The sequence below is a fragment of the Lysinibacillus sp. GbtcB16 genome (assembly GCF_019091145.1).
GTDB classification, from domain to species: Bacteria; Bacillota; Bacilli; order Bacillales_A; family Planococcaceae; genus Lysinibacillus; species Lysinibacillus fusiformis.
In genome coordinates, this window is the sequence record NZ_JAGXJV010000001.1 from 1,912,596 (window position 1) to 1,969,807 (window position 57,212).

At 36.0% G+C, this 57,212-nt stretch carries 67 protein-coding genes, 2 pseudogenes and 2 riboswitches (1 of these 71 only partly in view); of the genes and pseudogenes, 23 read left to right on the top strand and 46 right to left on the bottom strand.

All coding sequences use genetic code 11. The annotated features are described in order from the left end of the window. Positions 1 to 298 (top strand): annotated as a pseudogene (locus KVT27_RS09615) (hypothetical protein); the annotation flags it as partial. A 217-nt stretch (positions 299 to 515) separates the two neighbouring features. Here KVT27_RS09615 and KVT27_RS26670 read toward each other — a convergent pair. The 6 genes from KVT27_RS26670 to KVT27_RS09645 form a co-directional block, all read right to left on the bottom strand. Beyond that, complete coding sequence (locus KVT27_RS26670; protein WP_309140226.1) at positions 516 to 953, bottom strand: serine hydrolase; 438 nt, start codon at positions 951 to 953, stop codon at positions 516 to 518. Positions 954 to 1,008: 55 nt separating this feature from the next. Then, a complete protein-coding gene (locus KVT27_RS09625; RefSeq protein WP_217581212.1) occupies positions 1,009 to 2,001 on the bottom strand; it encodes a DUF1835 domain-containing protein in 993 nt (330 codons plus the stop codon). A 37-nt stretch (positions 2,002 to 2,038) separates the two neighbouring features. Next, complete coding sequence (locus tag KVT27_RS09630; RefSeq protein WP_217581213.1) at positions 2,039 to 2,794, bottom strand: SDR family oxidoreductase; 756 nt, start codon at positions 2,792 to 2,794, stop codon at positions 2,039 to 2,041. 94 nt (positions 2,795 to 2,888) lie between these two features. Further along, positions 2,889 to 3,548, bottom strand: coding sequence for a hypothetical protein (locus KVT27_RS09635; protein WP_036148604.1), 660 nt, complete (start codon positions 3,546 to 3,548; stop codon positions 2,889 to 2,891). A gap of 46 nt (positions 3,549 to 3,594) precedes the next feature. Then, positions 3,595 to 4,068 (bottom strand): GNAT family N-acetyltransferase, encoded by a 474-nt coding sequence (locus KVT27_RS09640; RefSeq protein ID WP_217581214.1) that lies wholly within the window; start codon positions 4,066 to 4,068, stop codon positions 3,595 to 3,597. Positions 4,069 to 4,256: 188 nt separating this feature from the next. Next, positions 4,257 to 5,732, bottom strand: a complete 1,476-nt coding sequence (locus KVT27_RS09645; protein ID WP_217581215.1) for a methyl-accepting chemotaxis protein — start codon at positions 5,730 to 5,732, stop codon at positions 4,257 to 4,259. 136 nt (positions 5,733 to 5,868) lie between these two features. Between KVT27_RS09645 and KVT27_RS09650 the strand changes: the two genes are divergently transcribed. Then, positions 5,869 to 6,831, top strand: a complete 963-nt coding sequence (locus KVT27_RS09650; protein ID WP_036148610.1) for an MBL fold metallo-hydrolase — start codon at positions 5,869 to 5,871, stop codon at positions 6,829 to 6,831. Positions 6,832 to 6,901: 70 nt separating this feature from the next. Here KVT27_RS09650 and KVT27_RS09655 read toward each other — a convergent pair whose 3' ends face one another. Next, positions 6,902 to 8,719 carry a DNA ligase D gene (locus KVT27_RS09655; protein ID WP_217581216.1) on the bottom strand — a complete coding sequence of 606 codons (1,818 nt, stop codon included), beginning with the start codon at positions 8,717 to 8,719 and terminating at the stop codon, positions 6,902 to 6,904. Between the two features lie 108 nt (positions 8,720 to 8,827). Between KVT27_RS09655 and ku the strand changes: the two genes are divergently transcribed. After that, positions 8,828 to 9,649 (top strand): non-homologous end joining protein Ku, encoded by an 822-nt coding sequence (gene ku, locus KVT27_RS09660; RefSeq protein ID WP_008177468.1) that lies wholly within the window; start codon positions 8,828 to 8,830, stop codon positions 9,647 to 9,649. 17 nt (positions 9,650 to 9,666) lie between these two features. On the opposite strand, the gene KVT27_RS09665 is transcribed toward ku, so the two are convergent. Continuing rightward, on the bottom strand, positions 9,667 to 10,212 hold the full coding sequence (locus KVT27_RS09665; protein ID WP_036148613.1) for an AAA family ATPase: 546 nt from the start codon (positions 10,210 to 10,212) through the stop codon (positions 9,667 to 9,669). Positions 10,213 to 10,295: 83 nt separating this feature from the next. On the opposite strand from KVT27_RS09665, the gene KVT27_RS09670 reads away from it, so the two are divergent. Together KVT27_RS09670 and KVT27_RS09675 are read left to right on the top strand one after the other, a co-directional pair. Continuing rightward, positions 10,296 to 11,048 (top strand): class I SAM-dependent methyltransferase, encoded by a 753-nt coding sequence (locus KVT27_RS09670; RefSeq protein ID WP_217581217.1) that lies wholly within the window; start codon positions 10,296 to 10,298, stop codon positions 11,046 to 11,048. Between the two features lie 54 nt (positions 11,049 to 11,102). Beyond that, positions 11,103 to 11,918, top strand: coding sequence for a serine hydrolase domain-containing protein (locus KVT27_RS09675; RefSeq protein ID WP_309140227.1), 816 nt, complete (start codon positions 11,103 to 11,105; stop codon positions 11,916 to 11,918). A 311-nt stretch (positions 11,919 to 12,229) separates the two neighbouring features. Here KVT27_RS09675 and KVT27_RS09680 read toward each other — a convergent pair whose 3' ends face one another. Then, the gene (locus KVT27_RS09680) at positions 12,230 to 12,760 is read right to left on the bottom strand and encodes a dihydrofolate reductase family protein (RefSeq protein WP_036148616.1); all 531 of its coding nucleotides are present in this window, start codon (positions 12,758 to 12,760) and stop codon (positions 12,230 to 12,232) included. Positions 12,761 to 12,861: 101 nt separating this feature from the next. On the opposite strand from KVT27_RS09680, the gene KVT27_RS09685 reads away from it, so the two are divergent. The 3 genes from KVT27_RS09685 (at position 12,862) to KVT27_RS09695 (ending at position 15,417) form a co-directional block, all read left to right on the top strand. After that, positions 12,862 to 13,806, top strand: a complete 945-nt coding sequence (locus KVT27_RS09685; RefSeq protein WP_217581218.1) for a helix-turn-helix transcriptional regulator — start codon at positions 12,862 to 12,864, stop codon at positions 13,804 to 13,806. A 94-nt stretch (positions 13,807 to 13,900) separates the two neighbouring features. Further along, entirely contained in the window at positions 13,901 to 14,938 is a 1,038-nt protein-coding gene (locus KVT27_RS09690; protein WP_150907350.1) for a DUF418 domain-containing protein, read from the top strand. Between the two features lie 233 nt (positions 14,939 to 15,171). Beyond that, positions 15,172 to 15,417 carry a hypothetical protein gene (locus tag KVT27_RS09695; protein WP_036148621.1) on the top strand — a complete coding sequence of 82 codons (246 nt, stop codon included), beginning with the start codon at positions 15,172 to 15,174 and terminating at the stop codon, positions 15,415 to 15,417. A 193-nt stretch (positions 15,418 to 15,610) separates the two neighbouring features. On the opposite strand, the gene KVT27_RS09700 is transcribed toward KVT27_RS09695, so the two are convergent. From KVT27_RS09700 to queF, 7 genes are all read right to left on the bottom strand, one after another. Next, positions 15,611 to 16,003 carry a RidA family protein gene (locus KVT27_RS09700; RefSeq protein WP_217581219.1) on the bottom strand — a complete coding sequence of 131 codons (393 nt, stop codon included), beginning with the start codon at positions 16,001 to 16,003 and terminating at the stop codon, positions 15,611 to 15,613. 799 nt (positions 16,004 to 16,802) lie between these two features. Further along, entirely contained in the window at positions 16,803 to 16,973 is a 171-nt protein-coding gene (locus KVT27_RS09705; RefSeq protein ID WP_162482993.1) for a hypothetical protein, read from the bottom strand. A gap of 157 nt (positions 16,974 to 17,130) precedes the next feature. Continuing rightward, a complete protein-coding gene (locus tag KVT27_RS09710) occupies positions 17,131 to 17,670 on the bottom strand; it encodes a VUT family protein (RefSeq protein ID WP_217581220.1) in 540 nt (179 codons plus the stop codon). A 45-nt stretch (positions 17,671 to 17,715) separates the two neighbouring features. Further along, positions 17,716 to 18,444 (bottom strand): 7-carboxy-7-deazaguanine synthase QueE, encoded by a 729-nt coding sequence (gene queE, locus KVT27_RS09715; RefSeq protein WP_036126318.1) that lies wholly within the window; start codon positions 18,442 to 18,444, stop codon positions 17,716 to 17,718. Further along, a complete protein-coding gene (queD, locus tag KVT27_RS09720; RefSeq protein WP_036126320.1) occupies positions 18,437 to 18,910 on the bottom strand; it encodes a 6-carboxytetrahydropterin synthase QueD in 474 nt (157 codons plus the stop codon). The genes queE and queD overlap by 8 nt, the downstream gene beginning before the upstream one ends. Before the next feature lie 2 nt (positions 18,911 to 18,912). Then, the gene (queC, locus tag KVT27_RS09725) at positions 18,913 to 19,572 is read right to left on the bottom strand and encodes a 7-cyano-7-deazaguanine synthase QueC (protein ID WP_217581221.1); all 660 of its coding nucleotides are present in this window, start codon (positions 19,570 to 19,572) and stop codon (positions 18,913 to 18,915) included. Between the two features lie 119 nt (positions 19,573 to 19,691). After that, positions 19,692 to 20,192, bottom strand: coding sequence for a preQ(1) synthase (gene queF, locus KVT27_RS09730; RefSeq protein WP_036225748.1), 501 nt, complete (start codon positions 20,190 to 20,192; stop codon positions 19,692 to 19,694). A 124-nt stretch (positions 20,193 to 20,316) separates the two neighbouring features. Next, positions 20,317 to 20,363, bottom strand: a riboswitch (PreQ1 riboswitch). Positions 20,364 to 20,810: 447 nt separating this feature from the next. On the opposite strand from queF, the gene KVT27_RS09735 reads away from it, so the two are divergent. Both KVT27_RS09735 and KVT27_RS09740 read left to right on the top strand, forming a co-directional pair. After that, positions 20,811 to 23,165: a M13-type metalloendopeptidase gene (locus tag KVT27_RS09735; protein WP_217581222.1), complete on the top strand. Its 2,355-nt coding sequence runs from the start codon at positions 20,811 to 20,813 to the stop codon at positions 23,163 to 23,165. A 169-nt stretch (positions 23,166 to 23,334) separates the two neighbouring features. Continuing rightward, complete coding sequence (locus tag KVT27_RS09740) at positions 23,335 to 23,616, top strand: hypothetical protein (protein WP_036126330.1); 282 nt, start codon at positions 23,335 to 23,337, stop codon at positions 23,614 to 23,616. 111 nt (positions 23,617 to 23,727) lie between these two features. On the opposite strand, the gene KVT27_RS09745 is transcribed toward KVT27_RS09740, so the two are convergent. From KVT27_RS09745 to KVT27_RS09755, 3 genes are all read right to left on the bottom strand, one after another. Beyond that, positions 23,728 to 24,483: a class I SAM-dependent methyltransferase gene (locus KVT27_RS09745; RefSeq protein WP_217581223.1), complete on the bottom strand. Its 756-nt coding sequence runs from the start codon at positions 24,481 to 24,483 to the stop codon at positions 23,728 to 23,730. 72 nt (positions 24,484 to 24,555) lie between these two features. Further along, entirely contained in the window at positions 24,556 to 24,942 is a 387-nt protein-coding gene (locus KVT27_RS09750) for a VOC family protein (protein WP_036126335.1), read from the bottom strand. A gap of 194 nt (positions 24,943 to 25,136) precedes the next feature. Further along, entirely contained in the window at positions 25,137 to 25,898 is a 762-nt protein-coding gene (locus KVT27_RS09755) for a glycosyltransferase (protein ID WP_036126338.1), read from the bottom strand. Positions 25,899 to 26,537: 639 nt separating this feature from the next. On the opposite strand from KVT27_RS09755, the gene KVT27_RS09760 reads away from it, so the two are divergent. The 3 genes from KVT27_RS09760 (at position 26,538) to KVT27_RS09770 (ending at position 28,187) form a co-directional block, all read left to right on the top strand. Continuing rightward, positions 26,538 to 26,816: a hypothetical protein gene (locus tag KVT27_RS09760; RefSeq protein ID WP_217581224.1), complete on the top strand. Its 279-nt coding sequence runs from the start codon at positions 26,538 to 26,540 to the stop codon at positions 26,814 to 26,816. A 459-nt stretch (positions 26,817 to 27,275) separates the two neighbouring features. Beyond that, positions 27,276 to 27,596, top strand: coding sequence for a DUF4183 domain-containing protein (locus KVT27_RS09765; RefSeq protein ID WP_036126339.1), 321 nt, complete (start codon positions 27,276 to 27,278; stop codon positions 27,594 to 27,596). Positions 27,597 to 27,788: 192 nt separating this feature from the next. Next, the gene (locus KVT27_RS09770) at positions 27,789 to 28,187 is read left to right on the top strand and encodes a hypothetical protein (RefSeq protein ID WP_208705977.1); all 399 of its coding nucleotides are present in this window, start codon (positions 27,789 to 27,791) and stop codon (positions 28,185 to 28,187) included. Positions 28,188 to 28,301: 114 nt separating this feature from the next. On the opposite strand, the gene KVT27_RS09775 is transcribed toward KVT27_RS09770, so the two are convergent. From KVT27_RS09775 to KVT27_RS09785, 3 genes are all read right to left on the bottom strand, one after another. After that, positions 28,302 to 28,496 carry a hypothetical protein gene (locus KVT27_RS09775; RefSeq protein ID WP_217581225.1) on the bottom strand — a complete coding sequence of 65 codons (195 nt, stop codon included), beginning with the start codon at positions 28,494 to 28,496 and terminating at the stop codon, positions 28,302 to 28,304. Between the two features lie 40 nt (positions 28,497 to 28,536). Beyond that, entirely contained in the window at positions 28,537 to 28,683 is a 147-nt protein-coding gene (locus KVT27_RS09780) for an RNA polymerase sigma factor (RefSeq protein WP_233301760.1), read from the bottom strand. Positions 28,684 to 29,033: 350 nt separating this feature from the next. After that, positions 29,034 to 29,504 carry a hypothetical protein gene (locus KVT27_RS09785; protein ID WP_036148636.1) on the bottom strand — a complete coding sequence of 157 codons (471 nt, stop codon included), beginning with the start codon at positions 29,502 to 29,504 and terminating at the stop codon, positions 29,034 to 29,036. A gap of 144 nt (positions 29,505 to 29,648) precedes the next feature. Between KVT27_RS09785 and KVT27_RS09790 the strand changes: the two genes are divergently transcribed. Beyond that, entirely contained in the window at positions 29,649 to 30,281 is a 633-nt protein-coding gene (locus KVT27_RS09790; protein WP_036126346.1) for a hypothetical protein, read from the top strand. A gap of 404 nt (positions 30,282 to 30,685) precedes the next feature. Here the strand turns inward: KVT27_RS09790 and KVT27_RS09795 are convergent, their stop codons facing one another. Beyond that, positions 30,686 to 30,970, bottom strand: a complete 285-nt coding sequence (locus tag KVT27_RS09795) for a hypothetical protein (protein WP_217581226.1) — start codon at positions 30,968 to 30,970, stop codon at positions 30,686 to 30,688. A 19-nt stretch (positions 30,971 to 30,989) separates the two neighbouring features. Between KVT27_RS09795 and KVT27_RS09800 the strand changes: the two genes are divergently transcribed. After that, positions 30,990 to 31,175, top strand: a complete 186-nt coding sequence (locus tag KVT27_RS09800; protein WP_208705976.1) for a hypothetical protein — start codon at positions 30,990 to 30,992, stop codon at positions 31,173 to 31,175. Positions 31,176 to 31,256: 81 nt separating this feature from the next. Here KVT27_RS09800 and KVT27_RS09805 read toward each other — a convergent pair whose 3' ends face one another. The 4 genes from KVT27_RS09805 to KVT27_RS09820 form a co-directional block, all read right to left on the bottom strand. Continuing rightward, a complete protein-coding gene (locus tag KVT27_RS09805) occupies positions 31,257 to 31,916 on the bottom strand; it encodes a potassium channel family protein (RefSeq protein ID WP_036126353.1) in 660 nt (219 codons plus the stop codon). Between the two features lie 22 nt (positions 31,917 to 31,938). Beyond that, positions 31,939 to 33,276 (bottom strand): TrkH family potassium uptake protein, encoded by a 1,338-nt coding sequence (locus KVT27_RS09810; RefSeq protein ID WP_208705975.1) that lies wholly within the window; start codon positions 33,274 to 33,276, stop codon positions 31,939 to 31,941. Between the two features lie 168 nt (positions 33,277 to 33,444). Next, positions 33,445 to 33,585: riboswitch (cyclic di-AMP (ydaO/yuaA leader) on the bottom strand. A 276-nt stretch (positions 33,586 to 33,861) separates the two neighbouring features. Further along, entirely contained in the window at positions 33,862 to 34,011 is a 150-nt protein-coding gene (locus KVT27_RS09815) for a hypothetical protein (RefSeq protein WP_161785567.1), read from the bottom strand. A gap of 177 nt (positions 34,012 to 34,188) precedes the next feature. Next, positions 34,189 to 34,419 carry a hypothetical protein gene (locus KVT27_RS09820; RefSeq protein ID WP_036225714.1) on the bottom strand — a complete coding sequence of 77 codons (231 nt, stop codon included), beginning with the start codon at positions 34,417 to 34,419 and terminating at the stop codon, positions 34,189 to 34,191. Between the two features lie 826 nt (positions 34,420 to 35,245). Between KVT27_RS09820 and KVT27_RS09825 the strand changes: the two genes are divergently transcribed. The 3 genes from KVT27_RS09825 (at position 35,246) to KVT27_RS09835 (ending at position 37,969) form a co-directional block, all read left to right on the top strand. Then, the gene (locus KVT27_RS09825; protein ID WP_217581227.1) at positions 35,246 to 35,737 is read left to right on the top strand and encodes a DUF2798 domain-containing protein; all 492 of its coding nucleotides are present in this window, start codon (positions 35,246 to 35,248) and stop codon (positions 35,735 to 35,737) included. 617 nt (positions 35,738 to 36,354) lie between these two features. Next, positions 36,355 to 36,930, top strand: coding sequence for a sigma-70 family RNA polymerase sigma factor (locus tag KVT27_RS09830; protein WP_208705971.1), 576 nt, complete (start codon positions 36,355 to 36,357; stop codon positions 36,928 to 36,930). Further along, positions 36,920 to 37,969: a hypothetical protein gene (locus KVT27_RS09835; protein ID WP_217581228.1), complete on the top strand. Its 1,050-nt coding sequence runs from the start codon at positions 36,920 to 36,922 to the stop codon at positions 37,967 to 37,969. The genes KVT27_RS09830 and KVT27_RS09835 overlap by 11 nt, the downstream gene beginning before the upstream one ends. Before the next feature lie 407 nt (positions 37,970 to 38,376). Here KVT27_RS09835 and KVT27_RS27525 read toward each other — a convergent pair. Next, positions 38,377 to 38,772, bottom strand: a pseudogene (locus tag KVT27_RS27525) (NUDIX hydrolase). Between the two features lie 70 nt (positions 38,773 to 38,842). Then, positions 38,843 to 39,565: a DUF4085 family protein gene (locus KVT27_RS09845; protein WP_208705970.1), complete on the bottom strand. Its 723-nt coding sequence runs from the start codon at positions 39,563 to 39,565 to the stop codon at positions 38,843 to 38,845. Between the two features lie 320 nt (positions 39,566 to 39,885). On the opposite strand from KVT27_RS09845, the gene KVT27_RS09850 reads away from it, so the two are divergent. Then, entirely contained in the window at positions 39,886 to 41,124 is a 1,239-nt protein-coding gene (locus KVT27_RS09850) for a TolB family protein (protein WP_217581229.1), read from the top strand. 633 nt (positions 41,125 to 41,757) lie between these two features. On the opposite strand, the gene KVT27_RS09855 is transcribed toward KVT27_RS09850, so the two are convergent. The 6 genes from KVT27_RS09855 to KVT27_RS26675 form a co-directional block, all read right to left on the bottom strand. Continuing rightward, positions 41,758 to 41,913, bottom strand: coding sequence for a hypothetical protein (locus KVT27_RS09855; RefSeq protein WP_162832712.1), 156 nt, complete (start codon positions 41,911 to 41,913; stop codon positions 41,758 to 41,760). Between the two features lie 178 nt (positions 41,914 to 42,091). After that, entirely contained in the window at positions 42,092 to 42,457 is a 366-nt protein-coding gene (locus KVT27_RS09860) for a Gfo/Idh/MocA family oxidoreductase (RefSeq protein ID WP_208705968.1), read from the bottom strand. Between the two features lie 171 nt (positions 42,458 to 42,628). Continuing rightward, entirely contained in the window at positions 42,629 to 42,907 is a 279-nt protein-coding gene (locus tag KVT27_RS09865; protein ID WP_217581230.1) for a hypothetical protein, read from the bottom strand. A gap of 78 nt (positions 42,908 to 42,985) precedes the next feature. Further along, on the bottom strand, positions 42,986 to 43,438 hold the full coding sequence (locus KVT27_RS09870) for a hypothetical protein (RefSeq protein WP_208705966.1): 453 nt from the start codon (positions 43,436 to 43,438) through the stop codon (positions 42,986 to 42,988). 216 nt (positions 43,439 to 43,654) lie between these two features. Then, positions 43,655 to 44,059, bottom strand: coding sequence for a hypothetical protein (locus KVT27_RS09875; RefSeq protein ID WP_217581231.1), 405 nt, complete (start codon positions 44,057 to 44,059; stop codon positions 43,655 to 43,657). 186 nt (positions 44,060 to 44,245) lie between these two features. Further along, entirely contained in the window at positions 44,246 to 44,407 is a 162-nt protein-coding gene (locus tag KVT27_RS26675) for a hypothetical protein (protein ID WP_244294849.1), read from the bottom strand. A gap of 146 nt (positions 44,408 to 44,553) precedes the next feature. Here KVT27_RS26675 and KVT27_RS09885 point away from each other — a divergent pair, with 146 nt between their 5' ends. Next, the gene (locus tag KVT27_RS09885) at positions 44,554 to 44,790 is read left to right on the top strand and encodes a hypothetical protein (protein WP_036148646.1); all 237 of its coding nucleotides are present in this window, start codon (positions 44,554 to 44,556) and stop codon (positions 44,788 to 44,790) included. 371 nt (positions 44,791 to 45,161) lie between these two features. Here the strand turns inward: KVT27_RS09885 and KVT27_RS09890 are convergent, their stop codons facing one another. Both KVT27_RS09890 and KVT27_RS27060 read right to left on the bottom strand, forming a co-directional pair. Beyond that, positions 45,162 to 45,437 carry a RusA family crossover junction endodeoxyribonuclease gene (locus tag KVT27_RS09890; RefSeq protein ID WP_254636086.1) on the bottom strand — a complete coding sequence of 92 codons (276 nt, stop codon included), beginning with the start codon at positions 45,435 to 45,437 and terminating at the stop codon, positions 45,162 to 45,164. Positions 45,438 to 45,460: 23 nt separating this feature from the next. After that, the gene (locus tag KVT27_RS27060; protein ID WP_256448889.1) at positions 45,461 to 45,589 is read right to left on the bottom strand and encodes a hypothetical protein; all 129 of its coding nucleotides are present in this window, start codon (positions 45,587 to 45,589) and stop codon (positions 45,461 to 45,463) included. Between the two features lie 917 nt (positions 45,590 to 46,506). On the opposite strand from KVT27_RS27060, the gene KVT27_RS27335 reads away from it, so the two are divergent. Then, positions 46,507 to 46,671: a tyrosine-type recombinase/integrase gene (locus KVT27_RS27335; RefSeq protein WP_369009663.1), complete on the top strand. Its 165-nt coding sequence runs from the start codon at positions 46,507 to 46,509 to the stop codon at positions 46,669 to 46,671. A 180-nt stretch (positions 46,672 to 46,851) separates the two neighbouring features. On the opposite strand, the gene KVT27_RS09900 is transcribed toward KVT27_RS27335, so the two are convergent. From KVT27_RS09900 to KVT27_RS09920, 5 genes are all read right to left on the bottom strand, one after another. Then, positions 46,852 to 48,057 (bottom strand): EAL domain-containing protein, encoded by a 1,206-nt coding sequence (locus tag KVT27_RS09900; RefSeq protein WP_036148650.1) that lies wholly within the window; start codon positions 48,055 to 48,057, stop codon positions 46,852 to 46,854. 456 nt (positions 48,058 to 48,513) lie between these two features. After that, positions 48,514 to 49,617 carry a TFIIB-type zinc ribbon-containing protein gene (locus KVT27_RS09905; protein ID WP_217581233.1) on the bottom strand — a complete coding sequence of 368 codons (1,104 nt, stop codon included), beginning with the start codon at positions 49,615 to 49,617 and terminating at the stop codon, positions 48,514 to 48,516. A 14-nt stretch (positions 49,618 to 49,631) separates the two neighbouring features. Continuing rightward, positions 49,632 to 50,963 (bottom strand): SPFH domain-containing protein, encoded by a 1,332-nt coding sequence (locus tag KVT27_RS09910; protein WP_036148654.1) that lies wholly within the window; start codon positions 50,961 to 50,963, stop codon positions 49,632 to 49,634. Positions 50,964 to 51,107: 144 nt separating this feature from the next. Beyond that, a complete protein-coding gene (locus tag KVT27_RS09915) occupies positions 51,108 to 51,482 on the bottom strand; it encodes a DUF423 domain-containing protein (protein ID WP_069481617.1) in 375 nt (124 codons plus the stop codon). Positions 51,483 to 51,493: 11 nt separating this feature from the next. Then, positions 51,494 to 51,919, bottom strand: a complete 426-nt coding sequence (locus KVT27_RS09920; protein ID WP_036126381.1) for an acyl-CoA thioesterase — start codon at positions 51,917 to 51,919, stop codon at positions 51,494 to 51,496. Positions 51,920 to 52,663: 744 nt separating this feature from the next. Between KVT27_RS09920 and KVT27_RS09925 the strand changes: the two genes are divergently transcribed. After that, positions 52,664 to 54,163, top strand: coding sequence for an SH3 domain-containing protein (locus tag KVT27_RS09925; RefSeq protein WP_217581234.1), 1,500 nt, complete (start codon positions 52,664 to 52,666; stop codon positions 54,161 to 54,163). Between the two features lie 297 nt (positions 54,164 to 54,460). On the opposite strand, the gene KVT27_RS09930 is transcribed toward KVT27_RS09925, so the two are convergent. After that, positions 54,461 to 54,895, bottom strand: a complete 435-nt coding sequence (locus KVT27_RS09930) for an NUDIX hydrolase (protein WP_217581235.1) — start codon at positions 54,893 to 54,895, stop codon at positions 54,461 to 54,463. A 459-nt stretch (positions 54,896 to 55,354) separates the two neighbouring features. Between KVT27_RS09930 and KVT27_RS09935 the strand changes: the two genes are divergently transcribed. Next, a complete protein-coding gene (locus tag KVT27_RS09935) occupies positions 55,355 to 55,564 on the top strand; it encodes a hypothetical protein (RefSeq protein ID WP_217581236.1) in 210 nt (69 codons plus the stop codon). A 17-nt stretch (positions 55,565 to 55,581) separates the two neighbouring features. Here KVT27_RS09935 and KVT27_RS09940 read toward each other — a convergent pair whose 3' ends face one another. The 3 genes from KVT27_RS09940 to KVT27_RS09950 form a co-directional block, all read right to left on the bottom strand. After that, positions 55,582 to 56,382, bottom strand: coding sequence for a cytochrome c oxidase assembly protein (locus tag KVT27_RS09940; protein WP_217581237.1), 801 nt, complete (start codon positions 56,380 to 56,382; stop codon positions 55,582 to 55,584). A 13-nt stretch (positions 56,383 to 56,395) separates the two neighbouring features. Next, a complete protein-coding gene (locus KVT27_RS09945) occupies positions 56,396 to 56,860 on the bottom strand; it encodes a DUF2243 domain-containing protein (protein WP_191967713.1) in 465 nt (154 codons plus the stop codon). A 345-nt stretch (positions 56,861 to 57,205) separates the two neighbouring features. Beyond that, positions 57,206 to 57,212: the 3' portion of a hypothetical protein gene (locus KVT27_RS09950; RefSeq protein WP_036148685.1), read on the bottom strand. Its footprint extends 392 nt past the window's final position; 7 of the gene's 399 nt are visible here — the last part of the coding sequence; its start codon lies beyond the right edge, outside the window; its stop codon occupies positions 57,206 to 57,208.

Consider the following 57,212-nt stretch of genomic DNA (forward strand, 5'->3'; position numbering starts at 1 on the left):
TATTTGGGGTATTTGGGGTATTTGGGGTATTTGGGGTATTTGGGGTATTTGGGGTATTTGGGGTATTTGGGGTATTTGGGGTATTTTGATTTTGTTAGTTGCAGGAATTTTATTTTGGTCAGCTGTGTTACCGAGGATTACAAGTAAAAGTTTATCATTTGTTATGATTAGTCTGGGATTCAATGTAATCTCAATCCCATTTTTCCCTTTCTTTCTACAAAAAAAGAGCAAAACCATAATGGTCTGCTCCACATTTAAAAATAAACGCTCGAAACCCGGCATTTCTTTATTCATTTAGTAAATACATTTAAAGCAAGTCAGATAATGTCATTGGTCGCCACTTTACTATTAACTTTCAGGTGAAAATGTGACCTCTACCATAATCGAATCACCAAAACTTCGTACATCCGCTAAGTAATCATACCCCTCCGGAGATCCAAAACTATTAAAGGCTCTAACTGCTACGATTTTTTCACTCGGAATGACGAGAAGTGTGACCGTTGTATATCCTAAAATTATCGCTGCATTAACTCAATATTTCTACCGCGGTAAGCCCAATTTGTGCCTGAAGCAAAAGTTCGGATATCTTCCCCATTTATATAGGCAAGACCATGTGAGTGCGTTACTAAATGGCGAATAGTAATCCCTTTGAAAACTTCCTTTTGTTGCTCAGGTGCTAGATAGAGAGAAATCTCATCATCTATAGACTGAATATAACCATGAAAGATTGCAAACGCCACAGCAAACGCTATATAACTTTTACGACAAGAAGCAAGATGAAACTTTGTATCAGCTTGAATAGAACGTGCATTTTCCTTATTTGACTGTCTCCCCCAATATTGTTCCACTTGCATCTCATTATTGTGAAATAAAATGAGAGCAGCTCCTGTACAATCAAGGGTATGAAATGTATTTTCCACAGAATTCCTTACTTTTTCAAATGATACAGTCACCCTAAACACCCCCTCTCTTTTTTATAGTAGCTCAACCTCTTAGGGTATCTGTTTATTAAACCTCACGAAGTTTCACACTGTAATACCTCATCGCTTTTGGCACTCCCTCCATTTCAAAAACCCCTTTGAAGATTAAATGTATCAATCGATATTCAACGTATGAATCTCCAATACTTTGATTTAAATTACCAATAACCTCCCCTATTAGTCTAGCTGATTTAATAAACCGACGGTCAAGCTGTAATTTTTTTGCCGTTTGTAAAATATAGTCATCGTAATAATCATCAGCCACTTGGTATAAAGAATTATTCTCCCAAACTCTGAGATTCCCTTTGCTATTAGATAATGTTAACCAGTCATGTTCGTAATTTTTTCGTTCCTCTTGCGTTAAAGGCAGACATGTTCTATTCTCCTCATATATCCGCTTTAACTGATCTGGTTCAATTTCACCTGTATGGATAGGAGTATCTGCTAAATTAGTTGTATGAATTAAAATAATATTGTTTGTTCTTCCTTTCAGTAAATAAAGGACATATCGTAAGGCCGTTTGTTCATCAGAGTTCTCACCAACCCAAATAAAAATTTTTACGTGTTCAGGAATAGACTTGATCTTAAAAAGAGATTCTTTAAAAACTTGCTGATAGTTACATACATACTCTTCGTCCAGATTGAGATGATTCATTAACCATTTATATCTTAGTGCAAGTCCCGTATCTTCTTCTAATTTCCATAAGGGACCTACTGAAAACTTATCCGAAAAATGGATGATCTTTTCTTCATCTAGTACCTTCATATCACTAAGAGCGTTTTTCAAACTACCTGAAGGAGAATCACCGAAAACAACGTGAACTACCTTAATATCTTTTGCATCTTCCGATTTTTTTTGCTCTTTTTTATAGCCAAGAAAATTACTATAAGTTGATTTCAGGTCTTTTACTAGATCTTCATCGTTCTGTTCCGTACTCATTCTAAGTAATATCTGGAATAATAATGACTTCACTTCATCCTCACTTGACTCCATCACTAGGTCTTTTATTTCATTTATCAACTTGTTTGGCTCCTCGTACAAAATTTTTTCCAACTTACTATCCTCTGAAAAATCCACCCTCTGAATGGATGATTTGCCCTGTCAACCATTTTGCTTCTTCACTCGCAAGAAAACTAATCACTTTTGCCACATCTTCTGGTGATCCTATACGTCCCATCGGAAATTTTGGTAACAAATATGTTCTAATTTCATCATTCATCCAAGTCGAATCGGTTGGCCCAGGATTGACTGCATTCACAGTAATTCCTATAGGAGCTAATTCTTGTGCTAATGTTCTTGTAAACGAGGAAATGGCCCCTTTTGTTGCAACATAGGCTAGCTCCCCAACCATGGGACCTAAATCCTGTCCAGACGTCATATTAATGATTCTCCCTGACTTTAATTGTGCATTTTGATAAAGACGGGCAAATTCAACTGAAAGAAGGAATGTTGATCTCATATTTACTGCATAATGTTGATCTAGTATTTGAGCATCTAACAATAAATAGCCATCCTGTGTAGAATGGGCCGCATTATTGACTAATATAGAAGGTACACCTAATTTTTCAACGACTGTCTGCAGAATAGTTTGTGCCGCCAGTGGATTAGATAAATCAATGGCTAAGTCTTCACAAGAGACCCCCTCACTAGAAATCTCCTCTTTAAACTTGTCTATCCAATTTTGGTCTGCTTGCCAATGAGTGAAAAAAATATGTACACCTTCGGCCGCTAATTTTCTACAAATGGCAGTTCCTATATCTCTTGGATTACTTGCGCCTGTTATGATGGCAATAGTATCTTGGACTTTACTCATTCTTTTTCCCCTTTCTTTCTACAAAAAAAGAGCAAAACCATAATGGTCTGCTCCGCATTTAAAAATGAGCGCTCGAAATCTGGTATTTCTTTATTCATTTATCGTACGCAAACATTTTATTTTGTATTTCTATATGGAATTGCTGTACATCAAGTTGATGAAGCTTGATGATATCTTCGGCTACTTGTCGAGCTTTCTTTTGTATCACATCATCTTTCTCTTCTGTTAAATTGATGATGATGTGGACAATTTCTGATGTAATCGTGTAGTCGATGCTAAAGGAACCAACTTGTTGTGCGGTCATCGCTTCAAATAAATGAGCCATAACATCATTATAGCTAAGTCTGGTCGAGTTCATGGTCACAGGATCATAAAGATTTTTAATTGTTATTTGAAACGATATTGGATTAAAATCATTTTTTTGAATACATTGAAGCATCATTTCCTCTATTTTTTGTTTGGACAACTGATCTATTTTTTCAGGTATTGATACAAGGAGCTCTATTTTTCCATTCGGCAGTACACCATAATCTACATAAAAGATATAAAATTCTTTTTGCAGGGCCATAGCAATATCACTCATTAGAAATTGGTAGTGCTGCATATAACCTAATAATTCATCGTTAGTAGGTTGCGCTAGAGAAACATTTGATTTCTCCGCATATTGAATAGGCACATTGGCAAAAAAGAAAAAGCCACCACAAACGATGATGGAAAGAAGAAACCATAAGGTAAATAGTTTTTTGATAAACATTTATAGCCCCCTTATTCGGGACTATATGCAAGTTTAGTACCGTAAATTACGGTAGAATTTTATAAAATAACACACGGTCTTGATTTTCGCCGCCATAATCACTATGGATAGACATATTATCCATCACCTTGTCACCCTTCTCCATTCTGAACCCCATATTTGTGTGGAAGGCAATGGACACTTCGTTTATAGGTGATGTCACACACTTAACGATATTACGATGATACTGTTTCACCACATGGAAAAATACATCATACAACCTTTTTGCAATATTCTGTTTTCTATAATCAGGGTGAACCCCTACAAAATGAATGAACGCTTCATTTGTGTTGGATTGCGATAAAAAGCCGACAAGAAAACCAATAATCTCGCCATCCTTTTCCATAATCAGGCTTGTTTTCGTAAAGTGATCGAAAAATAATTTAGGCAGTTTATCTGACATATTCCTTCCGCCCCACCACTCATTAATCACTGGCGATAACGTATAATAATCTGCACTCTGTAAACTACGAATAATCATGGTATCCTTCCTCCCCTTCGACTTCACCTTTTAATTGGTCAGCATTATAGAAAACACACTACCAATGTATATGAGTTTAAATTGTCATTCGGATATCTCAGATGAATAACAACACTATACCCTCGATCTGAGATGTTTAATCATACTGTTATTTTACCCTACCAATTATTTCAATTTCAATATTTCCCTCAAATCTTTGCCATGACCAATGATTTTAATGTATCACTTAAAGCCTGAATGCGATTTGTCGTATCCGTCATCTTCACTAGGAGCTGATTTTCGTCCTCCACAGAAAGCAATATATCACCTGTTGATGAAGCATTTTGCTCTGTCATTCTATTCAGTCTTTCAATTTGCATTTGAATTGCCTCAAACTGTGAGATGGCACTGCTTAATTCGTGCATACCTCTCGTCAAATCTGTGTTCGTTTGCGTAAATGAATCCTTTAAAATATTAAAGAAATGACTGACATCCTGTAAAAGCTGTTCCCCGTGCTTCAATGCTTTTTCACCATCATCAGAACGTTGATGAGCCTCCGTCGATTTCTCAAATAAGGTTTTCGTCACATTCGTAATATTGACTGTAATGGCTGCACTTTCCTCAGCTAGCTTTCGCACCTCTTCCGCTACAATAGCAAACCCCTTCCCATGCTCCCCAGCCCTAGCCGCTTCAATGGCTGCATTGAGTGCCAATAAATTTGTCTGCTGTGCAATATGTGTGATCCCCTGCAACAAGCTATCCACTGTTTGTAAACTATTTTGAAGCTCGTTGACGGTTTCTGCGGTTGAACTCATCGCATGACTCATCACGCCCATTTGAGCCATTGCGTCTTGCATTTTAGCCCATCCTGCTAAAACCTCTTGCTGAAGTTCAGTAGATTTCACCACTGTGTCTTTGGAAATCGTCAAAGTTTCATTTACAAAATGAACAGAATCACTCATAGTGCCATGAATCATATGTAAGCTAGAAGCCTCTTGCTGAATACTTGCAGAAATATCCTCAGTCGCTACCAATATTTGTTTACTAGAGCCTGAAATACTTTGCATAGTTTGTTGGAATTGTGTCACATGCTCGTCCAATGCCTGGCTACTTTTCTCTATTTCCCGAAATGTATTTTGTAATTGATTGAAGGAAGCTTGGACTTCATTTTGCTGAATTTCTGCATGTTTAATTAGCTCATTGCCCCATTTAGCTAATAAGAAAAAAGCAATAATGACACCGTTCATAATTGCTAGAAGTGTGACGAAAACAATGATGTCGTCAAACGGCCCTAACAAAGATGACGAGTTGACCATATATAAAATGAAAAAACTAACATTAGTCAGTATTCCAAAAAACACGATTAATTCCTTCTTAAAATAAAGGGCGATAATAGCAATGGTGCACAGCAAAATATAATGCTTATTCAATGAAAAACTATCTAGTAAAAATAAAGTAAACACTACGCTTGAAGGAATAAGACCAAAGATAAATCCCTTCACATATGTTTGAATCGGCAAGAAATAATTACACACTGCTAAAGCGATGACAGCTAGTCCGACAAATAAAAATAGTATTCCTTTTGATAGGATCATAGGTCCACAAATAAGAATGGCTAAAATCGATATTATTGCCAAATTAACTCGGTGCACCTTCCTTGTATCATAACGAATTTTGTTCTCCATAACGCTCCCCCTAAAAATGAATGGACATTCAGTTTAATTTTCTATTATTATATAGTATAACTACTACTTTTTGTAGCTAAAATTTGACTTTTAGAGCATATGTTTCACATTTTCGAAATTAAAGGGGGAAATTCATTTGAGTAGAGTCCAACAAATCGCCGCAAATTTTTATTGTATTGATACACATGATTTAAATAGGGAACAGCGAACAAGCTCCTACCTATTAATTGATGAAAAAATAACCTTAATCGAAACGTCTGCTAGTCCATCCGTTCCTTACATCATGGAAGGATTGAAGGAATTAAATATTGCTTTAGAGGATATTCATTATGTCATTGTGACACATATCCATTTGGACCATGCTGGTGGAGCAGGCTTATTTTTACAAAACTGTCCTCATGCAAAATTAGTCGTTCACCCTAGAGGGTCGGCACATATGATTGATCCGAGCAGGCTTATTTCCAGCGCGAAAGGAGTGTATGGGACCGAATTTGACCGTCTTTTTGATCCGATTGTGCCCATTGATGCAGCACGAATTATTGAAGTAAGCCATGAACAACAACTCCATTTAGGACAGCATCATTTAACGTTTTATCATACAGAAGGTCATGCAAAGCATCATGTTTCTATGCTTTATTCCGCTACTAACGGCCTTTTTGTGGGGGATACAACGGGTGTACGTTACCCAGAAATGGACGGTGAAGCAATTGATTTAATCATACCTTCCACTTCCCCAAACCAGTACAATCCTGAAACGATGGAAAACTCCATTCAATTGTACGAAAAGCTACAGGCAAGTGAATTATATTTTGGTCATTATGGGGCTTATAAAAATCCACCTGAGGCATACCGTCAAGTACGCTATTGGACACCTCTCTTCTTAGAAGAAGGCCGTAAAGCACAAGCAGCATCCAGCCAGTTTCAGGAACAAGTTCACTATTTAGATGCTCGCTTAAAAAAGCTTTTATTTAGCTATTTACAAGCAAATGATATACCGCCAGATCACCCCGTCTATCAAACCATCCCTTTCGATACGATTGTGTCATCGATGGGAATATTGGATTATTTAGAAAAAGTGAAAGCACAGGTACCACTTTAATCGTAAAAGGAGATGTCTCAAGCATCTCCTTTTTTAATATGGATGAAAATACGCTTTCAAAATAGAGCATTTATTCTTTCATACGCTCTAAAACCGCTTGAAAATCCTGTTGTTCTCCTACTTCTCGAAAGTATTTAAAGGGATTAGTGATTTTCTTCATGCGCTCCATAACAGCAGGAATCGTAAAGTAAGAAGGTTTTAAGTCATCATTTACCTCTTCCCAATGAAGTGGCGTTGCAACTAAGCCTAATTCATTTCCACGAGTGGAATATGGGGCAATAATTGTCTTGCCTTCAGCATGCTGGACATAGTCTAAATATAATTTATTATGACGATTCTTTTTTAAGCGCTCAATCGTGTATAGATGTGGCTTTTGCTGGCATAAAAAACGACAAACAAATTCAGTAAAGACACGAACTTCCTCATAGGTAAATTTGTTTGCGGGTAACGGGATATAGAGCTGTAAGCCTTTCCCGCCCGAAGTTTTGACAAATGATTGTAGCTGAAAGTAATCAATAATTTTTTTTAAATCTAGTGCACCTGCAATCGCAAAAGAAAAATGGTCCGTTGTAGGAGGATCTAAATCAAAGACAATCTCTGTCGGATACATGGTTTGTCGTGTTTGGAATGGAATGTGTAATTCTAATGCCAATTGATTGCCCAGCCATAACAATGTTTCAAGATTATTACAGACAATATAATCAATCTCATCCATCATCGCTGTGGCTACAAAGTTAGGTAGTTTATCTGGTCTACTCTTTTGATAAAAGCTTTCCCCTGGCACACCATGTGGATAGCGTATTACTGTTAATGGTCGATCTAGAAGAAATGGTAACAAGTATGGCGAAACACTTTGTAGGTACGATAAATAATGATCCTTTGTCACACCTATTTCTGGCCATACCGGTTTGTCGGAATGTGTAATGGGAACTGTTTCAGGAATAGGAAACAGCTGACGCTGCATATGCTGCCATTGACAACTATCTGGTGATAATTCCAATCGAAAGGCATGAAATTTTGGCTCGCGGAGCTTACTACCATCAAAATCTATGCAGGCAATATCCACACATATAGAGGGCTCTAGCTCCCATAATTCTTTCATACGTTGCCCTTGAGCCTGGAAAAAAGCAACGAGGGTTTGATGCTCTTCCTCCTTCATGCCATGTTTAAATGTAACGACCTCTCGTAAATGTCCTTCGTCATAAATCGAACCTTGAAAATAACCATTACTATGATCATATTGCGTCACAATAACCGTCACATAACGCCAGTTTTTAATTTTCAACCAATGGCTTGAACGTGTGTTATCCAGCCATTTACTTGTTCTTTTCTTTGCCACCATCCCTTCCCCATTGTAGACCTTGATGGCCTGCCATAAAATTTTACTTTCCTCACTTGCCTGCACCATTTGTATGGCTCTTCTGTCTTCATAATCTACATTTGGAAGCTTTACCTTTGCTGCTAGCTTCGCCAATTGCTCTTTACGAGTTTTTAAATAACGATTGCTGAATGCTTCCCCTTTCAACGTTAAAACATCAAACACTAGAAGCCGCATCGGGAAAGCTTGTGCATGCTTGGCAATGACATCTTGATTTTGCATTCTCCCTCTTTGTTGAACAACTGAAAATTCACTTTTATATGCATTGCTTAAATACACTAGCTCCCCATCAAAGGTGAGTGGTAAAAATGCTTTTATTGAGGCATATATTTGGTGACAATACTCTATAATTTCCGGGAACGAATGATTTAAATTGCGTCCATTTCTACTAATAAGCATCGGTTGTTCATCCCATAGTAAGAGGCATCGAAAGCCATCATATTTCGTTTCATAAAGCCAGTCATCCCCTAATGGAATTTCATTTGCTTCCGTTAAAAGCATTGGTTTCATGACACAATACCTACCTTGCTTTTTATCTACAGTGTTTGACGATTTCGATTTACGATACATAAAAAACTGCAAAATATATCATAGTAAGAAAAACGAGGTGACAATTATATGCATACAGTATGGAAAGGAAGCATTTCCTTTGGACTTGTCAATATCCCAGTAAAGCTTCATGCCGCTACGGAAAATAAAGATATTAAGCTGCGTCAGCTCCATAAGGAATGCCATACACCAATTAGCTATAAAAAGGTTTGCGAGGGCTGCAATCAGGAAGTAAAAGATGAGGATATTGTAAAAGCATATGAATATACAAAAAATAAATTTGTCGTACTGGATCAAGATGATTTAGAGAGCCTACGAAAAGAAAATGAAGAGAAAGCCGTAGAAATTATCGATTTTGTACAATTAACGGAAATCGACCCGATATATTTTGAACGCACCTATTTCCTATCCCCTGATTCTACTGGTGCTAAAGCCTATTCGTTATTGCGCAAAACGTTAGAGCAGTCAGGTAAAATTGGCATTGCTAAAATCATTATTCGTTCAAAGGAGCAGCTTGCGGTCGTGCGAGTGTATCAAAATGCCCTCGTGATGGAGACCATTCATTATCCTGATGAAGTACGAAGTGTGGGTGATGTCCCGAATGTTCCAAGCGAGCAAGACGTTGTACCAAAGGAATTAGAGACAGCTCTAATGCTTGTCGATCAATTAACCACTACATTTAACCCAGAGAAATATACTGATGACTACCGCAATGCATTGCTGGAATTAATCGAAGAGAAAAAAGCAACCAATATGGTAGCCACGAGTGATCAGCAACGACCAGTTCCTGACAATGTCACAGATTTAATGACAGCGCTACAGGCATCCTTAGATAAAACGAAAAAGCCTACGACAAGAAAGCGTACAACACGCACGAAGAAAAATGCCTAAACAAGAAGCGTATCCATTCATCGGGATACGCTTTTTATTGGTTGAAACTGACGAAAATAATTTTCTACATCCTTTTTATGCCGAACGACTACTAGTTTATCTACTATGTCTTCCTGATTGTTAAAAAAATTAGGCTTCCCCACCTCCTCAAAACGTTTATTCCATCTAAACATTTTAAAAAAAATCGAAAAGGTTGGCTCATAATGGGCTTTTTCAATCCCTATTTTTTGTTTTAAAAATCTCTTAATAATTCGAGCAGTACGAATTTTATAAGGCGTATCCAAAAAGATGATACAATCCGCTTGCTGGAAGCTTTGTGTCACCCATTCCTCTTGATGAATTCCTTCAATAATCCACCCATCCGTTTGGATAATACTTTGTAGATATTCCTGCCTTTCTTGCTCCGTCCTTCTCATATCCCCTGATGGTTTGCGAATCCAAACAACATTGTCTAATTCATGAAAAGGAAGCTGAAGAGTTTTGGATAATGATCGTGCTAATGTCGTTTTCCCACTACCAACAGAGCCAATAATATGTATTTTTTGCGGAATTTCCATTGCCATTGTAGCAACACCTCTCATGTATCTTTGTAGAATTTTTCCCTTTATTATACAATAACCTTCATAATAGAAAATAGGAGGACAAGATGAAGCCACACAATTTCGAAAATAATTTACAGACTTATAATAATCCATCCGATTATGACGCTCTCTATGCCAACTATCAAGACGACCTTCACTATATTCAACGCTATCTTGGTACGAAAAAAGACCCCATTATTGAATTAGCCTGTGGCACTGGCCGAATTGCTATTCCATTAGCAACTCATGGAATTCCTGTCTTTGGGATAGACCTTCATGAAGGGATGATTCAGCATGCTATCGAAAAAGCACAAAAACAAAATGTAGAAGTGCAATTTATCGTACAAGATTGTACACAGCTACAATTGCCTATCACCACAAAATTTATGTATATGACCGGCAATTCCTTTCAACATTTTTTAACGAATGACAGTCAAAATGCCTTATTGCAATCTGTTAAAAAGCATTTACAGCCAGGTGGCGAGTTTCTTTTCGATACAAGAAATACAATTTTAAGTGAGCTTTCAGTCATTGATGAATATGAGGAACAAACGGTCACTAGCAATGGTGAACAACGAATCACCTTCCATCGTGAGGAATATAACCCTGTCACGCAAATTTTAACGTGCCATGCCGTCTATCAACAAGGTGGAAAAACCTATGAGGATTTCATTTTACTGCGCTATACATACCCACTGGAAATGACGAGACTATTACAGCAAAATGGCTTTGAATTGGTACACCTATATGGTACATGGCAAAAACATGAATTTCATGCACAGAGCCCCTCCATGATTGTTCATGTACGCTCACTATAAATAAGAACATAGATTCCCCTATATAATACAAGAAAAACTAGGAGTGCATATTATTTGCTGACAATTTATGACCATATGGTGCAGAAGCAAATTACAGGGCTTAGTCTTGCTTTTATTGAACATGGAGAGATTCAAAGAACTGAATGCCTTGGAGTTTTAGAAATTGGATCATTCGATTATGTAAATGAGGAAACCATTTTTAATGCCTGTTCGATGAGTAAATTATTGACAAGCATTTTAGTGCTAAAGCTAGCAGAGCAAGGAAAAATCGACTTAGATGAGGATATTAATCGTAATCTTCTCTCTTGGAAGCTGCTAGAGAGTGAGCATACTCGGACAAAAAAGGTAACAATACGGAGCTTATTAAGTCATCAATCTGGTATTGTTGATCCAGCAGATAGCTTTCCTCCCCTACATTGTTTGGCTCAATGGCTATCTATGAAGGATTTATTACAAGGTTCAACGCCTTATTGCCAGAGTCCAATTGTTAGCACACTTGAACCTAATCAAAAATTTCATTATTCTGATGCAGGGTATTGCATCATTCAATTGCTTATTGAGGACGTCACAAACACACCATTTTCCTCTCTCATGGACGACCTAATTTTTCAACCTTTAGCCATGCATCATAGCTTTTTTTCATCTTCACTCCCAGTAGCTCATACTGCAAGTGGCCACCATAGGGATGGCACTAGAACGATACCAAGCCACCCGTTGTATCCTTATGATGCAGCATGTGGCATTTGGACGACACCCTCGGATTTGGCTAAGTTGTTAATTGATATGATGCAAACATTTAAAGGAAAAGGAAAACTAGGTCTGACAGCTCCTACCATGCATCAACTCATGCATGCACAAGGTTGTAATTAATCTGTAGGGCTTGGCGTATTTCTAGATGGCCTTGGTGATCAGGTTGAAATTTCCTCATTAGGCTGGGGTGTTGGCTATCAGTGCATGCTAGTTGCTTACCCCTATTTAGAAAAAGGCTTTGTTATAATGTCTAACACGGATTCAGGTGTTCATCAAATGCAAGGAATCATGGGTGATATTTACCGCTCCTTTGTCTTGTCGGTTTAGCGTAAGGTGAATGGCTACATAAGACTTCTTACATTTATATAAATGATCCATGAAAAAAAGGATAGATTTTCATCATCTATCCTTTCCTTTTAATCCATAGTATCTTACACTTCTTTCTTCACCTTGTAATGCATTTGAACCATTTGACCGTATCGCTTTGTCTCAAGCAGTTTTAAATCTTCAAAAGGTCGGGGCTGTTTAAATAATGGAATACCTGACCCTAATAAATGTGGGGTAATAGTGATGATCCATTCATCAACCAACTGCTCCTGTAAAAAAGCATCCAATATATCAGCACCACCAACCATCCAAATTTTTGCGCCTGGTTGTTGTTTTAATTTCTTAGTAAACGCCACCACATCCCCTTGAACAAACTCCACATGCTCATCTTTTCCCGTTTGAGATTTGCTGAACACATAACATTTCTTATCAGGATATGGGAATGTATCAATATGTTCCAAGATATAATCATATGTTCGTTTTCCCATTATAACGGTATCAATGGTTTGATACATATCCGTATAGCCATTATCCCCTTCTCCCTCTGTTTCTTCCAGCCACTGTAAATCATCATTTTCTTTCGCTATAAACCCATCTAAACTTATTCCGATAAATACCACTATTTCTCGTGACATTATGTCAGCTCCTCTTCTTTTGAAAATCTTCTGTACAACGTCTATACTAAACAAAAAACATGACAACTATTGACATGATTAAATAAAAAAGGTGAAAAAATATGTCCAAAGCTAAACGATTAATTGATATTTTGTTATTTGTCAGCGCTAAAAAGCAATTTACAGCTCAGGAAATTGCCGATGCCTTCAACATTTCGGTACGAACTGTACATCGCTATCTGTTAGATTTAAGTGATATGGGGCTACCAATTTATGCGGAGCAAGGAAGAAATGGAGGATATACTGTGCTTTCAAGTGCAATACTTCCCCCTCTTTTATTTACAGAGGAAGAAGCGGTCGCTATTTTCTTTGCGTTCCAATCGTTGCACTATTATCGTGATTTACCTTTTAATACGGAAATGAAGTCTGTGTCACAAAAACTATATGAATCCTTGCAGAAGGATGTTCAAAAAAAGGTAGATAGTTTGCAATCCTATATGGCCTTTTGGAACCCTAAACGCTCTATATCTACACCACTATTATCAGATGTATTAGAAGCGATTATTAACCATTCACAATTAGACATTCAATATGAATCAAAATCAGGCATCACCACTAAGCATGTCCATCCTATTGGGGTGTATGCGCATGACGGCCTATGGTATATGCCTGCCATTCATTTACAAACAGAAAAAACCCTTCTATTTCGAGTCGATCGCATTCATTCAATGCATGTAAGCGATAAAGGCTATAAGACAACTGTTCATTTACAACAATGGCTAGAGAGTCCCCATGAACCTCAGCAGCCAATACGCTTACATGTTGAATTAACAAGAGAAGGTGTAAGACAGTGTAGAAGTGAGCCCAACTTTGAACAGGCATTGGTTACTAATAGTAATGGAACTGGCTATATCGATATGATGATTGATCAAGGAGAGATTCACTTTATTAGCTCCTTTTTTTATCGCCTAGGTCCAGATGCGATTGTCCAAGAACCCACTGAATTAATTCAGCTTTTGCGGAAACATGCGCAAACCATATTAGCGACATACCCTCTGGACAGCTAATTCCAATATGACGATTTTGTAAGATTCACGTAACATTCATCGTTACTAATTTTTAGGAAATGTCTTTATACTTGGTTGTAAGGAGGAGATAACATTGCAACCAACCGACAATAACAAACGTATTGATACATTAGATTACTTAAGAGGATTTGCCTTACTTGGTATTATTTTAGTGAATATACCTGCATTGATGTGGATTGCACCACCTCAATTAGCTAGTGATATTGCCTATAGTCAATTTCTCACACTTTTTATAGAAGGTAAATTTTTCATTATATTTTCATTTTTATTTGGAATCGGATTTTATCTTTTTCTTTCCCGTGCAATGGCTAGAAACGATAGAGCCTATGTTTTATTTAGTCGCAGACTTCTGATCTTATTACTAATGGGTATTATTCATTTCTTTTTTCAACCAGGAGAAGCTTTAACTGTCTATGCCATCTTTGGCTTTTTAGCTTTACCATTTTATAAAGTGCGGAAAGAAATTAATTTATTAATTGGGCTCATCCTATTAGCCCTTACAGCTTATTTTGGAATGAAAATCCTCATGCCTTTCCCACTAATTTTACTAGGTTTAGCTGCTGGCCAATATCGCCTATTTGAAAATATCCAACTACATCGAAAAAAAATCCTGCTAGCGACAATTGTCATGTTCCTTGTTAGCATAGGTAGCTGGTTGTATCAATGGCAGTATGTCCCTACAGCCAATGTGAATATCGATCAATTATCCAAAATTCAGCTGGAAGAGCATATAACGAATATGGAGCAATTTGCGTTAATTGGATTACAGTTTAGTCCGTTTGTTTCAGCGTTTTACATGGGAGCCATTATCCTATGTCTACAGAGTGCACTATTCCAACAACTATTATCACCATTAAAGGCTTATGGACGCATGGCTTTAACAAATTATTTAGGGCAGACAGCACTCATTTTAATCATTGGTCATACATTCCAACTAATCGGGCAACTTCGATACATTGAGTCACTATGGATTTGTCTAGGTATTTATGTTTTCCAATTGATTTGTAGTAAGCTATGGCTACACTATTTCCGCTTCGGACCAATGGAGTGGCTGTGGCGAATGGGGACCTATTGGACAGTCCCTCCCCTAAGAAAAAGAAAAGATTCTTAGCCAAGGATATATACCTATTAACCTAAAGTGAAACGTCATATATTGGTAATGTACCCTACTCGCTTTCCATCTTTGCTCATATCTTCAGCAAGATACACATCCCCATTTTATTTGGTCACTTATTTTTCAATAAGTGACCTTTTTTTGGCTGCTATTCATCTTTGTTGTTCTGCACCTGTCTCTTACAGCATGCATACTATGTAAATAATACCCTTTTTTGCAGGGAGGATTTTATGAAAAATAACAAAGGCTATCGGAATAGTGAAGGAACTGAATCAGTGAGTCAAGCAGCTAAGCTGGCTGTTATAGCGGGAGCCATCACCACACTAGGTGATGCGCTAGCGACCATTGCAGCAGGTCTTGCTTTGGAAGATGAGTTAAAGGAAAACGAAAGTAAAAATAATGATATGGATAAACTGCAAAAACAAATTGACGATTTAAATTATGAAATGAAGCAATTAAAAAAAATGTTCCGATAATGGTGGCAATGGCGAAAAAAGACGACAATATTCAACTGATATTGTCGTCTTTAAATTGTACAATGATAAAGTTAAGCAAGTGATTGTCACTACTGGTGGACACTTTCCGCAAACGGGACCGCCGCCCTTCGTTCCAATCATCCTCGTAAAAATAAACGTTTAAGGTGATAAACGATAATTACGAAGCATCATGTTATTTAGCCGCCCAAATTTCAAGCTCTATTTTAATTTCTGGTAAACCTAGTGCCGATACGTAGGCTATGGTCATGGAAGGATAGGATTCGCCAAACATACCTTCCCATTGCTCGTAGAAATGATCCCAATCTATTTCCTCCGTAGCCCAAATATTGACCTTTACAACGTGAGTGGCATCCATTTCCTCTGAAGCTAAAATTGTTTCAAAATGTTGAAAAGTATTTATAATTTGTTCCCATAATGTCTGTGGTAATTGATCATCTTGGTCCAAACCAATTTGACCTGAAAAAGCATACATTGTCGCATCTTTTGGAATAATTGTGACATGACTATATTTCCCGACAGGTTGAGGTGCCTGCATTGGATTTTTACGCACTAGTTTTGATTTCATGTTGAATCTCCTTTAGGTTTTTTTCTAAAAAAGGACAGACTTATCCCTTCATCAACTATTCTAGAAAAAAACAGCCGTGGAGAATCCAATGCCCATGCTTAAAAAACGTATAGATCTTTTTTTCACAAGCCTTCTCCCCCTCTACCTAAAGTTATTTCCATGTTACCATTTCTATCCGTATAGTTTCAATTTATAACCGAAACTATTCAGGAGTTTCTTTTTATGATCTTTCAGGCAATTAACTATTTAACGATAGCGTACCTAACATATACTTAATAGTGTAAAGCTAAATTAGCCTTACACCTCCGAATTGTTACTAGGGTTACTCCATCCCAAGTGACCCTTCCTTTTTTCATAATAAAAACTAGGTGCTCTCTTTGTGGAGTACCTAGTTTTTTGTTAGTATGCGTGTTCATCCATAGAATATTATATCAACCTCTACAATTTTTTAACAAACTACCTATAAGTGCGGTATGCATAGTTACCATGTTTGTACTAAACAAAAATGGAGAGCGATAGTCTATGTACAGCCATAATAATCTTAGTTGCATGGTATAAAATTTACAAAATAAGTAAATGATATGTCTTGTAAGGGGGGAATCGCTATGAACACTAATGTGACTAAACCCTTTATTCCATCCCCTAGTTCATAGCGATTACCATTCTTAAAAAATACAGGTCTCATAAGAGTACCTGTTTTTTGTTATATTTTTTAGGACAGTACATTTTACTACGTGTTGACAAGCATAACTAAAGGACTTGCAGTGATTTCGACTTCAAGTCCCTTGATAGTTTCTTGTTATTTTTTTATACTTTCTTTAATTTCTTCTAATAATTTTGTTTGTCTTTTAAGTTGCTTAGTCGTACTAATAGCAAACCAAATAATAAAAACAATCGGAATTATGTAAAATAGCAGTCCTAAAATAGAAAATAAACTAAAAATAATATCTGCACTATTATATTTATTCAAAACCAAAAATCCCCCTATCTTTTCTTTCTATAAAGAAAATCATAGCATACTTGAGTTGGATTTGGTATAAAAATGGAAAAATCAATGTCATATAACTTACTCAATGCAGGCTACTCACTTTTCTGATAAGACGCGAGTAGCCCTCTACTACAAAAAATCAGCCCGAAATAAGACGTTTTTCTTTTATTGTTCCCACTTGACCAAGAATTAAGGCACCGAACATTTGTATAATTGTCTTCACAATAATTTGTCCTAAAATAGCGGCTGGTACTGCTTCCCAGGGTAATATATTAGCTCCAAGTGGACTTAAACCAAGGACAACGAAAATTGCAGAATCTAGAAAGCCGCCAACGATTCCACTGTATAACACTCGCCAAGCCATTGGTAATTTCAGTCGAGTATAGATTTCAGTATCAGCTGTTTCAGCGACAACAAATGAGACAGCCGATGCTACCACAATTAAAAGTGTATCCCCCAGTATGAATGACACGACTGCTGATAAAATTAAAGCTGCACTAATAAATATATACGTCTTTGCTCGTCCATATTTATTTTGCACAAGGTCCCGAAAAATAAAGGTCGCCCCAATTAAAAGTGTTCCCATTGGAACAATGAACATCCCAAACTGCAATGGCGCAAATGCCGCCGTTACCACATTAGCGATGACAATCGATAATAAATAAAATAAAATTCTCAACCTACTACTCCTCCAATACATGTATGGACATTTTGTATTGGCACACTATACACCTCTTTTATTTCCCCATACAAGGGCATGTAGCTGTGGCAATACTTTGACATCTTTTAATTCATCATCTTTCATCACTTTATCAATCAATGCATGATATTTTTCTAATAAATCGTTTATTAATCGTGAATTGTCAATCGTTGTGAGATTATCATTTCCGACTTGCAGATAAAAAGGAATCATTGGAAATAGATGATGAATTTGTTTGGCAAAATCGTAATCTAGTTGATTAAAAACGACTATTTTGAGTGAAATATTGTGCTTGCTATTTTGCCTTTTAAGTTTGTCTAAAATATCAGCGAGCACCGAATGGTCAGTGGTCATTCCTGAACTAGGTGGCTTTGGTGAAATTGTCAATTCATCAATGTCAGACATCCAGTTTTGCCACCTACTGCCCTGTGTTTCCACTCCGATCTTTATGTCGTTTTCTTTTAAAATGGCAATTAGTGCTTCTAAATTGGGATAAAGGGCAGGATTACCCCCTGAAATCGTAACAAACGAAAAGCCATGACCTCCTAGGCGCTTCAACTCAGACCAAATCTCTTCCGCTGTCATTTGAACGATAAGATGTTTTCCGCTCCCGTTCCAAGTAAATGCAGAATCACACCAAGAACAGGAATAATCACAGCCCGCCGTCCTTACAAACATGGTCTTTTGGCCAACTACCATTCCTTCACCTTGAATTGTCGGTCCAAATATCTCGATAACAGGTACCTTACTCAAGCTCCATCCACTCCCGTCTTGCTTCTGCATAGCTTGTCGGAGTTTCATAAAGCCTGATAAACTCTACGCACGCACCGTTTTCTCTTTGTTCTTCATGCAAGGCCTCTACCAATTTTTCGTATATCCAAACAACGATATTTTCTGCTGTCGTATTCATAGGTGGAAGCGTTTCGTTTAAATAACGATGATCCAAATGAATGTCGATTTTTTGTTTCCATATTTTTTTAATATCGCCAAAATCAATCATCAAGCCACGTTCATCTGTATATCCACTCAGTCCCAATACGACACGATACGTATGGCCGTGTAAATTTTTGCATTTCCCCTCATATTGATGTAAATGATGAGCAGCATCGAAGGTAAATTCTTTGCTTACAAGTACACGCTTAGCATGATAGTTCAATTGATTGCTCTGAATATCTTCACCAATTTTTTGGAGCTTATCGACAATTTTAAAATCTAACATGTCTAAAACTCCTTCCTATTGCTTAAATACTCATCAAGCCCTTTTTTTCGCAGTATACAAGCTGGGCATCCCCCACAACCATCTGCTATTACACCGATATAGCAAGTCAATGTTCTCTCCCGAACAAATTCTAGTGCCCCAAACTGATCAGCAAGCTCCCATGTCTGTGCTTTATTCAGCCACATCAGCGGTGTATCAATTACAAAGGAATGATCCATCGATAAATTTAACGTTACATTCAAAGACTTAATAAAAACGTCTCGGCAATCCGGATATCCGCTAAAATCCGTTTCGCACACACCAGTTACGATATGTTTAGCTCCTACCTGGCTCGCTAAAACGCCCGCGAATGAAAGAAAAAGAAGATTCCGTCCAGGTACAAACGTCGATGGAAGCTCACCATTTTCACCGTCTTCCACCTTAATGTCTTGTCGTGTTAATGCATTCGGAGCGAGCTGATTTAGGAGAGACATATCAAGAATATGGTGTTTGATACCGAGCTCCTCTGCTATCAGCTTCGCACAATCAATTTCTAGACGATGTCTTTGACCATAATCAAAAGTGACTGCCTCAATCTCTGCAAAACGTTCTTTTGCCCAGAACAAACAAGTTGTACTGTCCTGACCTCCACTAAATACAACAATTGCTTTTTCCTGTTTCATCCATAAAAACTCCCTTTGATTGAAAAAACAGCACTCTAAGAAAAAGTGCTGCCTTCCCCTTAGTTTTTTTAAGAGGGTAGCTAAAAACCTCTTTTTTAATTGGACTTACCAATTTTCATTTATCGATTATCAATTTTTTCCGGATTAAGATCGTGGTTCATTAAACGATAACTTGCGATTTCCTCGTATTTAGTTCCTGACTTCCCATAGTTACACCACGGATCAATTGAAATCCCCCCACGTGGAGTAAATTTCCCCCAAACCTCGATATATCGTGGGTCTAGTAATGTAATTAAGTCATTCATAATGATATTAACGCAATCCTCATGGAAATCACCGTGATTTCTAAAGCTGAATAAGTACAACTTTAGTGATTTACTTTCAACAATTTTTTTGTCCGGAATGTACGAAATGTACATCGTTGCAAAATCAGGCTGATTGGTAAGCGGGCATAAACTAGTGAACTCAGGACAATTAAACTTGACGAAATAATCCCGATTGGAATGAAGATTATCCACTGCCTCCAATACCTCAGGGGCATACTCAAATGAATATTTCGTTCCTTGATTACCTAATAATGTTAAATCCTTTAGTCCTTCTTCATGGCTTCGACCAGACATAAAAAAACCTCCTTGTTAAATGTTTCCCAACACTTTTCAAGAGAGGCTTCACCCATTCATCTATTCAAACATACGTCTAAACATAAAAAAAGCCACGTCCAATATGGACATGGCATAGTGTCATGTTTCCATAGTTTTTTATAGAGGGTATCAGCTATGAACCTCTCCCGTTTAAGTCCGGGCATTCTTTTCCTCCATATAATACGAAAAATAGTACGAAACGTCAAATGGATTTTTTCATGCAAATTTCTCTATAATGCCTCTTTGGTAAACAAACACTGTAATACTACCCATTTAGAAGTACATGAAACCTTCAACTGAGCATAGAATTATTACTATTCGTATAAAATAAAATCTTAACAATTTATTTCATCGATATATCTCAGTGCATTATTATTTGAACCTTATCATTCGCTCTTATAGTAAGATTTTCAATAGGAGGTGAACTTTCTCCGCTCTATTTGCGCAAAATTAGCTAGATAATGCTCTCTTGAAATGAAAAAGCTCCTAACATATTTTCAAACAAAAAAAAATCAACTACAATGGAAAAATGGTAGAAATTCTAAAATCTACCCAATTACCTTTATTTATACAAATTCACTATGAAGGAGCACGAAAATGAAAAAGAAGTTTTTATCCTTACTCATGGCCATTACAATGGTCCTATCAGTAAGTGTAGCGGTGTATGCCGATGAAAAATCCCCACCAGCGACAAGAGGAGAGCTGGTTAAAACCTTATTGGTAGCAGCAGATGCATATCAATCAGGACTAAATAAAGAAGCGATTATACAAGGCTCAAAAAACAAGGATTTACGAGAAAATGAGCCAGCCAAGAAAGTTGAAGCTTTAGTTATGTTGAGCAGAGCGTTCGGCGAATTACCAGAGCCTGTTGGCAATGATCTTCGCAGTGGCACATTTGGAGTTAAGTACACTGATGTACCTACTTGGGCTAAAAAAGATATCGATAATCTGACTAAAGCAGGCGTACTGACGGGCAACCCTGACGGCAAATTAGGCGCAAATGACCCTATTACGATTGATGAGTTCCAAAATCTGATCGCCAGAATATGGACACTTAAAGGCTCCCACTTACATGACGATTTTTATGAAGCAATCAATAAAAAATGGTTAAATAAATCGACAATTCCAGTAGGAGAAATCATGGGCGGTGGTTTTCCTGAGCTTCAAAAACAGAATACAGATAAAATAGAAAAAATAATTACTGAGCTTTCTGGCAAACAATTTGCAGAAGGAACGAAAGAACAGAAGATTGCCGACTTCTATTCGACGGCATTGGATACAAGCAATAGAAATAAACAAGGGATTGAGCCTATTCAAAAATATGTAAAGGCAATTGACGATGCTACAACCCTTGATGATCTTGTGCAAGCAGATCTTACCCTAGAGAAAGAATTGGGTCTAAGCTCACTATTTGGCTTTGCCATCATGAACGATGCAAAGAATAGCAGTAAAAATGCTCTGTATTACACTGGATTAGCTACTGGTTTAGATAAGAACAGTTTTGTAAGTGCAGACGCTAATGCGAAAAAGGCCTATATTCAATATATGACTAAGCTTTTAGTCGTGTCAGGCGAGAAAGAGTCTACTGCAATAGCACTTGCCGAGAAAATTTACGAAATGGAAAAAGCCTTAGCTTCCGTATCCCTTGATCCTCATGAACAAGGCGACGTTACTAAATACTATAATCCATATTCAATCGAACAATTCGATGACATGTTCAAAACCGTAGATATGAAACAAGTTTTGAAGTCGATGAAAGTTGACAGTGTTGATAAAGTAATCGTATTTGATGTGAAGCTGGCACAAAAAGGCGCAGAGCTCTTAACTGACACTAATCTTAATGTGCTTAAAGCCTACTCTAAAGTACAACTTCTTATGGCAACTGGCGGTCTATTGTCAGATGAATTCGGAGATGCTGCTAATGAGTTTGCCGCAACATTATACGGAGTTACAGGAGAAAAAACAGATCAAGAAATCGCAGTAGCTAAGACAACTAGCACAATGAGCGGCTATTTGGAGCAAATGTATGCCAAACAACATTTTTCCCCAAAGGCTAAAGAAGATGTAGAACAAATGGTAGATCAGTTAATTGCTACGTATGAGGAAAGAATCAAATCTCTTGATTGGATGTCAGAAACAACAAAAGCTAAAGCCATTAAAAAACTGGATACGATGATTGTTAAAATCGGTTATCCGGACAAATGGGATACGACATTAGACAAAGTAGCGATCAAAACATATGACGAAGGTGGTTCGCTATTCTCTAATACCTTCACAGTAACGAAAGCTTATATTGATAACACGAAAGCCAAGCTAGATAAACCGGTAGATAGAACGCAATGGGTAACGAGCGTATATACGGTAAATGCTTTTTACAACGCTCTTAATAATGAAATTACGTTCCCTGCTGGTATTCTTCAAGCACCTTTCTATGATATAAATGCTAAACCTGAAGAAAATTATGGTGCCATTGGCATGATTATTGGCCATGAAATCAGCCATGCATTTGATAACAACGGATCTGCATACGACGAAAATGGCAATGCCAATAACTGGTGGACAGAAGAGGACTTTAAAAAGTTCGAAGAGAAAAACCAGAAACTGATTGAGTTTTATAATGCCATTGAAATTATCCCTGGTGTTTTCAATGACGGTCAGCTTACATTAAGCGAAAATGGCGCTGATTTAGGTGGAATGGCCGCTTCACTGCAAGTTGTATCACAAATGAGTAATCCAGACTATAAAGCATATTTCGAAAGTAATGCAGAAATGTGGAAATCCACAACAACAAAAGAATTTGCGGCAATGCTGAGCAAAAACGATGTACATTCAGCCAATAAAGTTCGAGTAAACCGCACGATTGTAAACTTCCAGGAATTCTATGATACCTATGGAATTAAACCTGGAGATGGCATGTATATAGCTCCAGAGGATCGAGTTTCAATCTGGTAAAACGCACAGTAGAGCTTGTAAAAAAGTTCAAGGACTGTCTGGAGAAGCTCTTTTTAGAGTAATACTGCTTTCTCTATGAGTGTTGTCATTAAAACAAATAGGCAGATTTAATCTACAGAGCTTGTGGATTAAACTCTGTCTTTTTGTTTTAAATTTAAGGTGCTTCACCTTGGCTACTTTTTTTATTTTTGACAAACGAGTAAATGTTACTCAATCCATAGCTTATGAAGCATCACAATTTGTACTTTATGCGGATAAAAAAACATCTTTCACCCACACTAATGGTGGAGGTGAGAAGATCATGGGTAATAATAAACATAAGAATAATAAAACTCAAGACAACAAAAAACAACAGAATCAAAATCAAAATGCTAACAGAGAGCGTGAAAACAGAGAAGAGTTCGCTGAGGAAGTAGATTTCAGTCGTATTCAAAATGAAAAAAATAAGTAATTCATGTGGCACTACCCCCAATATTCACTTTTATAAAGTTGCATATTGGGGGTTTTTATGACTATCAAAAAAATGGAAATCATTTTGATTAGGTTGATTTTAGCAACACTTTTAGATAGTACCTAAATAGCTTCGCGTTATATTTTGGAGAACCATTTTTCCATTGTTACTGTACTTTTCGAATAACGCCGACAGTAAGTAAACGAATTCTTGATATTTTTCGTCATGTTTTTTGGGAGCATACGATGCTGATAAATTCCTTCCCAAGAAACCTTCATAATCAAATACTAAATCATTTTGATACTTTTTAAACTCATACTTTCCATCCTTAAAAAAGCTGTGAAAAACGTCTTGGGTTTCTTCCATTCCACCGCTAAATCCTTTGAAATTTAAGCAGGTCCTTTGGCAAATTTCTGCATTCTCTTGAATAATCGGACTTGTTAAATCTCTGCTATTCCACACAAGAGCAACATTAGCCTTTTCCCTTACTATTCGTTGGCATTCAATTTTAAATGCTTTTTTATCAAACCAATGAAATGCCTGTGCAACTGTTACTAAATCAACGCTATTACCTTTTAAAGTAGTGTTTTCGGCAGTTCCTTTTATTGATTTAAAACGAGAATATATGCTTAATGACTCCTCAGCCATCTTTCTCATGTCATCATTTGGCTCTACTCCTATAACATTCATACCTTTTTCCAGCAGCTGACGACTCAATATCCCCGTACCCGAACCAATATCGGCCACGATCTGTTCTTCTTTAAGTTGATTAGCTGAAAGCAAGTAATCAATATATTCATTAGGGTAACTAGGACGATATTGCGCATATATTTCAGCCTTATCTGTAAAATTTTCAGTTGTTTTCATAGTACTACTTTCCTCCCTTTACTATTCAGTACGATTGGCTTTATCCAGAAAAATAGCTGCCTATATAAAGTGCTAAGTGTTTTTACAAATCATTAATACATTCCCATCTAGATCTTTGAACACAAAATAAAAATCATCCTGTATTTCTGTCACAAGTTCAACATGATGCTCCTTCATAAATTGATATGAAGCTTGGAGATCATCCGTTACAAGCTGAATGGATGGAACTTGGTAGGTGGCAATATCCCCATCCTTTTTTCTCCACTTTGGCATAGCATCTAAAATTAATCCTGCCGTTCCTTCCATAGGCGCCACGAATAAATGTCCAAAATGCTCTTCTCCTCCTTCCAAACCAAGTATTTTTCTGTACCATTCTATTGCCTTCTCTAAGTTACGAACTGGAATAAATACAGCACCGATTCTGTTTTTAATGGGCGTACGATTATTAGGTGTAGTCATTTACATTCTCCTTTCATAAAACTTTACATTTACTGTTGAATTCTACATCCCCTCATTTTTCACCTCTATTAATAATAGGTATATCACTATCAATCAATAAAACGTAAAAAAAGCGTTAATCGAATAAGGATTAACGGCACAATGGTTTCTTTATTTTTATCTCTCTACTTGAAATCTAGCTTAAGAACCCTTCTTTATCTATCTTGATTTTCATAATAGGCTTCATCCGCATACTTTCGATCTGTTCCTTTCAGATAGGCTAAGATAATGGATGGACGTTTAAGTAATATCCAATCTCCATTTTTATCAAACTTCCTACTTGAAGTGATCATTCCATTTTGAATGGTCCCAAATTTTTTCCCACTCTTTTTGCCCAACACTTTTAATCGTTTAGCGAAATCTGCATCTTCCGCCATAAGCATTTCTTCATTAAAACCATTGATCAATTTAAAGTCCTTTTTATAACACCAAAAAATCCCCACAGAAATAGCTCCATACTTAAAGAATAATGGGCCAATTAATAACAATGCTGAAACAAAAATTCCTAAGGACATTCTTTCAAACTTTCCTGTAACTCCGCCTCCAATGTACTTTCCTGAGCTTAAATACTCCTCTACCTTTGACAACACATGATCATTCATCAGTGTATCTGCATCAATCGTAACAATGATTTCACCTCTCGCTATTTCAACACCAGCGTTCCTTATCTTAGAAAGGTTCTTGTCGTCATTCTTTAATACGATACAATGATACGATCTTGCAATTTCCTCCGTTTTATCCGTACATCGATTTAAGATAACAATGATTTCAACTTGATTTTCATATGGTTTAGAAGCTTTTAAGATGGATTCTATGCATTTCCCAATGTACTGTTCTTCATTATGCGCGGGTATTACAATTGAAAATTTTATAGCCTCCTTATTTTTTTCTTCTAAAGAATTCTCCTTTTCGCCCATACATTATCTCCCCTTCGATTGAAACCATTTTTATTTCTGTAACAGTAACTTGACACAAGAGTAAATTTTGTGGAAATGACATCGAAGTAACACTATCTATTTAATTTCCCCTTCCAAACACCACCCTTATAAGGAATATTATCTCATTAAAGATGGACCTGAACGAATCAAAATTTGAAATTTTTTCTAATTATTATGTATTGCAGTTTCAAGACACTTAGAAGTCTTATCCGCAACAAATCAGGAGCTTCCGAAAAAATGCAATATAATGGAAGTTAGTCTTTCAGCCTTGGGAGCCATACCCTCTCATTTTAGCTCTTCAAAATCACCAAGGTTTGTGTAATTCACTTTCTGGTCTCGCGACTAAGATTGTCTTATATTCTCCATCTGGAAAAGAATGTACTCTTTTATAACCAAAAATTGTACATTAAAAGGGCATGAAAGTACTTTGTGTTGAATGAGCTCCACCATAAACTATTTTGAGAAGTAACGTACGATGATGCTGCGGCTTTTCGTAAAAAGGACTGATAAGATGAAAAGATTTATGTGGACTATCAGCGACATACCAAGCTTGTAGGGAGTGCTGCTACATCCCTTGACCTCTCTGCAAGCTTGGGTTTCTCAAGGGAGCTGATATGGATGAAAAATCGATCAAGGGCCTATATTCGCCATCAAAGAGAGCGAAAGATTCAAAAGAAATGGGCTATTTTACAAAATATTATGTTACGGGAAAATGAATACATGCCTATAAGGGGTACATTGAGCAAAGGTAAAGTGCATTGCTCTTGTAGAATGTGCCGCTACGAGCAATATCACTCGATCCCAAAAGCCAAACATAAAGCAAGGTTAATAGCTATGGAACAGGAAATAGACGAATATGTCTATTTCCTTTTAGTATGCTGTTCTTTCTTTCCATGATCTTGCCCTTACAAAAAGCATATCGCTAGGAAATAAAAATAATTTCCCGGGTAAGCGCAAGAAATGACAAGTTTAGTCTTCCCTAGCAACACTAAGCGACTGATTTCATCATTATCCATGACTTGCTTAAGTGTTAAAGCAAGCATTTTCCCTCGCACTATTCTATTTCATAATTAATTTCCCTATGAATTATATTTATTTCCTGACCAAGAATGTCTTGCCATCAGTACATTAATGTAGTGTTGGTCGAGTATCTGCCGCTCTCCCTTTATCCTCTATCAAATTTTCTTTAATAGACCTATCGCCAAACCATCCTCCATATTCAATTCATATACTATTAGTGGAAATATAATAAGTTGTATTTTCTTGAAAACCTTCATTTTCTGGTGTGAAAACAATCTACTTTTTGACTCGTATAACAACTCACTAAAGATTATTTTTTTGAAGGGAGGTGAAAAAATGGCACTTTCAATTATAAATATCCATGTAAATGTTACAGGAACTTCCACTAAATTTTTTAATATTTTAGCAGCAAATTTAGCTGTCACTGATGGCACGACTATTGCTGCAACTGCCTTTTTAGATGATAGTGGAAATGCCGCTACTGCTTTCCCAGTAGTCACAAATGGCTACTATAATTTCTATATTAATGGGGTATTACAGGAAGGTGGCTCCTATACAGTTTCTGCAACAGAGTTAACCTTTAACGACGTTACAGGTACACTCACTGCAGGTACGCCTTTAGTAATCGAAGCGGTAGAATTAGTTACACAAACGTAATTAGTAAGCTAGTATTTCCCCTTATTTTTTGATGGAGGGTCACTACATCCCCAAGTGACCCTTAAATTGCTTAAAGGAGAAATCACATCCATTTTTCTCATCCCTAATAAAGTAATAAACGAATAAAAAGTTCATAGAATAGCATTGCATGAATAGGATGGATACTAAAATATTAAATGAAGGAGAATGACTATGAGCATTGAAATAATTAAACTCGCACCAACACTATTACATGTATTTAAAGCTGGTGAGTCGAATCCAAAAAAAGAAAAGCGCATTATTTATGGACAAGCTACATCAGACGCAAATGGGATCGCTACCTTTTATGTTACAGACAATGCATTAGCGAATGGCAATCCTTTATTATCAACTATTGATTTCGCAGTATCAAGTGTATACTCCACAAATGCATCGATTAATTTAAGACCTAGAGTACAAATGAGAGAAAAGAATATTGCTGGAAAATATGTCTCTGCGAATGTGACAAATATTAGTGGTGTAACGGTATTAGGCATTAGTGTATTGGGGTCTGAAAATCCAGTAAGCGGCGTTATTGTGGACTTTATGGTTCTAGGCAGCTTTGATCTTTAATAGAAGGTATGGAGGTTTTTCATTGATGATGAAAGAATGAAAGAATGAAAAAAAGATGCCCAAAAAGGAGAGCCTATTTGAACATCTTTACTTTATTGCAAAGGAATATTCAGTTCAATATTTCTCCTGATAGGATTGGCGTAATAGTTTAAATATTTTTGCCTTTCCATTATAATCTTCAAATTGTGTCGTTTCCACTACGTATTGCTCATCTCGTGAAAACGAAATACCTTTGGACTCTAACAGCGTACCATCTTCTTTTATTGCAGCAGAAAACATTAAAAATTTACCTTGATGATCCTGATTCATCTTTACGGATACACTTTGCTGCGACGCGGAAATATCACCATTAAAATAGCATCACGTCCATAGCATCTTGCTCATTCTTCATATATGTAATGGCCAGACGATACAAAATATCCTGATCCATTTCAATAAGGGAAAGTATCGCTTTATGATCCCCGCGTATAGCACGCTGCTCTAATTCAAATATCATCCTTTTCGCCTCCTTCCTCCATTAGACATGCGATTCTTCATTTCGTTCAAAATCTGTAAATTTTTCTTTTAAATTGGAAGTACCATGGTTCTAAACCAGTAAAACACATCATCCTGTGCCTTACTGGTTTTATAGAAGCCTACATATTATGAGATAGAAAATTCCAAGCTCGAGGCTTCAGTGTTCCCCCCTTTGTCATTCTCAGTTACCAAAGCGCAAAATGATACATATTCCTTTCTCTGGTACTCCATGCTCATCGGTTATCCTCATTTGTAGAATTGTCGACCATTTTTTTGAAGAACGGACTCCCCTATGTTCGACCGCCACGTAAAACATTTATAAATTATTGTTTATCGTGTATACACACCTATGAAACCATCATCATTCCCATTATTAAGAAGTTTGATTTCCTCATAGGGATTCTTCTTGTTACTTTCTAAAAGAAATAGCTTTTTGTAATTTGTGCTACTTCCTTCTGTAGTTGTATAGGTAAAAGTTAAAATTTTCTTTTCCTTATTATATTTAAAGGAGTAATCAGAGTAATTCTTTGTAGTTGAATTTATTAAAATATATGTTTTATGTTCATTTTCATCATAAGCATAAATTCCATCCTTTAATTCTTCTCCAAATATGTTAAGAACCTTCTTACTTTCTTCATGATTAGCATCCAGTTCTAGTACTCTTAAATTTTCTAATTTTGTATTTTCAGAAAGAACAATTTCGGGATTGTTCTCTTCATAGTTAACATCCACACTATAGCTGCAAGCCGTTTGCATTAACAATAATCCAAGTAAAGCACAAACTGTTAACCTCTTTTTCACGACTCTTTTTCCACCTTCTTTTAAAATTTAATAACTTTAGTTAATACTTACATATTATACAATAATCTAAACTAGTATATACAAATATTGCCACTTAGTATATAATGGAAATTGAATTACAAATACAGGGGGGGTTGTTAAAAGATGACAGCAATAACTGGAAATAAGTTACTTAGTTCGTTGTTCTTTAGCTTTGTGTTATTTTTAGTTTTTAGTTGCAGTAGCCTTTTAGTCCATGCAGCCGAAAGTGATTCAGAATTACTACCCTTTGAAGATTTAGAATTTGTGACAGATGATAGGTATAGCGTACCAACAGAAGACGGTGGCATGATTTTGTTTGAATCAGAAGAAGATTACCAATCTTATCTGAATAACAGCATACAACCTTTATGTGCTACATGTAATCAGACAACTCAGACAACACTTGAAAAATACACTGTTTCACGCGCATTTATTGGTTATCACCCCGCTACACCAGGTTGGGATAAAGTGAAAAGTGTATCCATCGCTGGCGGAATCACTTGGAGTATAAACGGCTCCTTTGCACAAGGTTCATCAACGTTCGGTATTTCATTTTCACATAGTTTTACATCTACAAGGACTTATGAATCGCAGTACCCTACTAAATATATCCGTGTTGGTGTTAGAAAAGATGTTATTTACCACAAAGTAAAAAATGTAGTAAGAAATCCTATGGGTACAATTATCAACACGTATATCACTGAAACTGCAACTCCATATGGTGATACGTATACGGAGTTAATGTATAGAAATTAATTAGCTATTTAAAAGTAGTACAAGTATAAATATCATGTTACGAAAACCCAACTACAAATTTTTTTTGTAGTTGGGTTTTTAAATTAACGAAAGTATTGAAAGCAACTCAAGCAAAATCTTTATTCATTAAAATAGAATAAATCCATGCGCCAATTATGGGGTACACTCATAAGTCATACCCCACAACCCTTGCTATATCAGCATTTCTAGGCTTACCTAAAAATACTGTTTTCATAAATGCCAGGTTTTTTGTAATAAGGGGTTATAAAAGTAAATCAACTGGGGTAAAAGTGAGGTACTACCGTTTTTGAAAGTTTGTACCCCACTTTATTAGTTTGCATAATAATTATTATATGGCAGGTGTATAAAAAAATCACTACTCATTTAGAGAGTGATTTTTTGTTTTATATAAAACTGTTCATGGCCTCTTTAGTTTCAATTGAGTACGTTTCTTCTTCTATGATGATAGGCTCATTTCGATCAATCCTAAATTTACTTTGAGGTGGTCGTTTCATATCCTCTTCAATTAACCTCTTTACATACTTACTGACGTTTCGTGGCTTCCCAGTCAACGGGTTTGTTTGTTCTGCATGATTTAATAGTGCGAGATCGTGTTCGCAATGGTAATTGTCCAATTTTCTTCGCCATTTAGATGAAATGGAAATACGTAAGATTTTTCGATTACTCAAATTATAAAGGCGATGGCCCATGAACATCATTGATTTTATTGGGTTTACATTATGCGGAGGCATCATTGTTTTGTGGGTAGCCGATAAGGTTGAAAACTTGGTGTATAATCTGAAATCGATGCTTGGAGAAACTATAGATGAGGCTGTTACTGTAGTAATGAAAGTTGTACCTAAAAAGAAGAAACATGATGAATTAGAGGTTTAGTTTAAATAAATCCAGGTACTCATTCGAGCACCTGGCTATTTGTTTGCTACATTATTTACCTTATCAAAGCTAAATATTCTCTTAGTCATTTAAACTTGAGAACCTTGCTAAATCACTTCTTTTACCAATAGTTACTAACAGATCTTCTCTTTGTAGTAATTCCTCAGGAGATGGTGAAACGATAATATCTCCAGTTCTTATTATTGCGATTACACTAACGTTGAATTTAGCACGAATGTTCAGCTCTTTTAAGTTCTTACCAACCATTTTTGAAGGGATAATAATTTCTTCTATATTATGATCCTTAGAAAGTTCAATATAATCGAGAGTGTTTGGTGAAAGAAGTTGATTGGCAACTCGGTCTCCCATATCCCTTTCAGGATAGATAATCCAATCCACTCCTATTGCTTCTAAAACTTGACCGTGACGTTTTCCAATAGCTTTTGCGATTATTTTTTTTAATCCAAGATTTTTAAGTAGCATACAAGTCAAAATACTTGCTTGAATATCATCACCAATTGCTACAATTATACAGTCAAAGTTGGTAATTCCTAAGGATCTAAGTGCCTTCTCATCCGTAGAATCTGCAATAACTCCGTGTGTGTAAAAAGTTTCAGCATCTTCTACACTCTCTTCATCTAAATCTATACCCAAAACTTCTTGCCCAGCTTCATGTAATCTTCTTGCGATACTGGTTCCAAATCTTCCTAATCCTATCACAGCATATTGTTTTTTATCCACTCTCTATACACTCCCCGTTTATTTATCCAATCATTATTTTACCTTTTGGACGTCGGTATGCTTCCTGTTTACGTCTTTTAGTAATTGCAAAACCTAATGTAAGAGGTCCTAATCTCCCCACAAACATTGTTAAAATAATTATAAAACGACCAATTGGTGAAAGCTCAGGCGTTAACCCCATCGATAAACCAACAGTACCGAATGCTGAAGTGGCTTCAAATAGATACATTATAAATACATGACCTTTTTCCGTAATACTTAACATGAAAGTGACAACAACTACTATCATGATACCACTCATTGCGACAGTTAGTGCCTTTAGGATATTTTCAATAACAATACGACGTTTAAATAAAACTACTTCTTCTTTTCCTTTTAGTTGAGAAAGGGCAGTTATAATTAATACTGCGAACGTAGTGACTTTAATACCACCTGCAGTCGAACCTGATCCTCCTCCAATGAACATCAAAAAGATGGTTAAGAACAAGGTTGCATGAGTTAAATCTCCCATAGATAATGTATTAGCACCAGCAGTTCTAGGTGTAACACTATGGAATAAAGCGCCAAGACCTTTTCCTGTTGGAGATAAGGAACCTAATGTTTTTACATTACTATACTCAAATAAGAATATTAAAATAGTTGCTCCAACAATAAGGATAAGCGTTGTGCTTAAAACAACCTTTGTGTGTACCGAGAAAGTACGAATTTCACGATATTCATAAAGTTCATTAATCACAATAAAACCTAATCCCCCTAAGATGATAAGAGAACTAATTGTTAAAACTACAATGGGATCGTCAACATAATCAGTTAAACTGTTAAACCCTCCCATTAAATCGAAACCAGCATTATTAAAATTTGAAATGGCATGGAAGAATCCATAATAGATTGCTTGACCAATAGACATATCAAACGAAAAACGAACGGCAAGCAATATACCACCAATACATTCAGTTATGACAGTGAAAATTAATATCCGTTTAACTAATCTAACTACGCCAGCAGTTGAATTTGTATTAAAAGCTTCTTTCAATAACAACCTTTCTTTTAAAGAAATTTTTTTCCCTAATAGAACAAATAAAAAGGTTGCAAATGTCATAAATCCTAGCCCACCTACTTGTATTAGGATTAGAATTACAATTTCTCCAAACAATGAAAATGTTTCACCGGTATCAACAACTACAAGACCTGTAACGCATGTAGCCGACGTAGCAGTAAATAATGCATCTAAAAATGCTAGACCTTTACCATCTTCTGTTGCTATAGGTAGAGTTAATAAAAAAGCACCTATAAAAATTAGAATAGCGAATCCCAAAACAAGAATCTTTGCAGGATCAAGATTTTCTTTTAAGCTCTTCATTTTTATCTCCTAAGTGTGGTACATAGTAATACATTACTTTACCCAAAATTTGAATTTATATGAATCATGTGCGGAATAAAAACCATTCGCAACCCTTTTATTGGAAAATAAAAAAAGACCGATCTAAACAAGCAATAAAAAATTACTGAGTTAGGCGGTCTTCTTTATGACCTCCTTCGCTTTAGCCGACGAAGTTAGCTGACGGGTAGGATGGCGAAAGAGAATATCTCATCCTTTCTGCAAGGCAGAATTAACCCCAAAATAATGGGTCCTCCGTTCTCAATTGTTGAGATTTGGCCGATATTTTATTAGTTCTGATTTACGGAATTATTGTACTCCTTCATATAAATTTTGTAAACAAGGAAAATATTTATCTATGCTTATTAAACTGATCACTCCATTGGTGTATGTTGTAACATATTAAATATCGGAGGAATTCAATTAATATTCAAAATTAAGCTCTAGAAACATTTCTCGGTCTTCTTTAATAATAATTTTTAATATAAGGTGTCACCACGCTCTGATAACCCTGTAACACGCATTTCTTGTGCTTTAATATCATTCCTAATCGATTCTACCCCAGCGTTAATTGTCTAGTTTCGTGCGTATTACGGCTGAATCAGATGCATCGTTCTTAACATCCTTGTCTCGATTACGGTTGTAAGTGAGCACCCCAATAAAAGCATCTAATACTGTACATAAAATTCCGATTAAAGCTTCTGTTTGACTGTCCATGTCAACACCTCACAAATAAAAATAGCACCGCTCGGCAAAGTGCATTGCTTAGGTCTTGTTGTATAAAAATAGCCCTCCACAGCTGATTGTGGAAGGCAAAATATAATGCTAGTTATATTGCGTATAATTTTGTTCAAGAAAAAACCCCACCTATTGGTGAGGTTTAAACTAAACGAATTAATAAGTAGTAACTACAATATTAGAATCACCATCTTTAATGCCACCTGTTACAACTAACTTAATGTGATAGGTAGTGCCCACCATTAATCCACCAATTCTAACACCATAACTTGTTTCTGTTAATATAGGGTTGTTATAGTTTGGGTTAAAATTAGGACCATCAAATACTGCAACAAGTGTTGAATCAATCCAAGTTATTCCTCCATCAGTTGATTGTTGTACCTTCATACTTGTGGATCCTATTGCGGGATTAATTTTGAAAGTTAATTCACCATTTCCTTTATAACCATCAATTCTAAAATCGTTTTGTGCGCTGTTCTCGTCTTATAACTTTTCGGTTTTATAACGAGCCTTCACCGTACAGGCGACTTTCATCGCATACGGCGATCCATCAGCAGTAAATTTAGTACTTATTTCCCCCTCAACATCTTAATTTTATTTGAATATTAAATCAATAGTACTTGGACAAGGTAAAGAAATCTTAACCTGCCTAGGTCCTTATCATTTTAAACAATAAAAATAACGCTAGCTTATGCTGCGTTTGCTTCTTTAATTCATATTTGAATGCAAATAAAAGACCACTATATTAAGTGATCTTTTTAACAAGGGAATGATTTATTTTTTACATATTATTCTTAACAAAACATGTAAACTGGGGTAATGCCTTATCTCTTAAAAAATATGGGCCGGCCGTGTATGTCATGCTTGGAACTAGTCTGTCAAGCGCAGGTCGGTCGTCGGTCTGTCTTTCCCTAATATTTAGGTTTTGATAAATACCAAGGGAGGAAAACCTTACCGCTCCGACCTACCTCCGAGTTTCCATTATATTTCCTTTCACAAAACATGATACATGTTTTTCATTTGTTCCTTTTGTTACATCTGTTCCTTTTGTTCCCCAATCGCGCCCTATTATTGAATAAACTATTGCATGCTGCCCTCATATTGTGCAGTAACATATATTTATAATTCCCACCAAAACCTTCACAGAATTGTCACTTACTAAGTATTTATAAAATTTATATACTTACTCAAGTAACGAAAGGAGTGTTGACGTATGCCAACTACTAGAAAAGAAAGTCTATATTTTGGTTTAATAATGTGTTTTGGAATGGTACTTTTTATGACCCTTTATAACTTCTACCTTAATGATATATTTGGACAAATTTCTTTCTTAGGCGGAATTACTGATTTTTTAATAGGTTTTATTGTTGCTATCATTCTTGACTTGTACCTAGTGGGACCTATAGCTAAAAAAATAGCTTTCAAATTAACAGCAAATACATCAAATGTTCTATTTAAGATTCTAACATTATCTACATGCATGGTTATTGGAATGGCTTTTTTTATGTCTATTTATGGTTTGATAACAAGTTATTTTCACAATGGATTGTATTCCAATTCGATTATCAAAGAATTCCTTTCTGTGTTTTGTAGGAATTTTATTGTAGCATTGCCTTTGCAAATTATTATTATGGGACCAATTGTACGTTTTTTATTTAATAAGTTTATAAAAACTTCTCAAAATAACTTAGTACTAAAAAATTAAGTTGAAACATATTATTTACGTTTCAAGTAACCTTAGAGATTTATTCTTTTGGGTTACTTTTTTACTGAACATTTTCTTTCAAGTATGCAAAACCACTTTTAAAGGTTATCTAAAAAGACACAACTCCTTTTATAGGAATTGCGCCCTATTCGACTAAAGCCCCTATTAGTTCAATAATCAATATTAGGAAATTTATTTACTTCACACAAGAAAAAGTCAGTAAAAACGGAATTCATTATCTTCTAATAAATTCTTCTTCACTACTAAAATGTTCACGCGGTGTACCTTCACGTAAATCTAGAACTGAAAACCAACTTGTTTAAGTGCTATAAAATAATGTTCGATTGTACGATGATAGTTCACCACTATTTGGCCAATCCAAGGCTATTTCTTTACCCCTCACAGAAATAGCCATCGACGATCCAATTACCACGTTTATCCCCTGATTGCTTACTAGCCAATGAACCTCGGCTGGCATACGGGTCGTTGTACTCCTGATTTTCTTCCTGATCGATGACCGCCGACACTCAGCCGTTTGCAAAAAAAAATAAAGAACCGAACCTTTTTTTGATAGAGAGACAATATAGTGTGTAAGCTTACTTAGGAGGACCCTCTGAATGCAAAATGAATATATGTACCAATTACTCACAAAAATGAAAGAAGGTGATCAACAGGCGTTTCGTACGATGTATGATGCCACCTATCAGGACGTCTACCGGACAGTCTCCTTTCTGGTCGATCATCAGCAGGATCGGGAAGATGTCATGAATGAGATCTATATGCAAATGTGGACCTCCCTTGCTAACTATGATACGAACAGACCTTTTCACTTCTGGCTAAATGGCTTGGTAATCCGTCAAGTGCAGAGATTTCGGGTCAAGAGTTGGCGGAGATTCCGAATTTTTGAACGCATCCGTGCCTTTTCTCGGGAAGAGCCTCATTGGGATCAACCTTCTGTGTTGATGGATGGGACGAAGCAAATGATAACACAGGCAATCCAAAAACTGACCGATAAACAACGATCCGTGATTGTCCTCCGCTTTTTTCACGACTATAAACTTGAGGAAATAGCGACATTGCTCGAAATTCCGCTGGGTACGGTCAAGTCCAGGTATCATGCTGGCCTTCAGGTGCTTCGAAAAAACTTAAGTAATCTCCCCCCAGAAAGGATGGAAGAAATCAATGCCAATTGAACGCAAAATCCGTGAATATCTGCACAAAGAGGCAGAAACTATGGAGTGCCCTCCGGCCATTTCCAAACGAATAGAACAATCCTATTCTCAATATTTCCAACGAAAAAGGAGCGAAATAAACATGAAAAAACGATTAATTAGTGGATTAGTTGCTACTGCGATTTTGATTCCAACCGCAGCATTTGCGGCCCCTAACTTGATTGAAATGCTTACTAGAACACCAATGACTGTTGAACAAGTCAAGGTGGATGAGGTTGGCAAAGAAACACTTGAGAAGCTATATAACGCATTTCCTGAGACAAAATCGTTTGAGATTATCAATGCAAGCAAGGTGCAAGGTGTCCAAACAAGCATCATACTGCAGGAAAAAGGAGGAATTGGCAAAAAGATTTCCCTTCATACAAACGGTATTACGGGTGCGATTGAACACGTGAATCAGGAGAATTGGGAGCCAAAGGAGAAACCACTCACTACCTTAACCGATCAGGAAATCAAGTCGAAGGTAGATTATCTAATTGATAAAATGTTTGGCAACAGCGAAGAGTACAAGTTTGCTATGGAGCAAATAGAGAACCCGGATCAAAAAACGTTTATGTTGAATTACACCAAAAAGGGATCAAAAACACCTTTCTACCAGGTATTTGTTCAAGGAAATACAATCAGTGTTTCTCTAATCGGAGGTGAGACTACACCTTCAAACATTAAAGTAGAAGGTTTTTTCTCTACGAATGGGAAGCCTGATTATACTGCTGATTCCTTTTTAAACGACGAAAAACTGTTTGCTTTACTAAAAATTAGCCCAACAGAATTAAAACAAGAATTAGCAAAAGGTAAATCGGTTGTCGAGATTGCAGCATCTAAAAATGTCTCTAAACAACAAGTGATTGATGTGATTGCAAAAACACAGGCTGAAAGACAAATTCAAGATGAAAAAAATGATGATGTTCCTAAAAGCAATCGTTCAAGTGAACAATTGTTAAAAGCTGTTGAACCGAAAGTATTACAAGTTATTGAACATAAAACTGAAACACCATGGTAGAAATAACAAATCCTAGGCGGGTGAGGTGGCAAAATATCGCTTGAGTACATCTAATTCAATGGTTGCTTCTTAAATATGAATTTGAATGGTGGCATGAGGTGCTTTTAATCAAACTTTATTACAAACCTGTACTTAAACAAATGTGCCTATAGTTCAACTAGGGTTTAAAAAATAATCAAACTTTTTTATAAAGTATTTAATCTGCTACTTTAAATAAAGGCATGTTTTGATCAATCTTTTTCAAAACATGCTCTTTAGATCTATTCTCATATCAAGGTTGTTATCCTTTAATTTATTAAACTTTATTACAAACCTACAATTGTATTTTATTCAATTAAATGGCCCTTTTCATGAAGAAAAGCACAATTCTTGCTACCTAATTGCGCCCGATTGTTGAAGAACTTTATTCACCTAAATTCCTCATTACTTGATAAGGTTTGAACTATCAAAGCAACTTCTCTCGGTTTAACATCAATAGACAATAACCTTTTATATCTATCCACAAAGGCAAATATATTCCTCTATCTCTCTCTTTGTCTGTGTATTTCTCACCTTGTCCAGTTCCGAATGTTCCATTAATGATTTCGGATAAGAAAAAGTATTGGGTTCCTTTATATTCAATTTTTGCTATACAATCATTAACCTTTACTTCTACTCCCAATTCTTCAAATGCTTCTCTTTTTGCTGCGTCTTCTGGCGTTTCCCCTTTTTCTATTCCACCACCAAGAAAAACATAATAGACAATGTCATCACTAATTCTACCTTATCTTTTCTACTATAACTACCGAACCTCTATTTCGCATTAATCGTAACCTCTCATTCATTCAAATCTTTTTAAATTATTGCGCCTGATTGTTGAAGTACTTTGTTCGACTAAAAGTCCTTACGTGTAAAGGAAACTCGTTCAGCTGAAATAATAAAGTCAATTAACTCGTTCTCTCCATTTTTTAATAATGCATGAAATTCGTATTGATTATTAACTTTATACACTTCCTCATACAACCACCATGTATTTTCTAATAAACCATCTTGTTTTATTAGATGAGAATTTTCAAAGGTTACTTCATGTACATCTGTAAAACCACCTGAATTATCTATGGTTAATGTTAAATTTGTGTCATTTTGAATTAAGTTTATTACCTTACAATCATGGAATCGAAAATCCTCTACAATTTCTTTATCAAATGAAGTGGAGGCTTCTTTATAATAGCTTCTGTAATTCTCACTAATGGCATTTACTGACCTTTCATTTTCCTCACAAAATTTAGTTAAAGCATTTATGACCTTACGGGATGCTGTATATAAAGCGAAAACTCTTAAATCAGCTATCTGTTCTAAAATCATTTGTGGTAATTGCCTTTTTAAAATCATCTGATTTACGATGAAGGCGTTATCAAATTCTTCTGTTGCCTCTTCTTTATTAAAATCAATTGTATACATTTCTTCTCGTAAAGTAAGCCAATCCATTAATTCGCTATTGTAAAGCTGTTGAAAGTATTCTTCTGAAAATAATTCAGCCTCTTGATCTTCCACTAAATTAAGATGGAAACTTGTTTTTTGACTCAACTCGAACCATTCTTTAGTAAAATATTTCATTATAAACCTCATCCTTCTTATACACTAAGAAATTTAGCGAAATTGTTCAACTACTTTTTTGTATATTTATCTATTTATAACATAAATAACCAAAAGTAATATGGCCCTTAAATGAAAAAAGACACATTCCGTACGCTTCCTCTTCTACATTCTTTTTAGTTATTGGTTCAAAATATAGGTATGCCCCGTTACTTTATTCTGGGATTCTAACTTAAAAGTCCAATTTTTCTTTACTCTTAGTTAATAAAAGCGGCATTGTCTACATAAAAAAGCTGTCTAGAAAGATAATAAGAACATAATCCATGAAAGGAGAAATGTACATGAAACGAGCTTTCTTCTTAATAATAATCCTTGCTAGTCTGTTTCCTTCAGCCCCATCAGCAGCTGTAGAAAATCAGGTGAAAGCTGCGTTTATTAGGGGAGGTAATTTGTGGACCTTAATAGGTGATCAAGAAAAGCAAGTGACGAATTCGGGCAAGGTATTCGCTAAACCGCAATGGTCGACAGATGGTAACCTGCTGGTTTATCAAGTTGAAGAACCTTCTGAAATCTACAAAGGGGAAGCACAGTCAGAGTTATGGACCTATAACATTAAAACGGAGGAAAAGAAGAAAATTTTTTATGATGGCTCTTCGCCTAAATGGGCACCTCATAAGAACGTTATAGCTTATAAAAACAAAGGAATATTGGACATCTCAAACCTTCAGCGGTTCTATAATATCGCAACCGGAGTCAACGATTTTACGTGGCTTCCGGACGGTACAGGTTTCCTTCTTTCTTCATCCGGCACTCTTCGCCCCGATGGGTGGTCAAGCGCTTCTTTGTTTACAAAAAAAGTGGACGATAATTATGAGAACGTTGTTCTTTTTGGGGGAGTGGAACCTTTTTTTACATTGCCAAGAGAAATTGGGACAACTGATAAGAACAAACTGATTGCCGTACATGCCGAACAGCTAACCTATTCCCCGAATGGCAAATGGATTTCCTTTGTTGTGACCCCAACTGCCTCCTGGTCTATGGATAGCGATATGGTTTGCGTCATCGATAAGGAAGGAAAATACTTCGAAGTATTAGACGAAATGATTTTACAGGTAGGCCAGCCTAAGTGGGCACCCTCAACTGATACGTTGGCGTATATCGCAGGGGGCGGAAGAATTGTTTTTGGTTTTAGAGATAAGGATTTAAAGGTAAAGGAGATGCCTGTTTCAGGGTCATATACGCCTGACAATTACTCAGATCTTGATTTCAATTGGATTACTGATAAATTACTCGTAGCCTCGAGAATAAAAGAACAAGATTGGACAAACGACTTCAGCAAGCACCCGCTTCCTGTGCTTTATTCTATTGATATTGACACGAATAAACAAACGAAAATAAGCAATCCTCCTAAAGGATATGGAGATTATGCCCCTCAGTTTGTCCCAACCATAAAGAAGCTCGTTTGGCTAAGGGGTTACTCAATTATTGACACAAAAAGAAACCTCTGGAAGGCCAATTCGGATGGCACAGAAGCAACGGAATGGCTTCTCGATGTAGAAGAGATTGTATTTTATAAATAGCTGGGAAGACTCTCCTTATAGTAGAAGAGGAGGAAATCAGGATATTTTACTTTGACTAATACAAAGAGGCTTTAGAATATATTTCACCTTTGAACATTAAGTACATCTTCTTTAAAATGAAACCTCTGTTTTAAGTATTTTTTCATATTAATCACTAAGCGTTATTTAAGGATCTGGCTCTCATACTGAAAAAGGCACAATTTCAATTCAAAAATTGCGCCCTTTTAATGAAATAAGAAACTTTCCTGACTACGGAAAAGCGCCCGATTGTTGAATAACTATTTTTTTTTATTTATAGCTTTTCTCATATATATCTATATCTATTTTAGGTATTAAATATACTAACGATTTTTTCGTTTAATAAAATCTCTTTTTTTTAAACCATTTTTATTGTAAACGGACTACATTCACGTTTAAAACATTGGATAAATCGTTTTAAAGGCGTTGATTTTAAATACCTTGATAATTACTTAGCCCGGTTTTAGATAGTCATAGCAATGAAAGCGCAAAAAAAGACAGAAATATATCGTAGTTTATGCCTGTCGAAGTTTATTTTTTAGTAGTTCAATGACTATTAGAGATACTTTTTTAAAAAAATTAGAGCCACAAATTTAGTGACTCTAATTTTTATGTCTATTCTTTACAAAAATCTACAAATTTTTTTGCCTGTATTAAGGACATATCTGTTTGTTCTCTCACAAACTTCACTGCTTTAATTTCACCGACGGACTTTATTTTCTCTTTTACTAAGGCAATCAGTTCCTCATTATAGATTTTAGTATAATCCATTTTTCCTACCTCCTCTAATCTATAATACCTTGTACGACTACTTTACCCATTTAGTTTCAAATATATATTAATACCACAGAAAGATGTTTGTAGAAATAAGGAAAAATCGTTTGAGGGTTAATATTTACTAGATAAAAACAACATTTAAATTAAACATAGCCTTATGTTTAAATAAATTCTAAGTATTTAAATTATCCAGTATGTCATGCCGATAGCTGTTAGAACAGCACTCTTTAGATTCTTTACTATCCCTTGTAAAAGGTTTTTCGCATACAACATTTATTCCTCTTTGCAATGCGCATTTCACCCTTTCAAAGTGATAAATTGGTATTGAACTCACAAATAATAACTCAAGTTCCTCCTTCTCTAACATATCCGTCCAATTTTGATAATGAGCAGGAGGATTTTCACCATTTAATAATTCTTCAGGTAATTGATGACGCTCCATAGTGCTAACAGCAGTAATTTTCATCATAGGATGTATTTTAATGATAGGGGCTTGAACTTTTAAACCAAAACCGCCCCCTATTATTCCAACTTTCATATATATACCTCCTTTATAATACTGCTGAATTCACTTCACTTTTTCACTAGAAGTTTATTGTAACTTACAATTCCTTGTTAAACTAAACTGCACTGTTAGTTCAATAAAGAAAAAAGAGCTGCATATGCAACTCAATGATCTTCAAGGAAAGCACCCCGTTAGTGAATATATTCATACTAATACCCAATGTAAGCTAAGTAAGTAAGTAAAATAAAAAAATAGCACTCCTAAAAATAACATTATTATTTTATTTATATACCAAGGAAATATACTAAGTAAGATAACAACAATACCACCTAAAATATCCCCTAAAAAATTACCTGTTGAGACCGCTGGAAAATCCTTTCTGAATTTCTCGTGTTCTTTTTTAGTATAGAAACAAGCACCGATAATTGCTATTAAACTAATAATAAACAATAAAAATGCACCTGAATGAAAAAACTTATTCATTTTATAACTCCAAATTTTTTATCACTATTGTAACACTTATTATTGCACTATACTGCGCCGTTGGTTAAGTACATTTCTTCACATTCTTTTCTTTAAATAAAATGAGCAAAATCCTGAAACACAAAGACAGGCTATAAATGTCCAGAAGTTAAAAAATAAATGATTAGAAAAAGGATTTAAATAGGATATTTCGTTTTCAAAATACGGATTGATTTCATTTCGAAATGAAGCGATTCTGTAAATCGTCATTACCAAAATCAGCACAAACACCCCTGAATAGCAGGTTTGAAATAGTTTCCTTTTCATTAAAAAACGTTTATGTAACTTTTCAAAAACCAACATCATTGCAAAGAAAAAATAAAGAATAATTAACATCGGAAACATAACAAACATTAAGCCTGGGTTTCCATTCCCTCCAACAAAATTGTCACCTGTGGGGTCGAATAAAGTAGTAGTCATATTAGTGAATGCAAAACCGACAACACTTACAATTCCCGAGATAACTACACTTAGCAAAAAAAGAATACGCATTATACTCCTCCTCAACAAAGCTGCCTCTTTAGTTTAAGTGAAAATCTTCACAATTTTGTAAAGACGCGTTCCTTAATAAACGCGCCCAATTGTTGAAGATCAGAGATACATCCGAATTGAGATTTGAGAGTGCTTTATGATATTAAGAAAGTTCAATTAAATATAGTATGAAACTACTTTACATTACTCCCTTAGTTAGAGAAAAACTAAAGTTCATTATTCTTGATTAAAATGCCATAACTTATCTAATGGTATTTCCGATTCTGTGAAACCGTATTTCATTAACAATATTTGTTCTATCGCTTTTTCAGGGTTTTCATGATAAAACTTTGTAATTACTTCACAATGTGCCAACGCTAAGTGATTTGTAAGCATTCGTGCAAATTCACCGAGTATTTCTCGATGTTCATCTTTAACAGGTTCATCAGAGAAATATGTATTAGAAACATAATTTGCACGCTGGTCATCTACATCATAAATTAAATCTGGCATTTCAAAATCATCAAATGTGGCATGTCGGAATTCATCTGAAATGGCTAAAGTATAATTTTGACCTCCAATTTGAACAACCCACACTTCAAAATCTTTTAATCTAATTTTACGTTCAAAGTAATCTCCCAAAAACCTCTACTGTACCCTTTTATAGTTATTCAACAAAATGGCCCGATTGTGGAATAAATGTTTTAAAAAGAAGCAGCCTTTCGGCTACTTCAACATCTGACTCAAAATATTATTTCTTACTCTAAAAATTGTTGTGCTAGATAACACTATATGGTTGCCAATTGCACGGACTTGCCTTTGGTTATGTTACTTCAAGGCCATACCTAGCTGTTTAGCTCCAATGTAGCTATTGTTATTCATCTTCGCTACCTTCTGCCTTGCTTCCTCAATCGTTTCAACCATCCATCGATAATTTTCAATCCACTGAAGTAAATCTTCTTTCGTAACTTTAATTTGCCCTGTTAACATAGTTTTGCCCTCCTATGCCCAAACCAGAAGGTATGGTTTAATGGCAGCCAAAAAAATGGCATAACCCATTCTAAGCTGTAGCGTATACATACGCTGCGGCTTTTTCTATGTTATAATTTACCAAAAATACATAATGAGGTAATTTAATGGACATATTTATAGATATATCTAGCAGTGGAAGTCTGTTGTTTTTTATACCACCAATAATCTTACTGCCAGTTGTTATGATAGGATGTGCCGTTATTTATAAAATCCTATTGGGCAGCATTTTGCCAAAGAAGGTTTACAACTTTTTCCTTGGTCCAATTGCCCTGTTGGGTTTCTTTATTTGGGCAATCCCAATGAACATGGGATTTTATGAGTTTTTTAGAGCGATGTTTTAGTCGCTCTTTTTCTGTTCCAAAGGCAATAAACTATAGAACCTAAGTTAACTAAGCATATAAATAGTAGTGTTAAGCTAAACTAGTTTAACAAAACCTCTCTTATTGGTAGGGTCATTGCTATCCCAAGCGACCTTACCCATATTGTTCACTTAAGAAAGCTGTAGCGTCTGCAAACGTTGCGGCTTTCTTAATGTATAAGGAACTTTGATTTGCACAAATTAACGTTGAGTGTATCGCACGCACTTACCAGATTGTGACGCTAGTTGACCGTCACATCATCCCTCAACAGGGTCACTTTTATCTTGAGTGACCCTTTTACATATTGTTCAGTAACACACGAAAGGCTAGTACCTTTACCTTACCGTTATTATTTAGTTTAACGATTTCATGAACCTCACCAGTAGATAAGATGTATCGATTCTATACTTTTCTAGCCATTCAATCGTCACCTCGGCTCTAGGCTGCTCTGAATAAAACTTACGAACATTTAGTTCAACGATTTGCGCGTCATCATGCCAGATGATTTTACTCATCCCATCCTTTATGCCCTTAATCAGGTTATCTGTATCAGATTTCGTTGTAAGTCGTATTTCACCACTAGCTATTAATGCTCTTTTTGGTCCTGTATGGTATTTCTTCGGTGGCATGAGATAAATATCAGCTTGTAGCTTTATCGGCACACTGTACACTTTTCTTCTTGATAGCCCCAAGAATACTGATCATAAGCATCTGATTTCCCAAGCTCTCTACAAAGCGCAGAGAATATCGCTCGTTTGCGTTCTCTGAATATCCCAGTCATAAATACCCTCCATATTCTAAATTTTCAAATTTTTAATCTTAAATTAATAGCCTGAAATTGACCACAAATATTCAATTAATTATGGTACAATAATCCAGCAAGGAGGTTTTTATACAGTTATGGAAATATTATTTGGAATTATACCTATTTTCTTTTTATTAGTTTTTTATCTTGTACCAGTAGTATTTATAGTCTGGTTCGTGCTTAAAATCATTAATATCCAAAAAGAACAAACTGAAATTCTATTAAGAATTGCTGACAAGTTAGAAAAGTAATGTAGTATGGAGAGCTTCTTTAAAAAGCTCTCTAACTTCTCACAAACTGCAAAACTACCACTCACTTTGACAATTCGATAATTCGGATACCTAGTCATGTACTCCAGCACCCAACTTCTGATTTCATCATTATCCTTTGTCTATTGGAATATCCATGCAGACAGAAGGACTTTTTGAGGTAATTTATTCATCTAACTGCCCCATCTAATCTAGTTGATATTCAATTTTTTGTAACTGCCACAATGTATGGATCATAGTAACGCCCAGTATTTTGAAAAATGATCTCTCGCTAAGCCTACACGCAAAAAAGAGGCCTTAACTGCTCCAAAACTCGAAAATGTAATATTGACTACAAAATCTACTGAAAATGCTACACGTTATGCAATTTTACTAACATTGGCTACTACTGGGATGGTAAAGGTGAATTAGCAGGCCTTACATGGAACGATTTAGATTTCAAGCAAAATACCATATCAATTAGTAGAACACGTGATGAATACGGAGTTCGTTCACCCAAGACCCTAAATAGTATCCGTACTATTAACATGAGTGAAGAATTATCGGAGCATCTAAAAAGTTTTAAAATATGGAGTATTGAAATGAAAAAATTTACAACGTTGAATTAAAAGAAGATCATTATTTATTACGGCTAACCTAGAACCAATTAGCAGTAATTATATATTAAAAATGTTTAATGCTTTAAAGAAGAAACATAATGTTGAACGTTTCTCAGCACATATTCTTCGTCATACATTTGTAAGTATTCTGATTGCAGAGGGAATCGCTGTAACTACAGTGCAAAAATAATTGGGGATACTCCTAAAATGGTGATGAGGGTATTTGCACATTCCCTCGCGGATGAGGAAATAAAAGCAACGCAAATTCTTTCTTCTTTAATTAAAATTAAATAAATCATGATAAACATCTAATTTGGGGTACAATCATAAATTATACCCCACAACCCTTGCTGTATAAGCGTTTCAAGGCTTACCTAAAAATACTGTGTTCATAAAGATAGTCATAGGAAAGGTCAACAAACAAGTATTCATGTTCGTTGATAGCGATTGAAAAGGTTCTTGTAATTTCACCTGTTTCAATATCACGATAAAGCTCAGAAATTTCCCCACTTTGATCGTTACGCATTTTAATAATCGTTTGTAAGAAATATGGGCGCCAGCTCCAATTTTTGTTGATGGCACGTGGCTGCAACTCCCAATTCCCCTCTATTCTCATGACGTTTGGCGTTAATTGGAAGCCATCCTCATTACAAATATATAGTCTGAAAGAATAGTTATCCAGTAATTCAGCTAAATGTTCTAATTGTGAGGTATTATCACTCGTTGGTTTCACACGGTGAACAATCGCCTCCAATTCTTCTCTTAATTTCTTGAGCTGTAAAAATTGTGCCTCTAGCATTTTCTTTTCAGACGTAATAAATTGCTGGCATTCTTTTTTAAAGCGTTCTTTTAATACCTCTTTATCGACAAGGTTCATTGCAGGATTGGCTAAATAAGGACCTTGATAATAGCGTCCTCCGTTTTTCCAAGCAAATTGTAGCTGATAAACCGTTTCAATATCTTCGAATAATAGATTCGCACCTATTTTATAGGCAAGACTGCCAATTGCAGAAATCATATCGGATTGAGCAGACCAAGAATCATAGTTTAAATCTCGTGTATTCACCTTTAAAATATGGGGCGCCAATAACGCAATATGCTCTAAATGACTTTCAGCTCCTACTTCCTGAACAGCGATTTTTACTCCAAACGTCGTAAAATACCTCAGTGCATGGTGCAGTTTATTAATATCTCCTAAAAATCGATGCTCAGATACGACAAATACGATACGATGTAAATCTTCTTCTCCAATATATTGTTGGATGATATTAAAATGGCTTTCACCAAAATCTTGCATCAATAAATTAGGGTTACTAGGAATGTATATATCAATATCTGATGCAATTTCCTCAATTTGAGCTAGTGCTGCATGCAAAATTTTATGTTCCATATCTATTCGATATTCTTCTGGAATATCTTCATTATTGACGAAATCCTTTAAATTAATTTGCTGACCTTCAATTTGTAGATGTCCGGAAATTTCGTAGGCTATCACCGTATGCGCGTCTGCGCTAAATATCGGCTGATAATACCCATGTATTTGATCTAAATTCGTTAACACTTCAATTGCGTCCATCTTCGAAACCTCCATTATGAATAACCTTTTATTTGTTATTCAAAAATAACATTACATGTCTTTTAATAGCTAAAAAAATGCTCTCTGACTGTATAATAAGTTGTTTATTGTAAAATCGCAACTTCACTTAGTAACATTTCTGGCGTATCTGTCTGAAAGTTTCTCATCGTCTTCGTTGTCATCCTTATAATTCCCCATCATTTCTAATGAAATAGGTTCCTTTTTTACGCCATCTTGTCATTTTATGCTTTCGTTCTACCTAACATGTTATTTATTCAAGGCTGTTCGCTCTTTTTACTATTCATTATAATTTATGCTATGAGCTTCCCTAGCGGCTGGGATAAAGGATGATAATGATTCATAAAGTAGTCAATTACCTAGCATCAATGGACAATTTTATGAAAAAAGCAGTATTCCAAATGGTCAACTAAACCCCTGATGGAATACTGCTTATCGTTATTCAGACATGAAGAAATACCAAATGACGGCTATCACTAGGATTGATAAGATAACAGCTATCGTTACACGTAGTGGTGAAATTGGAGCATCCCCACCTACTCGACCCGTTTGCCCATTGACCATAAAGCGATAAATTTTCTCTTTATAACGGAAGGACGACAACCAAATCGGTAACATTAAATATTTGTATGTAATATCATCATGATTGGTCGAAAAACGTAAATTCGATACGACATCCGCGCTATTTTCCCAACGAATTTTTGAAGTGATCTGCGCATGAAGATGGTCATGGATATCCCTCTTGGCATGATTCCAGCCATCCTGTAAGCCAATGCTATATCGTTCAGACAAAAAGCCCGATACATACTCTGGTTTATAGGCCTTATTGTTTAAAAGATTAAAAGGCTCGATTTTTCGCATCATATTCTGATCATAGCGAGTCGTTGCACTTATTAAATGATCGTCGATAAATTCCTGATAAAAGCCACTTGTTGAATACCAATCTGTTTCTGTATGTGTTTTCCCATCTTTATCTGTAACGGTGCGATGTCGTCCATATCTGGCAGAATATCTGGAGCTTGTTTTTGTATCAAATGTCCAGTATGGAAGATAGACCCCTTTAAAGGCATCCGGCCTAGCACTAATCTTGGCAGCTTTCGGTGTAAACAATCTACCTTTTATCCACTTTTGAAAATGTTCCCCAGCTTGCTTATCTGTTACTTCAAATGCACATACACCATTTGGGGCTAGTGTGTTTTCAGCACTTGCTTCCATGACCTGATGGGAACCACAATAAGGACAACTGTCAGCCACCTGTAGTGCATCGTATATCGTTTCTGCCGCACAGGCTTCACAGATCACTGTTTTTTTCTCCACACCCCAATTGAAATTGCCTCGTTCCTCCGCTGTTAAAAAATCCATTTCTTGAGCAGCTTTTTCTTCTTCTTGCTCTGGCGTAGCTATTTCTGACTCAAAGCCACAATAAGGGCAAGAAAGCTTACCGGTCGCAGGATTAAATTCAATTGATGCACTACATGAAGGGCATTCCGCATCAAAATCAAGCTTTACTTGTTTGACATTCTCAACCTCTTGCGTTGACATGAATCATCCTCTCCTTACTTCACGTCATTTTCATCAAACACATCGCCACATTCAGGGCAGAATTTTGGCGGATTAGTAGGGTCCTCTGGCGCCCATCCGCATTTATCGCATGCATATACTAACGCTCCTGTAGGCTTTTTTGTCCCACATTCACTACAGAACTTTCCTTTATTTATCGCTCCACATGCACATGACCAACCTTCTTCAGCAGGTTTTGCCATTCCACAATTCGAACAAAATTTTCCAGTATTTTCATGACCACATGTACATGTCCACGCATTTGCTTCATTTGCTGTTTGATTTTGCAAAGCTGCTTGAGCCATTTGAGCCTGCTTATTTTGTTCATTCAGTTGATAAAGCTGACTTGCATTAACGCCACCAGCTTGTGCTGCCATGTTCATGCCCATAAATCCTGACATTGCACCCGCATCATTGTTGGCAGCCGCAATCATCGCATCTGCCTGTGCCCCTGTTAAATGAGCAGCAGCCATCCCAGGATCACGCATCACAGCATTGCGTTGTAATTGTTTAATCATTGCCTCATCTTCTTCAGATGCTTTTAGTGTACTAATGCCAAATGACACCACCGCTAATCCTCGTGTCGCAAGCCATTTCTCTGATAATACTTTGTTAAGAGCATCTGCTAATGCAACTGTATGGGCAGGTATTTCACTATATCGAACGCCACTTGCTGAAATATGTGCAAACGCCGGTTGTAGCGCTGTCATTAATTCTGATTTTAACTGGCTATCAATAGAGTCACGCGTATATTCACGCTCTACATTGCCACAAACATTTGTATAGAATAATAGTGGATCTATAATTTTATAAGAATATTCCCCGTGACAGCGAATGGCAATATCAATATCTAGGCCAATATTGCGGTCAATTACACGGAAAGGAACAGGTGCAGGTGTTCCATATTTATTACCTACAATTTCTTTCTTATTAAAATAATACACTCGCTGATCTTTTGCAGGCTCTCCGCCAAATGTAAAACGTTTGCCAATTTGCTTGAACGTCTCCATAATCCCCTGAGACAGGTCTGAGCCATACATAATAGAGGGTTCAGTTGACGTATCATAAACATACTCGCCTGATTCTGAAGAAAACTCTACGACCTTCCCCTGCTCAACGATCATCATGCATTGCCCTTCATTTATCGCAATAATAGATCCATTACTAATAATATTGTCATTGCCTTTATTCGACCCACGTTTGGACGTGCGCTTCACACCTTTCGTCACAAGCACATCTGCCGATAATGACTCACAATAGAAATATTCACGCCATTGATCCTCTAAAACGCCAGATAATGCGCCAACTCCCGCTTTTAATAATCCCATTTAATTTCCCACCTTCACATTGATGTTTAGCTTATTTTATCATCTATAAACAATATGTAATACGCATAATCAGCCAAATTGTTTCACTTTTCTTTATTCATATAAAAAAACGAGCAGCTCCTGTGAGAACTGTCTCGTTTTCTTTTATGAGAATGCCGCAATCGCTACAAGTACCCAAGCGACAATAAATAGCATTCCGCCTATGGGTGTAATCGCCCCAAGTTTTTTCACACCTGTCACTGCAAGGACATACAGGCTACCAGAGAAGAAAACAATCCCTGTAAACATTAAATATCCTGCCCATGAAAGCAGGCTAGAACTTCCTAAAAGCGCCTCATTCGAAAGAATACCTAACCCGATAATCGCTAATGCATGATACATTTGATATTGCACAGCTGTTTCCCAAATGGCTGCATAATGAGGCGATGCAAATTTATCCTTGAGAGCATGCGCCCCAAAAGCACCTAAAATAACACCCAGACAGGCCAAAACCGCGCCTAACGCTAAAAACATTTCCATTAATGGCTCTCCTATTTTGCCACAACGGCAATTTCTTTATATTTTGCATCCCAAGCAGGATCCACTTTACTTAACGATACCGGACGCAATGTATCCTTATGAGCTAAAATATGTACAGACTGTGCAGTGGCCGCCACCGTACCATCCTCATGTAAAATTTCATAGCCATAAGTTGTTCGTAAACGGTCATGCTTTTCCACCCAAGTGCGAACCGTTGCCACCTGCCCGTAATGCATCGCAGCCTTATAGGAAATCGATAAATCCATAACGGGTGACACATAACCATCCTCTTCTAACGCCGCATACTTAAAGCCCGCATCACTTACAAGCTGCGTACGTCCAATTTCCATCCAAATGATGTAGTTCGCATGATAGACAACGCCCATTTGGTCTGTCTCTGCATATCGAATCTCAATCTGTTTTTCACTCACAAACATTTTCTTCACCTCGTCCTACATTATAGCGTAAAAGTATTGGTTTGGTGGGGTTTTTGCTTTAAGTTAATTCTAACTGTGAAAAATAGAGGGATGCTTTTCTTAGTATTTAAAATAAGTGTGGATTTTTAATTTCATACAAACTCAGATAAACACTTTTAAGTGGGGTACTTAACTGAAATTCATTTTAACTTATTACTTTAAATTGTAATTTAGAGCAGGAAGAATTTAATGCAAAGAAGAAACAGCTCTTGTGTATATAAATAAAGTAACTAATAACCAGTTACTCATTCGAGTGCCTGGTTATTAGTTATTGCTTCGGAATCTTTATCAGAATTAAATCCTTTCAATAAAGTGAATCGTAAAGATCCATCCTGTACTTGTTTTTTCAAGATATTGAACTTTGCAGTGCAATCTCGGTTCTATCCATAACATCTCGCTCAACCTTGGTATCGATTCGTTTAGATATTTCACTAAATGCTGTTTTCCCTCTGGTTTGAATCCATATTCTACAATTGCGAGTGGTTGATACTTACCGTTACTTAATTGTTTGCCCACCAGCATAGTAAACAGTTTTCTTTACACTCTTTCACCGAATCAATATATGTTAGGACTATCATTTATCACTCAACCCTGTTAAATGAAAGAAACATTGAATATACCCCTATCCCAAATATTGGGTTTATGATAACATATATCTGAATCTTTTAACTTTAGAAAATATGAAAGGAAGTGTAATAACCAGATATGAAAAAGATATTGAAACCCTTGATTAGTGTTATTGTCATTGGTGCCCTCTCTCTAACTATAAATATAGATAAAAATGTATTAGCTAATGCTATTGCAAAAACATGTAAGTATGATTCGGCATCGAAGGTCAACCCTGATTATTCCACAATGAACTGTTTGTTAACCGAAACAGCACTTAGTTATAATGTTCCTCCTGAAATTGTGAAGGCAATAGCGGAAGGTGAAAGTGGAAATTGGCGTCATTTCGATATTAATGGTGAAGCGATTGTGACAGCTGATAATGGAATTGGCATTATGCAAATTACAAATCAAACTGGCTACAATCAAGATAGACTAAAAAGCGATATTGTCTATAATATTCGAGCTGGTGTAGAGACTCTAGTTGATATGTTTAAGCGAAAAGATTTGCCTAGCATCAACGGTGGGGAAAGAGATGTATTGGAACATTGGTACTTCGCTATTATGGCTTATAACGGTACTAAGCCAGTAAATAGTCCATTTGTCCAAGCAACTGGTGAAAGAAATGCAAATGCCTATCAAGAAAGAATTCTCCAAATTATTGAGAAATTAGAATTAATCGACTTAACAGAGCTGCCTTTTACACGCGAACATTTTCAATATGACTCTAACAGCAGGGAAAATATTAAATTTTCAGCGATGAACTATGATTTTGATTTACCTTTAACAAAATCAAAGTACTTTTTTAAAACAAATCAAAAAGTTAGTGCAACAACTAATGTAACAGTTAGGACAAGACCTACTACGGATAGTCCTTCTATGAGTACTTTACGTAAAGGCGAAATTGTTACCATTACGGGCCCTTTTGAATATGAATCAGTATCAACGAAGAAAAACCATTTTGTTTGGTATCCTGTGAAAAGAAATGACGGGACAGAGGGGTATGTAGCATCAAGTTATTTAAACTACTCAGCTCAAACGCCAACACCTACAACTCCAGTAGGTAGTATAGAAGTATCAAAGTTCGCCGATTACAAGGCAGACCAGTACTGGGCAGAGGATTTTCAATGGGCAGTAAACAAAGGTCTTATCAGCGGATATCAAAACGTATACAACCTTACAACAAAGAAATACGAAAACTTACTGAAACCAAACACAAATTTAACAGAAAATCAGATGTTATCTGTACTTTTCCGTTACTTTAAGTCTGATGAATTAGCTTCAACAAAACCTAGTTCTTCATGGAGTGCAGATGTAAACTATCAACTTGCAAGTAAGTACGCTCTACCAACGCTTGGTGGTAAATCAGCGTCTAAACAGGTATATGCAGTCAAAGACATCACACGTGGTAATTTTGCTCGTATCCTAGCATCTATGCATTATGGAAAAACAGTATCTCAGCCAGAAGCCATCCTGTTTCTTCGTGAATTCGACTTAACAACCACTAAAACGGATGCAGAGTTTAAACCAAATGATTCTCTAACAAGAGCGCACGCAGTGGCTTTCTTCCACCGTTATGAGCAAATATTCAATAAGTAAATTTCTATATTCGAGTGAAAAGGTGACTATAAAAATCACCTTTCTTTTAAAAATTATGATTAACATAAAAACATTGATATAGAATGGTATATTTTAGCTATAATAAATTGCTCTAAGAAACACATCTTATGATTCAGTTCAACATGATACCAATTAAACTGTTTAAAGGTACAATACCTTCTTATAATCATGGACTTATTAAAGAAAAAAGGCACAATCCCTTTTCAGAATTGTACTCGATTGTTGAAAATTGCTTTTCGATTAGACACCCTACATTTATTTTTATAAGTAAAAGCATTATTTAAGATTGGATTCAATCAAAGTCTCCACTTGTTTAATGCTTTTTTTTAAATAAATTGGTGAATTGGGATGACTTAATACTTCCTCAGTAGTTAACCATAATACCTTTTCTACTTCATCAGTACTTTTAGGAAATGCTTCCCCTGATTCATATTCACAAAGAAAAACAATATCCACTACATTTTCACCTTTATTGGTTACGAAAGATGTGCTATGTACATAATTTAGCGTGTCTTTTACATTCACTCCTACTTCTTCTAAAATTTCTCGCTTCACTGTTCTCTCTAATATGTACAACGAATTTCCTTCATTCTTTACCTTACCTCCTACTAGAGAAAATAGACCACCAGCGTGTTCCTCTTTTTTACTTCTTTCAATAATAAGCCACTTATCATCTTTTCTTACTGCACCTTCAACATTTACGATAAACATTTTGAAATACCCCCTTTCTAAATATTTCTTCAAAGTTTATAATTTCACCTTCCTTTATACAGATCCTGGTAGGAATCTTATTCCGGAATCTGCCCATTTCCATGAATAAAGACGCTTTCCTTATTAGGAAAAGCGCCCAATTGTTGATTGCAATTTTATAGAAATGCCATTTTATAGCCTTTCTTATTTTTGATTAGATATTACCCCAAATGTAGATGCTTTAATGTAGGTTTGTCCTTGTAATGATTGTAATTGCTCTGGTGTACCAGATACATACTACGGCCCCAATTATTCTTACATCACCTTTATCGAGAATCCCATTTTCCCGATCGAAGATTGATAAACTTGGTTGTTTCCCAGTCAAAATCCTTGCTTTTACGAAGTAGCTCAATGCTTCGAATAAAGGTGTCAACCTCGTTGTTTAAAGAACCGGCGGAGTTTTGGTTTTGATTGCTCTGGTTGAAAGCCATAAATGTTAGTATTACAGTTATTGGGCAGCCTATTTTTTTAGAAGGCATAGCCGTTTTTAATGTGGTCAATAGAGGTAGTTCAGCCTACACCGTTCAGGCTTCGTTAATGGCCGGAGACAATGTGGGAGCAAGTGCCGCATCGGATTCTCCAATTGCTAGTTACGCCAATCGTTCCTTAACCATTATTCAATTAAGTTAAAAATAGCTCGTTATCAATTATGGTAATGAGCTATTGGTCCTTGCAACAACAGTATTTCTTGTCCTTTTAAACCACTGGTAAAATAGTATATAAACAAGTGCAATTTCAATTAGATCTCCGCCGTAGTACATAATCATAGCACCTTGCTCTGCTTGCTCAGTAGATACATGACTAGGAGGATACGCATAAATATGTTTGGACAATATCGAATGAGCTGTTAAAGCTATCAATAAAACGATTGAACGAAAAACATAAGATAATCGATGTGGAATTGGGTCAATATAGATAAATGCAATAGTAAATAAATAACCTGCTATAAAAATATGAATGTGAATCAGTATATATAAAACCGAGCTTTCGTGCATCATGTTAAATAGAGGGGTTGTATAGAGCAGCCATAAACCTCCTACATTCAGTATAGTTGCTATGATAGGATTGGACACAAATCTGAAGTAAGAGTTACGTAGTATACGTGAAATAAAACGAGCCTTTTTCACAGAGATAGACCTTAAGAATAAGGTAATAGGTGCCGATAGCGCTATAAGCAGTGGCGCTAGCATTCCAAGCAATAAATGGCCAACCATATGTGCTGAAAAATTTACATGTGCAAGCTCTGCTAATGGACCGATTAACGTTAACATGGCACATAAATGCCCCAGTATCCAACATAAGGTCCTAACAGAAGGCCATTGTTTTTTATGCTGATTTGAGAGTATGACTGCAACGAGATAGGATATGAAAGAAATCAAAAACGGGAAAACTAATATGAGCTGTACAATGATAGAAAAATTTTGTATGTGAGGTTCATGTGTATGCAAAGCTGGTAACTCCTTATTGATTAGTTTTAAATAATAAGACTACACCAATTATGATTAAAATAGCCGCTAGCACATTCCAAACAATATCATAGGGGACAATATCAACATCATATCGAATTTGATGTAGCCTCATGAATTTATGTTGAATAATACCATCATAAAGTTGAAATGTTCCTGCACCTAGAAAAATTCCTCCAAGCCACCGTTTTAACCAAAATCCATGTTTTCGATGAAGGTCTGCCAGTAAAAAAGCAGAACCAATTGTGGCAAAAAAACTAAAGGCATGAAACAATCCATCAGAGACTAATCCCATATTAGCTGTAGATTTATCATAGAAATGATGCCAATGTAATAATTGATGAAAAATTACCTCGTCTATAAATGCTACTACGCCAAAACCAAATAATATACCGGTCCACATATTACGTTGCCCATACTGAAAACGATTTTCGTGTTTATGATGTTTCTCCTCATACATTTTTGATATGTCCAACCCATTCACCTCAATTTAGATTTTTATTAGTTTAACCATGAAATAAAAGGATTTAAACAAACCAGCACCTTTACTTATGCAGTGTAGTAAACCCGCAGTTCCTATTGGTGCTAGAAACATTTTGGATTAGCCTACATTCGCAAGAGCAACTTTTATCTCCTCATCGTCGCTAGTACTGCACCTTACAAAATAATTTCCGCTTTAGCTCATTCCTCTACCTTGGTCGTAATCTGTTTAGTACTAAGGAAGGAATAACGGTCCGTAAATAAAAAAGCCATCTATCTGATAAAATCTCGATAGATGGCCATTCATTTAAATTTTAAATCAAATTTACGCA

Coding starts and splice junctions, on each gene's coding strand:
- queC (WP_217581221.1), bottom strand. CDS start 19,572: ATGAAACAGGAAAAAGCAATTGTTGTATTTAGTGGAGGTCAGGACAGT.
- KVT27_RS09835 (WP_217581228.1), top strand. CDS start 36,920: ATGCCAATTGAACGCAAAATCCGTGAATATCTGCACAAAGAGGCAGAA.
- KVT27_RS09630 (WP_217581213.1), bottom strand. CDS start 2,794: ATGAGTAAAGTCCAAGATACTATTGCCATCATAACAGGCGCAAGTAAT.
- KVT27_RS09930 (WP_217581235.1), bottom strand. CDS start 54,895: ATGTTTATCGTAAATGTTGAAGGTGCAGTAAGAAAAGATGATAAGTGG.
- KVT27_RS09790 (WP_036126346.1), top strand. CDS start 29,649: ATGACAGCAATAACTGGAAATAAGTTACTTAGTTCGTTGTTCTTTAGC.
- KVT27_RS09920 (WP_036126381.1), bottom strand. CDS start 51,919: ATGTTTGTGAGTGAAAAACAGATTGAGATTCGATATGCAGAGACAGAC.
- KVT27_RS09845 (WP_208705970.1), bottom strand. CDS start 39,565: ATGAAATATTTTACTAAAGAATGGTTCGAGTTGAGTCAAAAAACAAGT.
- KVT27_RS09860 (WP_208705968.1), bottom strand. CDS start 42,457: ATGAAAGTTGGAATAATAGGGGGCGGTTTTGGTTTAAAAGTTCAAGCC.
- KVT27_RS09900 (WP_036148650.1), bottom strand. CDS start 48,057: ATGGACGCAATTGAAGTGTTAACGAATTTAGATCAAATACATGGGTAT.
- KVT27_RS09890 (WP_254636086.1), bottom strand. CDS start 45,437: ATGCCACCGAAGAAATACCATACAGGACCAAAAAGAGCATTAATAGCT.
- KVT27_RS09755 (WP_036126338.1), bottom strand. CDS start 25,898: ATGGGCGAAAAGGAGAATTCTTTAGAAGAAAAAAATAAGGAGGCTATA.
- KVT27_RS09810 (WP_208705975.1), bottom strand. CDS start 33,276: ATGAAGAGCTTAAAAGAAAATCTTGATCCTGCAAAGATTCTTGTTTTG.
- KVT27_RS09855 (WP_162832712.1), bottom strand. CDS start 41,913: ATGGATTATACTAAAATCTATAATGAGGAACTGATTGCCTTAGTAAAA.
- KVT27_RS09750 (WP_036126335.1), bottom strand. CDS start 24,942: ATGACTACACCTAATAATCGTACGCCCATTAAAAACAGAATCGGTGCT.
- KVT27_RS09665 (WP_036148613.1), bottom strand. CDS start 10,212: ATGGCAATGGAAATTCCGCAAAAAATACATATTATTGGCTCTGTTGGT.
- KVT27_RS09905 (WP_217581233.1), bottom strand. CDS start 49,617: ATGTCAACGCAAGAGGTTGAGAATGTCAAACAAGTAAAGCTTGATTTT.
- KVT27_RS09815 (WP_161785567.1), bottom strand. CDS start 34,011: ATGGACAGTCAAACAGAAGCTTTAATCGGAATTTTATGTACAGTATTA.
- KVT27_RS09635 (WP_036148604.1), bottom strand. CDS start 3,548: ATGTTTATCAAAAAACTATTTACCTTATGGTTTCTTCTTTCCATCATC.
- KVT27_RS09865 (WP_217581230.1), bottom strand. CDS start 42,907: ATGAATAAGTTTTTTCATTCAGGTGCATTTTTATTGTTTATTATTAGT.
- KVT27_RS09745 (WP_217581223.1), bottom strand. CDS start 24,483: ATGAAAACAACTGAAAATTTTACAGATAAGGCTGAAATATATGCGCAA.
- KVT27_RS09780 (WP_233301760.1), bottom strand. CDS start 28,683: ATGATATTTGAATTAGAGCAGCGTGCTATACGCGGGGATCATAAAGCG.
- KVT27_RS09915 (WP_069481617.1), bottom strand. CDS start 51,482: ATGGAAATGTTTTTAGCGTTAGGCGCGGTTTTGGCCTGTCTGGGTGTT.
- KVT27_RS09645 (WP_217581215.1), bottom strand. CDS start 5,732: ATGGAGAACAAAATTCGTTATGATACAAGGAAGGTGCACCGAGTTAAT.
- KVT27_RS09765 (WP_036126339.1), top strand. CDS start 27,276: ATGGCACTTTCAATTATAAATATCCATGTAAATGTTACAGGAACTTCC.
- KVT27_RS09870 (WP_208705966.1), bottom strand. CDS start 43,438: ATGCGTATTCTTTTTTTGCTAAGTGTAGTTATCTCGGGAATTGTAAGT.
- ku (WP_008177468.1), top strand. CDS start 8,828: ATGCATACAGTATGGAAAGGAAGCATTTCCTTTGGACTTGTCAATATC.
- KVT27_RS09735 (WP_217581222.1), top strand. CDS start 20,811: ATGAAAAAGAAGTTTTTATCCTTACTCATGGCCATTACAATGGTCCTA.
- queD (WP_036126320.1), bottom strand. CDS start 18,910: ATGTTAGATTTTAAAATTGTCGATAAGCTCCAAAAAATTGGTGAAGAT.
- KVT27_RS09775 (WP_217581225.1), bottom strand. CDS start 28,496: ATGAATCAGGATCATCAAGGTAAATTTTTAATGTTTTCTGCTGCAATA.
- KVT27_RS09925 (WP_217581234.1), top strand. CDS start 52,664: ATGAAAAAGATATTGAAACCCTTGATTAGTGTTATTGTCATTGGTGCC.
- KVT27_RS09695 (WP_036148621.1), top strand. CDS start 15,172: ATGAAAAATAACAAAGGCTATCGGAATAGTGAAGGAACTGAATCAGTG.
- KVT27_RS09670 (WP_217581217.1), top strand. CDS start 10,296: ATGAAGCCACACAATTTCGAAAATAATTTACAGACTTATAATAATCCA.
- KVT27_RS09800 (WP_208705976.1), top strand. CDS start 30,990: ATGAACATCATTGATTTTATTGGGTTTACATTATGCGGAGGCATCATT.
- KVT27_RS09885 (WP_036148646.1), top strand. CDS start 44,554: ATGGACATATTTATAGATATATCTAGCAGTGGAAGTCTGTTGTTTTTT.
- KVT27_RS09685 (WP_217581218.1), top strand. CDS start 12,862: ATGTCCAAAGCTAAACGATTAATTGATATTTTGTTATTTGTCAGCGCT.
- KVT27_RS09820 (WP_036225714.1), bottom strand. CDS start 34,419: ATGAAGGTACAACAATCAACTGATGGAGGAATAACTTGGATTGATTCA.
- KVT27_RS09640 (WP_217581214.1), bottom strand. CDS start 4,068: ATGATTATTCGTAGTTTACAGAGTGCAGATTATTATACGTTATCGCCA.
- KVT27_RS09945 (WP_191967713.1), bottom strand. CDS start 56,860: ATGTATGAGGAGAAACATCATAAACACGAAAATCGTTTTCAGTATGGG.
- KVT27_RS27060 (WP_256448889.1), bottom strand. CDS start 45,589: ATGACTGGGATATTCAGAGAACGCAAACGAGCGATATTCTCTGCGCTT.
- queF (WP_036225748.1), bottom strand. CDS start 20,192: ATGTCTGGTCGAAGCCATGAAGAAGGACTAAAGGATTTAACATTATTA.
- KVT27_RS09760 (WP_217581224.1), top strand. CDS start 26,538: ATGAAAAATCGATCAAGGGCCTATATTCGCCATCAAAGAGAGCGAAAG.
- KVT27_RS09825 (WP_217581227.1), top strand. CDS start 35,246: ATGCCAACTACTAGAAAAGAAAGTCTATATTTTGGTTTAATAATGTGT.
- KVT27_RS09655 (WP_217581216.1), bottom strand. CDS start 8,719: ATGAAACCAATGCTTTTAACGGAAGCAAATGAAATTCCATTAGGGGAT.
- KVT27_RS09680 (WP_036148616.1), bottom strand. CDS start 12,760: ATGTCACGAGAAATAGTGGTATTTATCGGAATAAGTTTAGATGGGTTT.
- KVT27_RS09770 (WP_208705977.1), top strand. CDS start 27,789: ATGAGCATTGAAATAATTAAACTCGCACCAACACTATTACATGTATTT.
- KVT27_RS09700 (WP_217581219.1), bottom strand. CDS start 16,003: ATGAAATCAAAACTAGTGCGTAAAAATCCAATGCAGGCACCTCAACCT.
- KVT27_RS09830 (WP_208705971.1), top strand. CDS start 36,355: ATGCAAAATGAATATATGTACCAATTACTCACAAAAATGAAAGAAGGT.
- KVT27_RS09850 (WP_217581229.1), top strand. CDS start 39,886: ATGAAACGAGCTTTCTTCTTAATAATAATCCTTGCTAGTCTGTTTCCT.
- KVT27_RS26675 (WP_244294849.1), bottom strand. CDS start 44,407: ATGTTAACAGGGCAAATTAAAGTTACGAAAGAAGATTTACTTCAGTGG.
- KVT27_RS09910 (WP_036148654.1), bottom strand. CDS start 50,963: ATGGGATTATTAAAAGCGGGAGTTGGCGCATTATCTGGCGTTTTAGAG.